The 55,939-nt window shown below is 68.3% G+C and carries 54 protein-coding genes (1 of these 54 cut by a window edge); 28 read left to right on the forward strand and 26 right to left on the reverse strand.

Annotation, left to right across the window (positions count from 1 at the left end; translation table 11 throughout):
- Positions 1-66: 66 nt before the first annotated feature.
- From hpf to kdsD, 7 genes are all read right to left on the reverse strand, one after another.
- Positions 67-426, reverse strand: a complete 360-nt coding sequence (gene hpf / locus BX604_RS09730; RefSeq protein WP_006477786.1) for a ribosome hibernation-promoting factor, HPF/YfiA family — start codon at positions 424-426, stop codon at positions 67-69.
- Positions 427-585: 159 nt separating this feature from the next.
- A complete protein-coding gene (locus BX604_RS09735) occupies positions 586-2,091 on the reverse strand; it encodes an RNA polymerase factor sigma-54 (protein ID WP_098550556.1) in 1,506 nt (501 codons plus the stop codon).
- Between the two features lie 167 nt (positions 2,092-2,258).
- Entirely contained in the window at positions 2,259-3,035 is a 777-nt protein-coding gene (lptB, locus tag BX604_RS09740) for an LPS export ABC transporter ATP-binding protein (RefSeq protein ID WP_098550557.1), read from the reverse strand.
- The gene (lptA, locus tag BX604_RS09745) at positions 3,032-3,697 is read right to left on the reverse strand and encodes a lipopolysaccharide transport periplasmic protein LptA (protein WP_098550558.1); all 666 of its coding nucleotides are present in this window, start codon (positions 3,695-3,697) and stop codon (positions 3,032-3,034) included. The genes lptB and lptA overlap by 4 nt, the downstream gene beginning before the upstream one ends.
- 20 nt (positions 3,698-3,717) lie before the next feature.
- Complete coding sequence (gene lptC, locus BX604_RS09750) at positions 3,718-4,332, reverse strand: LPS export ABC transporter periplasmic protein LptC (RefSeq protein WP_098550559.1); 615 nt, start codon at positions 4,330-4,332, stop codon at positions 3,718-3,720.
- 3 nt (positions 4,333-4,335) lie between these two features.
- The gene (locus tag BX604_RS09755; protein ID WP_098550560.1) at positions 4,336-4,872 is read right to left on the reverse strand and encodes a KdsC family phosphatase; all 537 of its coding nucleotides are present in this window, start codon (positions 4,870-4,872) and stop codon (positions 4,336-4,338) included.
- Positions 4,872-5,855 (reverse strand): arabinose 5-phosphate isomerase KdsD, encoded by a 984-nt coding sequence (kdsD, locus tag BX604_RS09760; protein ID WP_098550561.1) that lies wholly within the window; start codon positions 5,853-5,855, stop codon positions 4,872-4,874. The genes BX604_RS09755 and kdsD overlap by 1 nt, the downstream gene beginning before the upstream one ends.
- A 125-nt stretch (positions 5,856-5,980) precedes the next feature.
- Here kdsD and BX604_RS09765 point away from each other — a divergent pair, with 125 nt between their 5' ends.
- From BX604_RS09765 to purU, 5 genes are all read left to right on the forward strand, one after another.
- Positions 5,981-7,987, forward strand: coding sequence for a monovalent cation:proton antiporter family protein (locus BX604_RS09765; protein WP_098550562.1), 2,007 nt, complete (start codon positions 5,981-5,983; stop codon positions 7,985-7,987).
- Positions 7,988-8,074: 87 nt separating this feature from the next.
- On the forward strand, positions 8,075-8,641 hold the full coding sequence (locus BX604_RS09770; RefSeq protein WP_034179054.1) for an adenine phosphoribosyltransferase: 567 nt from the start codon (positions 8,075-8,077) through the stop codon (positions 8,639-8,641).
- Between the two features lie 34 nt (positions 8,642-8,675).
- Complete coding sequence (locus BX604_RS09775; RefSeq protein ID WP_098550563.1) at positions 8,676-9,290, forward strand: LysE family translocator; 615 nt, start codon at positions 8,676-8,678, stop codon at positions 9,288-9,290.
- A gap of 5 nt (positions 9,291-9,295) precedes the next feature.
- A complete protein-coding gene (locus BX604_RS09780; RefSeq protein WP_098550564.1) occupies positions 9,296-10,153 on the forward strand; it encodes an NUDIX hydrolase in 858 nt (285 codons plus the stop codon).
- Between the two features lie 73 nt (positions 10,154-10,226).
- Positions 10,227-11,111 carry a formyltetrahydrofolate deformylase gene (gene purU, locus BX604_RS09785; protein ID WP_098550565.1) on the forward strand — a complete coding sequence of 295 codons (885 nt, stop codon included), beginning with the start codon at positions 10,227-10,229 and terminating at the stop codon, positions 11,109-11,111.
- Positions 11,112-11,233: 122 nt separating this feature from the next.
- Here purU and BX604_RS09790 read toward each other — a convergent pair whose 3' ends face one another.
- The gene (locus BX604_RS09790) at positions 11,234-12,316 is read right to left on the reverse strand and encodes an AI-2E family transporter (protein ID WP_175801504.1); all 1,083 of its coding nucleotides are present in this window, start codon (positions 12,314-12,316) and stop codon (positions 11,234-11,236) included.
- Positions 12,317-12,563: 247 nt separating this feature from the next.
- Complete coding sequence (uvrA, locus tag BX604_RS09795; protein WP_098550566.1) at positions 12,564-15,449, reverse strand: excinuclease ABC subunit UvrA; 2,886 nt, start codon at positions 15,447-15,449, stop codon at positions 12,564-12,566.
- 264 nt (positions 15,450-15,713) lie between these two features.
- On the opposite strand from uvrA, the gene BX604_RS09805 reads away from it, so the two are divergent.
- From BX604_RS09805 to BX604_RS09845, 9 genes are all read left to right on the forward strand, one after another.
- On the forward strand, positions 15,714-16,901 hold the full coding sequence (locus BX604_RS09805; RefSeq protein ID WP_098550567.1) for an MFS transporter: 1,188 nt from the start codon (positions 15,714-15,716) through the stop codon (positions 16,899-16,901).
- Between the two features lie 111 nt (positions 16,902-17,012).
- Positions 17,013-17,570 (forward strand): single-stranded DNA-binding protein, encoded by a 558-nt coding sequence (locus BX604_RS09810; RefSeq protein ID WP_098550568.1) that lies wholly within the window; start codon positions 17,013-17,015, stop codon positions 17,568-17,570.
- A gap of 114 nt (positions 17,571-17,684) precedes the next feature.
- Positions 17,685-18,236: a G/U mismatch-specific DNA glycosylase gene (mug, locus tag BX604_RS09815; protein WP_098550569.1), complete on the forward strand. Its 552-nt coding sequence runs from the start codon at positions 17,685-17,687 to the stop codon at positions 18,234-18,236.
- Complete coding sequence (locus BX604_RS09820) at positions 18,223-18,846, forward strand: DNA-3-methyladenine glycosylase (RefSeq protein ID WP_098550570.1); 624 nt, start codon at positions 18,223-18,225, stop codon at positions 18,844-18,846. Before mug ends, BX604_RS09820 begins: the two co-directional genes overlap by 14 nt.
- 71 nt (positions 18,847-18,917) lie before the next feature.
- Positions 18,918-19,682 carry a ParA family protein gene (locus BX604_RS09825; protein WP_098550571.1) on the forward strand — a complete coding sequence of 255 codons (765 nt, stop codon included), beginning with the start codon at positions 18,918-18,920 and terminating at the stop codon, positions 19,680-19,682.
- A 456-nt stretch (positions 19,683-20,138) separates the two neighbouring features.
- Positions 20,139-20,720, forward strand: coding sequence for a TIGR01841 family phasin (phaP, locus tag BX604_RS09830; protein ID WP_098550572.1), 582 nt, complete (start codon positions 20,139-20,141; stop codon positions 20,718-20,720).
- A gap of 260 nt (positions 20,721-20,980) precedes the next feature.
- Positions 20,981-22,162, forward strand: a complete 1,182-nt coding sequence (locus BX604_RS09835; RefSeq protein ID WP_098552803.1) for an acetyl-CoA C-acetyltransferase — start codon at positions 20,981-20,983, stop codon at positions 22,160-22,162.
- A 228-nt stretch (positions 22,163-22,390) separates the two neighbouring features.
- Complete coding sequence (gene phbB / locus BX604_RS09840) at positions 22,391-23,134, forward strand: acetoacetyl-CoA reductase (protein WP_098550573.1); 744 nt, start codon at positions 22,391-22,393, stop codon at positions 23,132-23,134.
- 127 nt (positions 23,135-23,261) lie between these two features.
- Positions 23,262-23,462, forward strand: a complete 201-nt coding sequence (locus BX604_RS09845; protein WP_098550574.1) for a hypothetical protein — start codon at positions 23,262-23,264, stop codon at positions 23,460-23,462.
- A gap of 88 nt (positions 23,463-23,550) precedes the next feature.
- On the opposite strand, the gene BX604_RS09850 is transcribed toward BX604_RS09845, so the two are convergent.
- The 10 genes from BX604_RS09850 to BX604_RS09895 all read right to left on the reverse strand — a co-directional run bounded on the left by BX604_RS09850 (position 23,551) and on the right by BX604_RS09895 (position 33,873).
- Complete coding sequence (locus BX604_RS09850) at positions 23,551-23,844, reverse strand: hypothetical protein (RefSeq protein ID WP_098552804.1); 294 nt, start codon at positions 23,842-23,844, stop codon at positions 23,551-23,553.
- A 22-nt stretch (positions 23,845-23,866) separates the two neighbouring features.
- Positions 23,867-24,382, reverse strand: coding sequence for a hotdog family protein (locus tag BX604_RS09855; RefSeq protein WP_098550575.1), 516 nt, complete (start codon positions 24,380-24,382; stop codon positions 23,867-23,869).
- A complete protein-coding gene (locus tag BX604_RS09860; protein WP_098550576.1) occupies positions 24,379-25,197 on the reverse strand; it encodes a beta-ketoacyl synthase chain length factor in 819 nt (272 codons plus the stop codon). The genes BX604_RS09855 and BX604_RS09860 overlap by 4 nt, the downstream gene beginning before the upstream one ends.
- Positions 25,194-26,417, reverse strand: a complete 1,224-nt coding sequence (locus BX604_RS09865) for a beta-ketoacyl-[acyl-carrier-protein] synthase family protein (protein WP_098550577.1) — start codon at positions 26,415-26,417, stop codon at positions 25,194-25,196. The genes BX604_RS09860 and BX604_RS09865 overlap by 4 nt, the downstream gene beginning before the upstream one ends.
- A gap of 63 nt (positions 26,418-26,480) precedes the next feature.
- Entirely contained in the window at positions 26,481-27,359 is an 879-nt protein-coding gene (locus BX604_RS09870; protein ID WP_098550578.1) for a polysaccharide deacetylase family protein, read from the reverse strand.
- Positions 27,356-29,836: an MMPL family transporter gene (locus BX604_RS09875; RefSeq protein WP_098550579.1), complete on the reverse strand. Its 2,481-nt coding sequence runs from the start codon at positions 29,834-29,836 to the stop codon at positions 27,356-27,358. The genes BX604_RS09870 and BX604_RS09875 overlap by 4 nt, the downstream gene beginning before the upstream one ends.
- Positions 29,836-30,462, reverse strand: coding sequence for an outer membrane lipoprotein carrier protein LolA (locus tag BX604_RS09880; RefSeq protein WP_098550580.1), 627 nt, complete (start codon positions 30,460-30,462; stop codon positions 29,836-29,838). The genes BX604_RS09875 and BX604_RS09880 overlap by 1 nt, the downstream gene beginning before the upstream one ends.
- Positions 30,459-31,433 (reverse strand): LpxL/LpxP family acyltransferase, encoded by a 975-nt coding sequence (locus BX604_RS09885; RefSeq protein ID WP_098550581.1) that lies wholly within the window; start codon positions 31,431-31,433, stop codon positions 30,459-30,461. Before BX604_RS09885 ends, BX604_RS09880 begins: the two co-directional genes overlap by 4 nt.
- Positions 31,430-33,163, reverse strand: coding sequence for an AMP-binding protein (locus BX604_RS09890; protein WP_098550582.1), 1,734 nt, complete (start codon positions 33,161-33,163; stop codon positions 31,430-31,432). Before BX604_RS09890 ends, BX604_RS09885 begins: the two co-directional genes overlap by 4 nt.
- A gap of 65 nt (positions 33,164-33,228) precedes the next feature.
- Positions 33,229-33,873 carry a hypothetical protein gene (locus tag BX604_RS09895; RefSeq protein WP_098552806.1) on the reverse strand — a complete coding sequence of 215 codons (645 nt, stop codon included), beginning with the start codon at positions 33,871-33,873 and terminating at the stop codon, positions 33,229-33,231.
- 562 nt (positions 33,874-34,435) lie between these two features.
- Between BX604_RS09895 and BX604_RS09905 the strand changes: the two genes are divergently transcribed.
- The 5 genes from BX604_RS09905 to BX604_RS09925 all read left to right on the forward strand — a co-directional run bounded on the left by BX604_RS09905 (position 34,436) and on the right by BX604_RS09925 (position 38,762).
- Complete coding sequence (locus tag BX604_RS09905; protein ID WP_096508681.1) at positions 34,436-34,720, forward strand: phosphopantetheine-binding protein; 285 nt, start codon at positions 34,436-34,438, stop codon at positions 34,718-34,720.
- Between the two features lie 115 nt (positions 34,721-34,835).
- The gene (gene fabG / locus BX604_RS09910; protein ID WP_098552807.1) at positions 34,836-35,552 is read left to right on the forward strand and encodes a 3-oxoacyl-ACP reductase FabG; all 717 of its coding nucleotides are present in this window, start codon (positions 34,836-34,838) and stop codon (positions 35,550-35,552) included.
- 103 nt (positions 35,553-35,655) lie between these two features.
- On the forward strand, positions 35,656-36,918 hold the full coding sequence (locus BX604_RS09915) for a chorismate transformation enzyme, FkbO/Hyg5 family (protein WP_098550584.1): 1,263 nt from the start codon (positions 35,656-35,658) through the stop codon (positions 36,916-36,918).
- A 125-nt stretch (positions 36,919-37,043) separates the two neighbouring features.
- Entirely contained in the window at positions 37,044-37,850 is an 807-nt protein-coding gene (locus BX604_RS09920) for a glycosyltransferase family 2 protein (RefSeq protein ID WP_098550585.1), read from the forward strand.
- A gap of 150 nt (positions 37,851-38,000) precedes the next feature.
- Positions 38,001-38,762: a M48 family metalloprotease gene (locus BX604_RS09925; protein ID WP_098550586.1), complete on the forward strand. Its 762-nt coding sequence runs from the start codon at positions 38,001-38,003 to the stop codon at positions 38,760-38,762.
- A 126-nt stretch (positions 38,763-38,888) separates the two neighbouring features.
- Here the strand turns inward: BX604_RS09925 and BX604_RS09930 are convergent, their stop codons facing one another.
- The 4 genes from BX604_RS09930 to BX604_RS09945 are packed head-to-tail and all read right to left on the reverse strand — an operon-like array spanning position 38,889 to position 43,610.
- On the reverse strand, positions 38,889-40,595 hold the full coding sequence (locus BX604_RS09930) for a lactate permease LctP family transporter (RefSeq protein ID WP_098550587.1): 1,707 nt from the start codon (positions 40,593-40,595) through the stop codon (positions 38,889-38,891).
- A 50-nt stretch (positions 40,596-40,645) separates the two neighbouring features.
- The gene (locus BX604_RS09935; RefSeq protein WP_098550588.1) at positions 40,646-42,091 is read right to left on the reverse strand and encodes a LutB/LldF family L-lactate oxidation iron-sulfur protein; all 1,446 of its coding nucleotides are present in this window, start codon (positions 42,089-42,091) and stop codon (positions 40,646-40,648) included.
- Positions 42,088-42,813, reverse strand: a complete 726-nt coding sequence (locus BX604_RS09940; RefSeq protein ID WP_098550589.1) for a LutC/YkgG family protein — start codon at positions 42,811-42,813, stop codon at positions 42,088-42,090. Before BX604_RS09940 ends, BX604_RS09935 begins: the two co-directional genes overlap by 4 nt.
- Complete coding sequence (locus BX604_RS09945) at positions 42,810-43,610, reverse strand: (Fe-S)-binding protein (protein ID WP_098550590.1); 801 nt, start codon at positions 43,608-43,610, stop codon at positions 42,810-42,812. The genes BX604_RS09940 and BX604_RS09945 overlap by 4 nt, the downstream gene beginning before the upstream one ends.
- A 135-nt stretch (positions 43,611-43,745) precedes the next feature.
- Between BX604_RS09945 and BX604_RS09950 the strand changes: the two genes are divergently transcribed.
- The 5 genes from BX604_RS09950 (at position 43,746) to BX604_RS09970 (ending at position 49,089) form a co-directional block, all read left to right on the forward strand.
- On the forward strand, positions 43,746-44,462 hold the full coding sequence (locus BX604_RS09950) for a FadR/GntR family transcriptional regulator (RefSeq protein WP_098550591.1): 717 nt from the start codon (positions 43,746-43,748) through the stop codon (positions 44,460-44,462).
- Between the two features lie 231 nt (positions 44,463-44,693).
- Entirely contained in the window at positions 44,694-46,319 is a 1,626-nt protein-coding gene (locus BX604_RS09955; RefSeq protein ID WP_098550592.1) for a phospholipase D family protein, read from the forward strand.
- 238 nt (positions 46,320-46,557) lie between these two features.
- A complete protein-coding gene (locus tag BX604_RS09960) occupies positions 46,558-47,331 on the forward strand; it encodes a class II aldolase/adducin family protein (RefSeq protein WP_098550593.1) in 774 nt (257 codons plus the stop codon).
- Positions 47,332-47,577: 246 nt separating this feature from the next.
- Complete coding sequence (locus BX604_RS09965; protein ID WP_098552809.1) at positions 47,578-48,012, forward strand: CHRD domain-containing protein; 435 nt, start codon at positions 47,578-47,580, stop codon at positions 48,010-48,012.
- Positions 48,013-48,126: 114 nt separating this feature from the next.
- Positions 48,127-49,089 (forward strand): alpha/beta hydrolase, encoded by a 963-nt coding sequence (locus tag BX604_RS09970; RefSeq protein WP_098550594.1) that lies wholly within the window; start codon positions 48,127-48,129, stop codon positions 49,087-49,089.
- On the opposite strand, the gene BX604_RS09975 is transcribed toward BX604_RS09970, so the two are convergent.
- Positions 49,059-49,901, reverse strand: a complete 843-nt coding sequence (locus BX604_RS09975; protein WP_098550595.1) for an EcsC family protein — start codon at positions 49,899-49,901, stop codon at positions 49,059-49,061. The genes BX604_RS09970 and BX604_RS09975 overlap by 31 nt on opposite strands.
- A gap of 398 nt (positions 49,902-50,299) precedes the next feature.
- Between BX604_RS09975 and BX604_RS09980 the strand changes: the two genes are divergently transcribed.
- Together BX604_RS09980 and BX604_RS09985 are read left to right on the forward strand one after the other, a co-directional pair.
- Complete coding sequence (locus tag BX604_RS09980) at positions 50,300-51,895, forward strand: MDR family MFS transporter (RefSeq protein ID WP_098550596.1); 1,596 nt, start codon at positions 50,300-50,302, stop codon at positions 51,893-51,895.
- Positions 51,896-51,921: 26 nt separating this feature from the next.
- On the forward strand, positions 51,922-52,368 hold the full coding sequence (locus BX604_RS09985) for a MarR family winged helix-turn-helix transcriptional regulator (protein WP_098550597.1): 447 nt from the start codon (positions 51,922-51,924) through the stop codon (positions 52,366-52,368).
- A gap of 150 nt (positions 52,369-52,518) precedes the next feature.
- Here BX604_RS09985 and BX604_RS09990 read toward each other — a convergent pair whose 3' ends face one another.
- Together BX604_RS09990 and BX604_RS09995 are read right to left on the reverse strand one after the other, a co-directional pair.
- Positions 52,519-53,100, reverse strand: a complete 582-nt coding sequence (locus BX604_RS09990; protein ID WP_098550598.1) for a DJ-1/PfpI family protein — start codon at positions 53,098-53,100, stop codon at positions 52,519-52,521.
- A 172-nt stretch (positions 53,101-53,272) separates the two neighbouring features.
- Positions 53,273-54,553: an amino acid deaminase gene (locus BX604_RS09995; RefSeq protein ID WP_098550599.1), complete on the reverse strand. Its 1,281-nt coding sequence runs from the start codon at positions 54,551-54,553 to the stop codon at positions 53,273-53,275.
- Between the two features lie 119 nt (positions 54,554-54,672).
- Here BX604_RS09995 and BX604_RS10000 point away from each other — a divergent pair, with 119 nt between their 5' ends.
- Together BX604_RS10000 and BX604_RS10005 are read left to right on the forward strand one after the other, a co-directional pair.
- Positions 54,673-55,608, forward strand: a complete 936-nt coding sequence (locus BX604_RS10000; RefSeq protein ID WP_098550600.1) for a MurR/RpiR family transcriptional regulator — start codon at positions 54,673-54,675, stop codon at positions 55,606-55,608.
- 2 nt (positions 55,609-55,610) lie between these two features.
- Positions 55,611-55,939, forward strand: partial view of an N-acyl-D-amino-acid deacylase family protein gene (locus BX604_RS10005; RefSeq protein WP_098550601.1) — the beginning only. Its footprint extends 1,153 nt past the window's final position; 329 of the gene's 1,482 nt are visible here — the first part of the coding sequence; it begins with the start codon at positions 55,611-55,613; the stop codon falls past the right edge of the window.

The raw sequence follows: 55,939 nt of genomic DNA on the forward strand, positions 1-55,939 counted from the left end.
ACCACTGCGTCGAAGCCACAAAAAAAACGCCCGGCGAACCGGGCGGCGTAGGTGTTGCAGTGACCGTTATTGCGGCGGCAGTTCGATCTGGTCGATCGACGGCTGCAGCTTGATCGGGTCGTGTGCGTGCGTTTGCAGACGCTCCATGTGCTTGACGACCTGGCGGTCCAGCTTGTCGATCAGCAGATCGATCGCAGCGTACAGGTTACCGTTCGCGCTTTCGACGAAGATGTCCTTGCCCTTCAGGTGCAGATTGATTTCCGCGCGCTGCTGCTTGTCCTTTTCCTTGTGGTTGTCGACCGAGAGGATCACAGTGCCATCGATCACCTGATCGCTATGGCGTAGCACCCGGTCCAGCTTGGTGATCACGTATTCGCGAATTGCAGGCGTGACTTCGAGATGATGTCCACTGATCTTCAGGTTCATAGTGCTTCTCCAAGCGAGTGACCACCCGGCCGCATCGAGGCGGCGCTCCGGTCGACTTGCCCCTGCCGCACGTAGCGGCAAATTCGCGGACAGGTCGCCCGGCCTGTTCCCCGTGTGCGCGGTGGCCGGAACACGCCTGCCACCGGGCAGGCAGCAGGCTTAAAGAGACTTGCGCAGATTCACTGCCGGGATTTTAAGGGCTTCGCGATACTTGGCGACCGTGCGGCGCGCAACCACGAAACCCTGTTCTGCCAGCAGCTCGGCAATGCGGCTGTCCGAAAGTGGCGATTTTGGGTCTTCAGCTCCTATCAGTTGCTTGATCAGGGCTCGGATGGCGGTCGACGAAGCGGCGCCTCCGGTGTCGGTCGAAACGTGTGATCCGAAGAAGTACTTAAATTCAAGCGTCCCGAACGGGGTCAGCATGTACTTGCCTGTTGTCACACGGCTGACAGTCGACTCGTGTAGGCCCAGCGTATCAGCTATTTCCCGCAAAACCAAGGGGCGCATGGCAATTTCACCGTGCGCAAAGAAATTCTTCTGACGCTCGACAATAGCCTGCGCGACACGCAGGATCGTGTCGAAGCGCTGCTGGATGTTCTTGATCAGCCAGCGTGCTTCCTGGAGCTGTTGTTTCAACGATCCGGCCGACGGGTCGCCGCGGCTGTTGCGCAGAATGTTCGCGTACAGGTTGTTGATCCGCAGGCGCGGCATCACTTCCGGATTGAGTTCCGCGAGCCAGCCCTGGCCGGACTTCTTCACCATGATGTCGGGCACGACGTAGTCGGCTTCGGCCTTGCCGTAGGCAGCGCCCGGGAACGGCTCCAGCGAGCGGATCAGCGCGTGCGCGTCGCGCAGCGCGTCGTCGCTCGCTTTCAAGTGCTTGCGCAGCCGCGTGAAATCGCGCGCGGCGAGCAGTTCGAGATGCTGCGACACGATTTCGAGCGCGAGCGTGCGGGTGGGGGACGGATCGAGGCGCAGCAACTGCAGCTTCAGGCACTCGGATGCCGAGCGCGCACCGACCCCGGCGGGGTCGAAGCTGTGCAGCAGCGCGAGCGCCGCGTTCAGTTCGTCGCAGTCGATTTCGAGTTCGGCCGGCAGATCGGCGAGCACTTCGTCGAGCGACGCGGTCAGGTAGCCGTCGTCGTCGAGCGATTCGATCAGGAACATCACGAGCGCGCGATCGCGCGGGCCCGCCTGCGTGACGCGCAGTTGCGCGGAGAGATGGTCGCGCAGCGACGTCGCGGCTTCCTGCACCTGCAGCGGCGGCAGGTCGTCGTCGTCCGACGCGCCGCTCGAGCGGCCGAACTCGTCGAGATTCCACTGCGGGCCGTCGTTGTTGTCGCCGGACGCGTAGCCGTCGTATTCGTCGGCGCCGGCCGGTTCGTCGCGCTCGGTGCGCTCGCCCGACTGGCTGCTGCCGTTCGTGGCGCCCGGTTCGGTGTTCTGCGCGGGGGGCGTTTGCGCGATCAGCGATCCATCCGCCGCGACACGCAGCGGACTCGCGATCCATTCGTCGTCGTTTTCGAGCAGCGGATTCTGCGCGACGGCCATCGCGACTTCCTGCTGCAGTTCGAGCGTCGACAACTGCAGAAGCCGGATCGACTGCTGTAGCTGCGGCGTCAGCGCCAAATGTTGCGACAGGCGGAGTTGAAGGCTGGCTTTCATGGCAGAGAGGGAGTCATACCGGCAGTGTGCCACGACCCAGGCGCCTTGAGCCATCCGCGATTACGCGCGGCGCGCCGACCGGCCGCGGGTAGGGGCGACATGGCTGGAAAGCCGCGCGCGACCCCGCACGGCGGGGCCGGGCGGGGTGCAGCCAGCCACGAGGGGAGTTACATGCGGAAGTGTTCGCCGAGGTACACGCGGCGGACGCTCTCGTTCTCGATGATGTCGCTCGGCGCGCCGGCGGCGAGCACCGAGCCGTCGCTGATGATGTATGCGTGGTCGCAGATGCCGAGCGTTTCGCGGACGTTGTGATCGGTAATCAACACGCCGATGTTGCGCTGCTTGAGGAACTTGACGATCTTCTGGATCTCGAGCACCGCGATCGGGTCGACGCCGGCGAACGGTTCGTCGAGCAGGATGAAGTTCGGGTTGGTCGCGAGCGCACGCGCGATTTCGACGCGGCGGCGTTCGCCGCCCGACAGCGACAGCGCCGGATTCTCGCGCAGGTGACCGATCTGCAGCTCGTCGAGCAGCGCTTCGGTGCGCGACGCGATCGCGTCCTTCGACAGCCGCTTGCCGTCCTCGCCGTACTGCAGCTCGAGCACCGCACGGATGTTTTCCTCGACGGTCAGCTTGCGGAACACGGACGCTTCCTGCGGCAGGTACGACAAGCCGAGCGATGCGCGCTTGTGGATCGGCAGCAGGCTGATCGAGCTGCCGTTCAGCGAGATCTCGCCCGCGTCGAGCGGCACGAGGCCGACGATCATGTAGAACGACGTCGTCTTGCCGGCGCCGTTCGGGCCGAGCAGGCCGACGACTTCGCCGCTCTTCACGTCGAGCGACACGTCCTTGACGACGGTGCGCGAGCCGTAGCGTTTCTTCAGGTTGCGGACGACGAGCGAGCTCGTCGTGCCGGCCGGCTGGCGATTCGGTAGCGCGTTCATTGGCCCGGCGCTCCCTGGATCGTGGTCGACGGCGACAGCTTCGCCGGCGCGCCGGTCAGCGGACCTGCGCCGCCGTTCTTCGGCGACAGCATCGCGCGCACGCGGCCGGTCGGATTGCCCGGCGCCGCGACGTCCTTGCCGCCCTTCGCGGTGTAGAAGTCGTGCTGGCCGTCGTACGTGATCACGCTGCCGTGCACGGTGTCGGCGATGGTCGACGTGCCCTGCAGGCGGCGCACGGTGGCCGCGGTCGTCAGCGTCGTCAGGTCCTGCTTGCCGTCGTAGTCGATGCGCTCGGCGTCGCCGTCGATGTACTCGTCGAGACCTTCGCGCTTCTGGCGGAACGTCGCATGCTTCTTGCTGCTGCCGAACGACGTCGCGTACTGATAGCCTTCCGGATCCTGGCGCACTTCGACGCGATCGCCCTTGATGATGATCGTGCCCTTCGTGATCACGACGTTGCCGGTCGCGACCGTGACCTGCTTCAGATCGTCATAGGTCAGGTTGTCCGCCTCGACGTTGATCGGCTTGCTCTGGTCGGCCTTCTCGGCATGGGCGAGCGGCGCCAGCCCGACGAGCGGGAGCGCCACGAGCGTCGCGGCGAGCGCGGCGCGGACGGCGCGCGCAGCGCCGCCGGAATTCTGTCGAGGGAACGGTTCGTTCATGCAGTCACGTGAGGGATGCGTCACTTGGGTTGACCTTTCGAGCCGCCGGACGTGTCAGACGCGGCGATCGTGCCGCGCACGTTGCCGTAAAGCTCGATGACCCGGGTGACGTTGTTGTACTTCATGCCGTCGGTCGCGTTGACGAGCGACAGGCCGCGCTGAAGTTTAACCGGCTTTTCGGTCTGGATCACATCGTCATTGACGAAGATCCGGAAATGCTGGGAATCGGCCTGCATCTGCGGATCGCCGCCGCCGGCCACGCGCAGGATGCGCGCGTCGTCGTACAAATCGACGATCGACACGTCGCCGTTGACGGTGCCGCGCTTCGAGGTGGTCGTCACGACCGGCTTGCCGGGCTGGAACGCGCGCATGGCCGGATCGGTCAGGTCGCTGTTGTCGGTGTCTTCGTAATGGATCAGCTTCGCAGCCGTCAGCCGGTACTGGGTCGTGCCCGACTGGTCGAGCTCGGTAACCGAGAAGTTGTCCGCGAAATAGTCGGGCGTATGGCGCTTCGGCTGCACGGCGCCCTCGCCGGGCGGCGGCAGCGTCGCCTGCAGCAGCCACCACGTGATGCCCGCGAGCGCGGCGACCGCGACGAGCGGCAGCAACTGGGTCCAGCGGAAATGCGTGTTCATCCGTCAGGCTCCGCAGGCGGCCGCGAGCATGGCGTCGTAGCGGCGTTGCGCGCGCAGGATCGCGTCGCACACTTCGCGCACGGCACCCTGGCCGCCGCGGGCCTCGGCCACCCAGTGGGCGCGGGCGATCACCTCGGGATGCGCATTGGCCGGCGCGGTCGCGAAGCCGCAGCGCAGCATCACCGGCAGGTCGGGCCAGTCGTCGCCCATGTAGCCGCAGGCGTCGGCGGTGAGGCCGAGCGACGCGATCAGATCGGCGAACACGGTGAGCTTGTTCTCGACGCCCTGGAACAGGTGCGCGATCTTCATTTCCTTCGCGCGCGCCGCGACGATGTCCGAGCGGCGGCCGGTGATGATCGCGGTCGCGATGCCGGCCTCGCCGAGCAGCTTCACGCCGTGGCCGTCGAGCGAATTGAACGACTTCATCGCATCGCCGGCCGCGGTAAACAGCAGGCCGCCGTCGGTCAGCACGCCGTCGACGTCGAAAATCATCAGCTTTACGCGGCTCGCGCGTTCGGCCGCAGTCAGCGCTGCGCTCATCAGATTACCTTCTTCGAAAACAGGTCGTGCATGTTCAGGGCGCCGATCAGCACGCCGGCGGCATCGACCACCAGCATCTGGTTGATCCGGTGGCGCTCCATCAGTTCCACGGCTTCGACCGCGAGATGCTCGGGGCCGATCGTGCGCGGCTCGTGCGTCATCACGTCGACGATCGGCAGCGTGCGGAAATCGCCGTCGCGGGCGAGCACGCGGCGCAGGTCGCCGTCGGTGAAGATGCCGGCGACGCGGCCGTCGGCATCGACCACGGCCGTCATGCCCATCCGCTTCGCGGTGATCTGGAACAGCGCGTCCGACAGCGTCGCGTCGGCGCCGACCAGCGGCACGTCGTCGCCCGAGCGCATCACGTCGCGCACATGGGTGAGCAGGCGGCGGCCGAGCGCGCCGCCCGGATGCGAGCGCGCGAAATCCTCGGAACCGAAGCCGCGCGCGTCGAGCACCGCGACGGCGAGCGCATCGCCGAGCGCGAGCGCGGCGGTCGTGCTCGCGGTGGGCGCGAGGTTCAGCGGGCACGCTTCCTTCGAGACCGCGGCGTTCAGGTTCACGTCGGCAAGCGTGCCGAGGCTCGATTCCGCACGACCCGTGATCGCGATCAGCTTCGCGCCGATCCGCTTGACGAGCGGCAGGATCGCGACGAGTTCTTCCGACTCGCCCGAATACGAAATACCGATGAAGACGTCGTCCGACGTGACCATGCCGAGGTCGCCGTGGCTGGCTTCGGCCGGATGGACGAAAAAGGCCGGCGTGCCGGTGCTCGCGAGGGTCGCCGCGATCTTGCGGGCGATATGCCCCGATTTGCCGATGCCGGACACCACCACGCGGCCGCGGCAGCCGAGCAGCAGCGCAACGGCCTGGACGAAGTCGCCGTCGAGCTGGTCGCGCAGCGCGCGTACGGCGTCCGCCTCGATGTCGAGCACGTCGCGGGCGAGCGCGAGCGCCCGATCATCATTGATTTTCGCTATCATGCGCGGAGTATAGCAAAGGCGTTTGTTCGCCGCGCCGGGCTTTCGGACTCGTCCGAAGTCGCCTGACCATCGCCACCACCCGCGCCCGCATTGCCGTGGCCCCGACGAACGAGGACGCTTCGCCTGTGATTTCCCCGCTCGAAATGACCCTGCTGCTGTTGCTGGCCTCGGTGGTGGGTGTCGTCGTATTCCGCTCGTTGAACCTGCCGCCGATGCTCGGCTACCTGACCGTCGGCATCCTGGTCGGCCCGCACGCATTCGGCATTGCCGCGGACCTCGAACGGGCCGAACACCTCGCGGAATTCGGCGTGGTGTTCCTGATGTTCTCGATCGGCCTCGAATTCTCGCTCGCGAAGCTCAGGGCGATGCAGCGGCTCGTGTTCGGGCTCGGACTGCTGCAGGTCGTCGCCACCCTTGTGCTCGCGGTCGGGCTCGGCGCGCTGTTCGAGCGCTGGGTGCACATCACGTGGCAGGGCAGTGTCGCGCTCGGCGGCGCGCTCGCGATGTCGTCGACGGCGATCGTGTCGAAGATGCTCGCCGAGCGGCTCGAGATCGAGACCGCCCACGGCCGCAACATCTTCGGCGTGCTGCTGTTCCAGGATCTCGCGGTGGTGCCGCTGCTGATCGTGATCGCCGCGTTCGGCGCGGAATCGTCGAAGGATCTCGCGATCACGCTCGGCTTCGCGGCCGTCAAGATCGTGATCGCGCTCACGCTGCTGCTGGTCATCGGGCAGCGCTTCATGACGCGCTGGCTCAACGTCGTCGCGCGACGTCGCTCGCAGGAACTGTTCGTGCTGAACCTGCTGCTCGTCACGCTCGGCGCCGCGTTCATCACCGACAAGTTCGGCCTGTCGCTCGCGCTCGGCGCGTTCATCGCCGGGATGCTGATCTCCGAGACGCCGTTCCGCCATCAGGTGGAGGAGGACATCAAGCCGTTTCGCGATGTGCTGCTCGGCCTGTTCTTCGTGACGACCGGGATGCTGCTCGATCCGCGCGTGATCTGGGAGCACCCGCTCCTCGTGCTCGGCTTCTTCGTCGGCCAGATCCTGTTCAAGGGGACCATGATCGCGGGGCTCGCGCGGCTGTTCGGCGCGACGCCGGGCGTGGCGATGCGCACCGGCATCGGGCTCGCGCAGGCCGGCGAATTCGGCTTCGTGCTGCTGAACCTGATCCTCGACCGGCATCTGGTCGATTCGACGCTGTTGCAGGCGATCCTCGCGTCGATGCTGCTGTCGATGCTCGCCGCGCCGTTCCTGATCCAGAACGCCGACCGGATCGTGATGCGGCTGTCGTCGACGGAATGGATGCAGCAGTCGCTGCAGATGACGCGGATCGCGACGCAAAGCCTCAAGCAGCGCGGCCACGTGATCATCTGCGGCTACGGCCGCGCGGGCCAGAACCTGGCCCGCATGCTCGAGCAGGAAGGCATTTCGTACGTCGCGCTCGACCTCGATCCCGATCGCGTGAGCGCGGCCGCGACCGCCGGCGAATCCGTCGTGTTCGGCGATGCGGCGCGCCGCGAATCGCTGCTCGCGGCTGGTATTCACCGCGCGGCGGCCGTCGCGATCACCTATGCGAACACGCCGTCCGCGCTGCGCGTGCTGCACCACGTGCACGAGCTGGAGCCGACGCTGCCGGCGATCGTACGCACCGTCGACGACGCCGATCTCGAGAAGCTGCTCGCGGCCGGCGCGACCGAAGTGATCCCGGAGATCGTCGAGGGCAGCCTGATGCTCGCGTCGCACACGCTGGTGCTGGTGGGCGTGCCGATGCGCAAGGTCGTGCGGCGCGTCGAGGAGATGCGCGACGAGCGCTACAGCCTGCTGCGCGGCTATTTCCACGGCGCGGACGATGCGGACGACGACGATCACGAGCAGGTGCGGCTACAATCTGTGCCGGTCGACGCGCGCGCGGACGCGGTCGGGCGCTCGCTGGAGGAGCTCGGGCTGTATGCGCTCGGGCTGGAAGTCACGGCGATCCGCCGGCACGGCATTCGCGGCGTCGAACCCGACCCGCAGACCAAGCTGCGCGCGAGCGACATCGTCGTGCTGCGCGGGCTGCCCGAGGCGCTCGCGCTCGCGGAGGAACGGCTGTCGCGCCATCGGCGCGATCCGCCGGCCGCGGTCGTCTGAGTCGCCGGAGTCGCGATTCAATAACCTGACCCGTATTTATTCGAAACGGTGCCCGATCCTCGCGCACCGTTTTTTTCGGAGAGTTTCATGCCGCATTCGTCGTCGGGCGCACCGCTCGATCCGGTCGCCTTCATTCACAGCCAGATCCGCACGGTGCCCGACTGGCCGCAGCCGGGCGTGATGTTCCGCGACATTACGACGCTGCTGCAGAGCCCGAAGGCGCTGCGCATCCTCGTCGACCTGTTCGTCGAACGCTATGTCGATGCGAAGCTCGACTACGTCGCGGGGCTCGATGCGCGCGGCTTCATCATCGCGCCGATCGTCGCGTACGAGCTGAGCGTCGGTTTCGTGCCGATCCGCAAGGTCGGCAAGCTGCCGTACAAGACGCGTTCGGAATCGTACGACCTCGAATACGGCAGTGCGACGGTCGAGATTCACGAAGACGCGTGCCGCCCCGGCGACCGCGTGATCATCATGGACGACCTGATCGCGACCGGCGGCACGATGATGGCGGGGCGCAACCTGCTGCAGCGGCTCGGCGCGGTCGTCGTCGAGGGCGCGGCGATCATCGACCTGCCCGATCTCGGCGGCTCGACGCTGTTGCGCAACGCGGGGCTGCCCGTCTATACCGTCACCGAATTCGCCGGCCACTGAACCACCGAACGCCGGCCCACGCCGCGAGGTCACGATGCCCAACTTCATGCTGTTTCTCGCGACATCGGTCGCGATCACGTTCGCGCCGGGTCCCGACAACCTGCAGGTGCTCGCGCGCGGCATCTCGCAGGGGCGCGCCGCCGGCTTCGTCGCGGCACTCGGCTTCACGGCCGGGATCCTGTTCCACACGACGCTCGCGGCGCTCGGCGTCGCGGCCGTGCTGCGTTCGTCGCCGGTCGCGTTCCAGACGCTGAAGCTCGCGGGCGCCGCGTACCTCGTGTGGATCGGCATCAAGGCGCTGCGCAGCCAGGGCCTCGCGAACGCGCATGAGCGTCCGCCGCAGCCGCTCGGCGCGATCTTCCGACAGAGCGTGATCGGCAACCTGATGAACCCGAAGGTCACGCTGTTCTTCGTCGTGTTCCTGCCTCAGTTCGTCGATCCGCACGGCGTGCAGAGCGTGACGCTGCAGATGTTCGAGCTGGGTGCATTGTTCATGCTGCAGACGGCCGCGATCTTCACGCTGTTCGGCGTCGGCGCGGGCGCGATCGGCACGTGGCTGAAGCGCCGTCCGAAGGCCGGCGTGTGGCTCGACCGGATCGCCGGCGCGACCTTCATCGCGATCGGCATTCGCGTCGCGCTGAAGGACTGAACCCGATGACGTTTCCGTGCATTGCGGCCGCACGCCGCTTCGATCCGGCCGCGCACCTGCGTTTCGAGATCGCCGGCGAGCAGGTCGGCTGGGTGCGTCGCCAGGACGTCGCGAAGCTCGCCCGCTGGCCCGACGTGTTCGAGCTGACCGACGCGCGGGTCGCGCTGTCGGCACGCTACGACACCGTGGACGCGCGCAGCATGGCGCTCGCGAGCGCGATCGGCGCGCTGGCGGCCGAGGGCGCGATCCCGGGCTGGCGCGACGAGATCTATGCGATCCGCAACCGCTTCGACGATCCGCCGCTCGCGTACATCGAGCGCGCCGCGTCGCGCTTTTTCGGCACGCAGACCTATGCGGTGCACCTGAACGGCATCGTAGAATATGCGGCTGCGCCCGGTTCGCCGGCCGTGCCGCAGATGTGGCTCGGCCGCCGCAGCGCCACCAAGGCCACCGACCCCGGCATGCTCGATAACGTCGTGGCGGGCGGCATCGGCTGGGGCCTGGGCGTTCACGAGACGCTCGCGAAGGAATGCTGGGAAGAGGCCGGCATGCCGGCCGAACTGGCGGCGCGCGCGATCGCGGGTCGCGCGGTGCAGGTGCTGTGCTCGCTGCCCGAAGGCACGCAGTCCGAACTGATCTTCGTGTACGACCTGCCGCTGCCGCGCGACTTCGCGCCGCACAACCAGGACGGCGAAGTCGCCGAGCACCTGCTGGCCGGCGTGCCCGAGGTGATCGGCTGGTTGCGCGAAGGTCGCGCGACGATGGATGCGAGCCTCGCGATGCTCGACACGCTGCTGCGCCATCGCTGGCTCGCGGCGGCGGATGCCGCGGGCATCGACGCGCTGTTCGCGCCGCCTGCGTGACGCGCGCCCGGGCCGGGGCGCAGCCACACGCACGAGCTATTTGACGAATACCGAAACGAAGGGAGTAGCGGTCATGCCGACCGATCACAGCTTTATCTTGAAACTGTCGTGCCCCGACCGGCACGGCATCGTCCACGCGGTCTCGGGCTTCCTGTTCGAGCGCAGCAACAACATCCTCGATTCCGCGCAGTTCGGCGACAGTCGCACCAGCGAGTTCTTCATGCGCGTGCACTTCGAGCAGGACGGCCGCGGCGCGGATGTCGCGACGGCGCTCGACACGCTGCGCAGCGAATTCGCCCCGCTCGCCGAGCAGTTCGGGATGCGCTGGGAATTGCACGACGCGGCCGTGAAGCCGCGCGTCGTGATCATGGTGTCGAAGATCGGCCATTGCCTGAACGACCTGCTGTTCCGCTATCGCACCGGTCAGTTGCCGATCGAGATCCCGGCGATCGTGTCGAACCACAAGGAGTTCTACCAACTCGCCGCGAGCTACAACATCCCGTTCCATCATTTCCCGCTCGTCGGCGGTTCGTCCGACGCCGCGAAGGCCGCGCAGGAAGCGCGCGTGCTGGAAGTGATCGACGAGCACCAGGCCGATCTCGTCGTGCTCGCACGCTACATGCAGATCCTGTCGCCGGACATGTGCCGGCAGCTCGCCGGCCGCGCGATCAACATCCACCATTCGTTTCTGCCGAGCTTCAAGGGCGCGAAGCCGTACTACCAGGCGTTCGACCGCGGCGTGAAGCTGATCGGCGCGACCGCGCACTACGTGACGACCGATCTCGACGAAGGCCCGATCATCGAGCAGGAAGTCGAGCGCGTCGACCACAGCATGACGCCCGATCAGCTGACCGCGATCGGTCGCGACGTCGAGTGCGTGACGCTGGCGCGCGCGGTGAAGTGGCACGTCGAGCACCGGATCGTGCTGAACGGGACCAAGACGGTCGTGTTCCGCTGATCGGCTGCGGGCCGGATGGCCGTCCCCGGATGGCCGTCCCCCGGATGGCCGGCCCCCACAAACAAAAACGCCGCGCCCTTGACGGGGCGCGGCGTTTTTTATTGCGCGGCGGGGCAGGGGCGTCAGATCAGCCGCAGCATGTACAGCTCGCGCTTCAGGTACGCATAGAAGATCGGCGCGGCGATCACGCCGGGGAGCCCGAACGCGGCTTCCATGATCAGCATCGCGAGCAGCAGCTCCCACGCGCGCGACTCGATCTGGCCGCCGATGATCTTCGCGTTCAGGAAGTATTCGAACTTGTGGATGATCACGAGGAACGCGAGCGACGCGATCGCGGTGCCCATGCTGACCGACAGCGACACCGCGACGATCAGCGTGTTCGAGATCAGGTTGCCGATCACCGGCAGCAGGCCGACGATGAAGGTCACGAGCACCAGCGTTTTCGACAGCGGCAACTGCTGGTGGAAGATCGGCAGCGCGACGAGCAGGTAGATGGCCGTGAAGGCCGCGTTGATCGCCGAGATCTTGATCTGCGCGAAGACGATCCGGCGGAACGATTCGGCAAAGCGCGACACGCGCGTGACGAGGGCGGTCGACAGCGGCCGGCGCACCTTGCCGTGCTCGACACCGATCGCGATCATCGCGCCGATGATCATCCCGAACACCACGTGGCCGAAGCCGCGCGCGACGCTCTTGCCGCCTTGCTGGAGCTGATCCATGTGCGAGTGCATCAGCACTGCCGCCTTGGTCTTCATCTGTTCGACGTCGACGGGCAGCAGGTTCGCGATCCACGCCGGCGTGCGCGCGCGCGTTTGCTCGACGATCTGCATCAACTGGCCGAGCAGGGTCTGCAGGTTCGGCACCGTGTGCTCGAAGTGCTCGATGATGCCGATTGTCAGGCCGGTGAGCCCGCCGACGATCACGATCGACAGCAGCACGACGGCGACCCAGCGCGCCCGCATGCTGGTGGTGTGGCGTTCGATCACCGGGGCGATCGTGTGGATGAGCTGGTAGACCAGCATGCCGGCCAGCAGCCCGCCGAGGAGCCTCAGTTCGATGACGAGCACCATCGAGACGAGGGCGAACAGGTAGCTGCCGATCTCGATCGCCGACAACTTCGGCAGGCTGAAGTCGCTCGTCAACCGCACGCTGCGCAGGTGCGGCTCGCGGTTCTGCGCGTCGTGCGACTCTTGTTGCTTCTCCATCGTGGATTCCTGTCGTTCGTGTGTCATGCCGCGCGATGGGCGGCAGAGCGGCGTTCGCCGGGCATTGCACCGGATTGGTGCGGACGGCGAATCTTACGACCGTAAAGTATAGCTGCCATTATGGTCCGCCATGAGGCAGTTTGACTCATGGCGTAAACGCAGAAGGGAAAACCACGGGGGGGCGGGCGCCGCCGCAGGGCCCGAACCGTGCGCGGCCGGGCGGCTGCGCACGGTGGAGGCGAGGCTGTCAGCCGGCCGCCGCCTTGCGGGTCGGGCGCTTGAGCAGCGGCGCGAGGTACTTGCCGGTGAAGCTGGCCTTGGTCTTCGCGACCTGCTCGGGTGTGCCCTGCGCGATGATCTGGCCGCCGCCGGCGCCGCCCTCGGGGCCGAGGTCGATCACCCAGTCGGCCGTCTTGATCACGTCGAGGTTGTGCTCGATGATCACAACCGTGTTGCCCTGGTCGCGCAGCCGGTGGATCACCTCGAGCAGCAGCGCGATGTCGTGGAAGTGCAGGCCGGTGGTCGGCTCGTCGAGGATGTACAGCGTGCGGCCGGTGTCGCGCTTGGACAGCTCCAGCGACAGCTTCACGCGCTGCGCCTCGCCGCCCGACAGCGTCGTGGCCGACTGGCCGAGGCGGATGTAGCCGAGGCCGACGTCGAGCAGCGTCTTCAGCTTGCGGGCGATGACCGGCACCGCGCTGAAAAATTCATACGCCTGTTCGACCGTCATGTCGAGCACTTCGCTGATGTTCTTGCCCTTGTACTGCACCTCGAGCGTTTCGCGGTTGTAGCGCTTGCCGTGGCACACGTCGCACGGGACGTACACGTCCGGCAGGAAGTGCATCTCGACCTTCAGCACGCCGTCGCCCTGGCACGACTCGCAGCGGCCGCCCTTCACGTTGAACGAGAAGCGGCCCGGGTCGTAGCCGCGCTCCTTCGCGGTCGGCACGCCCGAGAACAGCTCGCGGATCGGCGTGAACAGGCCCGTGTAGGTGGCCGGGTTCGAGCGCGGCGTGCGGCCGATCGGCGACTGGTCGACGTTGATCACCTTGTCGAAGTGCTCGAGCCCCTCGATCGCCTCGTGCGGCGCCGGCTCGGCCGACGAGCCGTACAGGTGGCGCGCGACCGCGTGATACAGCGTGTCGTTGATCAGCGTCGACTTGCCGGAGCCCGACACGCCGGTGATGCAGGTCAACAGGCCGACCGGCAGTTCGAGATCGACGTGCTGCAGGTTGTTGCCGTGCGCGTCGAGGATGCGCAGCATCCGCTCGGGATCGGGCGCGAGGCGCTCGTCCGGATACTCGATCGTGCGCTTGCCGACGAGATACTGGCCCGTCAGCGACTGCGGGTTCGACTGCACCTGCTTCGGCGTGCCTTCGGCGACCACCACGCCGCCGTGTTCGCCGGCGCCCGGGCCCATGTCGACGACGTAGTCGGCCGTGCGGATCATGTCCTCGTCGTGCTCGACGACGATCACCGAGTTGCCGAGGTCGCGCAGGTGCTTGAGCGTGCCGATCAGGCGGTCGTTGTCGCGCTGGTGCAGGCCGATCGACGGCTCGTCGAGCACGTACATCACGCCGGTCAGGCCCGAGCCGATCTGCGACGCGAGCCGGATGCGCTGCGCCTCGCCGCCCGACAGGGTTTCCGCGCTGCGCTCGAGCGACAGGTAGTCGAGGCCGACGTTGTTCAGGAAGGTCAGGCGCGCGACGATTTCCTTGATCACCTTGTCGGCGATCTCGCGCTTCGCGCCGTCGAGCGACAGGCCGTCGAAATAGCCGAGCGCGTCGCGCAGCGGCCAGCCGCTGATTTCATAGATGCCGCGCGCGTAGTCGCCGGTGCCGACCCGCACGTGGCGTGCTTCGCGGCGCAGGCGCGTGCCTTCGCACGACGGGCACGGCTGGTTGTTCTGGTACTTCGACAGCTCTTCGCGCACCGCGACCGAATCGGTCTCGCGGTAGCGGCGCTCGAGGTTCGGGATGATCCCTTCGAACACGTGCTCGCGGATCGTCGTGCGGCCGCGCTCGTTGATGTACGAGAACGGGATCGTCTGCTTGCCCGAGCCGAACAGCAGCACCTTGCGGATCTTTTCCGGCAGATCCTCGAAGGCGGCGTCGATGTCGAATTCGTAGAACGCCGCGAGGCTCTGCAGCATCTGGAAGTAGAACTGGTTGCGGCGGTCCCAGCCTTTCACGGCGCCGGCGGCGAGCGACAGCGACGGGTGTGCGACGACCCGCTTCGGGTCGAAGAACGTGATCTGGCCGAGGCCGTCGCATTCCGGGCACGCGCCCATCGGGTTGTTGAACGAGAACAGCCGCGGCTCGAGCTCCTGCAGCGAGTACGAGCAGATCGGGCACGCGAACTTCGAGCTGAACAGGTGCTCGTGGTCGGACTCCATCTCGAGCGCGATCGCGCGGCCGTCGGCGAGGCGCAGCGCGGTCTCGAACGATTCCGCGAGGCGCTGCTTCATGTCCGGGCGCACCTTCAGGCGGTCGACGACGACGTCGATCGTGTGCTTGTCGTTCTTCTTCAGCTTCGGCAGCGACTCGACCTCGTAGATCTTCGCGACGCCTTCGTTCGCGGTGCCGCCGCCCGAGCGCACGCGAAAGCGCACGAAGCCCTGCGCCTGCATGTCCTCGAACAGCTCGGCGTGCTCGCCCTTGCGGTTCGCGACGACCGGCGCGAGGATCATCAGCTTGGTTTCCTCGGGCAGCGCGAGCGCGGCGTCGACCATCTGCGACACGCTCTGCGCCTCGAGCGGGATGTCGTGGTCGGGGCAGTAGGGCGTGCCGACACGTGCGAACAAAAGTCGCAGGTAGTCGTGGATCTCGGTGACCGTGCCGACGGTCGAACGCGGGTTGTGGGACGTCGCCTTCTGCTCGATCGAGATCGCCGGCGACAGGCCTTCGATCAGGTCGACGTCGGGTTTCTCCATCAACTGCAGGAACTGGCGGGCGTACGCGGACAGGCTTTCGACGTAGCGGCGCTGCCCTTCGGCATAAAGGGTGTCGAACGCGAGCGACGACTTGCCCGACCCGGACAACCCGGTAATCACGACGAGCTTGTGGCGCGGCAGGTCGAGATTGACGTTTTTCAGGTTGTGGGTACGTGCCCCACGGATACGGATCTGTTCCATGAACCTGGCGAAAATGGAGGGAACCAAACCTGCTACTATAACGGCTTTTCGAGGCCGTCGTTTGGGGCCCCCAGCCTCAGCAGCAGCTGGCAGCAAGGCAGTGCCCGCGCCGGGAAAACGGCCGCGCCGCGCGGCTTCGCACGGCCCGCAGGCTGCCTGCGTCATGCTCCGGCAAGCGACTTGCCCTGCCTGCCAGGCCGGTGGCCCTGATCTTCCGCCGCCCGCCGCCGGGCGGACAATCCGATCATTCGAAATTCATTCCCGATGTCCAATCCGTCCGCCACGTCTTCCCGCATGAGCGCGCCCGAACTGCGCGCGACCGCATCGCTCGCAGCGATCTTCGCGCTGCGCATGCTCGGCCTGTTCATGATCATGCCGGTGTTCTCGGTCTACGCGAAAACCATCCCGGGCGGCGACAACGTGCTGCTCGTCGGCCTCGCGCTCGGGGCCTACGGCGTCACGCAGTCGCTGCTGTACATCTTCTACGGGTGGGCGTCCGACAAGTTCGGCCGCAAGCCCGTGATCGCCACCGGCCTGCTGATCTTCGCGCTCGGCAGCTTCGTCGCCGCGTTCGCGCACGACATCACGTGGATCATCGTCGGCCGCGTGATCCAGGGGATGGGCGCCGTGTCGTCCGCGGTGCTGGCGTTCATCGCCGACCTGACCTCCGAGCAGAACCGCACCAAGGCGATGGCGATGGTCGGCGGCTCGATCGGCATGTCGTTCGCGATCGCGATCGTCGGCGCGCCGATCGTGTTCCACTGGGTCGGGATGAGCGGCCTGTTCGCGATCGTCGGCGTGCTGTCGATCCTCGCGATCGGCGTCGTGGTGTGGATCGTGCCCAACGCGGCGAAGCCGGTGCACGTGCCCGCGCCGTTCGCCGAGGTGCTGCACAACGTCGAGCTGCTGCGCCTGAACTTCGGCGTGCTCGTGCTGCATGCGACGCAGACGGCGCTGTTCCTCGTCGTGCCGCGCCTGCTGGTCGACGGCGGGCTGCCGGTCGCGTCGCACTGGAAGGTCTACCTGCCGGTGATGGGGCTCGCGTTCGTGATGATGGTCCCGGCGATCATCGTCGCGGAAAAGCGGGGCAAGATGAAGCCGGTGCTGCTCGGCGGCATTCTGGCTATCCTGATCGGCCAATTGCTGCTGGGCAGCGCGCCGCATACCATCCTGATGGTGGCGGCGATCCTGTTCGTGTACTTCCTGGGTTTCAACATCCTGGAGGCGTCGCAGCCGTCGCTCGTGTCGAAGCTCGCGCCCGGTTCGCGCAAGGGCGCGGCCACGGGCGTCTACAACACCACGCAGTCGATCGGGCTCGCGCTCGGCGGCATCGCGGGCGGCTGGCTGCTGAAGCACGGCGGCGCGGATACCGTCTTCTATGCGTGCTCAGGGCTCGTTGCCGCGTGGCTTATAATCGCGGCCAGCATGAAAGCGCCGCCGCGCAAGGCCTGAACCTTCTTTTCGGGCAGGCACCGGCGGCGCTCGCCGGCTTGCCCGGCGGGCCGCTCCGACGACTTTCGCGGGCGGCCCCGCATCGAATTTACTGGATTACTGGAGAAACACATGGCATCCGTCAACAAGGTCATCCTCGTCGGCAATCTCGGCGCCGATCCTGAAGTCCGTTACCTGCCGAGCGGCGACGCGGTTGCGAACATTCGTCTCGCAACGACCGATCGCTACAAGGACAAGGCGAGCGGCGATTTCAAGGAAATGACCGAGTGGCACCGCGTCGCGTTTTTCGGCCGCCTCGCCGAAATCGTCAGCGAGTACCTGAAGAAGGGCTCGTCGGTCTATATCGAAGGCCGCATCCGCACGCGTAAGTGGCAAGGCCAGGACGGCCAGGATCGCTATTCGACCGAAATCGTCGCGGATCAAATGCAGATGCTCGGCGGCCGCGGTGCGGGCGGCGGGGGCGGGGGCGGTGGCGGTGACGAAGGCGGTTACGGCGGCGGCTACGGTGGTGGTGGCGGCGGTCGCGGCGGCGAACAGATGGAACGCGGCGGTGGCGGCGGCGGTCGTGCCGGCGGCGCGCCGCGCGGCGGTGCGGGCGGCGGCCAGAGCCGTCCGAGCGCGCCGGCAGGCGGCGGCTTCGACGAGATGGACGACGATATCCCGTTCTGACCGTCACGGCGGTATCCCGCACAGGAAAGGGCCCGAATGTCCGAACCAGGCGAATTGCCTGGCGTGGACCTTCGGGTCTTTTTTCGTTTACGTCCCTCACGCGCGAGGCCGAACGTGGCTGACGCACTCCCCGACATCATCGCCCCGCATCTCGACGTGCTGTTCTGCGGGATCAACCCCGGCATGGCCGCGGCCGCGACCGGCCATCACTTCGCGGGAAGGAGCAACCGCTTCTGGCGCGTGCTGCATCTCGCGGGCTTCACGCCGGACGAAATCGCGCCGCAGGACGACCGGACGATACTCGGGTACGGCTGCGGGCTGACGGCGGTCGTACCGCGGCCGACCGCGCGTGCAGATCAGTTGTCGCACGACGAATTCGTCGCTGCCGCGGCCGTCTTCGAGCAGAAGCTCGAACGTTACGCGCCGCGCTTCGTCGCGTTCCTGGGCAAGGCCGCCTATGCGGCGCTGTCCGGGCAACGCGAGATCGCATGGGGGCTGCAACCGGCGCGCGTGCAGCGCGCGGCCGTCTGGATCCTGCCGAACCCGAGCGGCAGAAACCGCGCATTCAGTCTCGACGAACTGGTCGACGCGTATCGTCAGCTTCGCGTGGCGGCGCAAGCGGTTTCCGACAGCCTGCGGCCGGAGGTGCGGAATGACGCGAAATAAGCGCGCGCCGGACTGGCCGGGCACGGTGTTGCCGCGCGCGTTCTTCGATCGCTCGGCCCCCGACGTCGCGCCGCAATTGCTGAACAAGATCCTCGCGGCCGCCGACGGCCGCGCCGGCCGCATCGTCGAAGTGGAAGCCTATGCCGGCGCGATCGACCCGGCCGCGCACACCTATCGCGGCAAGACGCCGCGCAATGCGACGATGTTCGGGCCGCCCGGGCATATGTACGTCTATTTCACCTACGGGATGCACTGGTGCTGCAATTGCGTGTGCGGGCCGGACGGCGCCGGCACGGGCGTGCTGATCCGGGCGCTGGAACCGCTGCATGGGCTCGAACGGATGCGCGCGGCACGGCCGCCGCTGACACGCGATCGCGATCTGTGCCGCGGGCCGGCCCGGCTGACCCAGGCGCTCGGCATCGGCGGCGCGCAGGACGGCGTCGATCTGGTCGCTGCCCGCGACGGCTTCGCGATCGTGGACGACGGCATGGCGCCGCCCGCCAATCTGGCGGGCGGGCCGCGCATCGGCATTCGCGTCGGCATGGATCTGCCGTGGCGGTGGAGCGTGCCGGGCAACCGTTATGTATCGGGCACGTTGCCGCGCATCTGACGGATGTCACGCGGCCGCCATGATTGACCGGCTAAGCTGGATCTTTCGACGTTTCAATCGAAGGGGACACAATGCGGCGGGTCGTATTCAACCAGAAGGGCGGCGTGGGCAAATCGACGATCGTCTGCAACCTGGCGGCGATCAGTGCGAGTGAAGGGCTGCGCACGCTCGTCATCGACCTCGATGCGCAGGCGAATTCCACGCGTTACCTGCTCGGCGATGGCGCGGCCGACGCGCATCCCGGCGTCGCCGAATTCTTCGAGACCGCGCTGACCTTCAACTTCCGTCCGGTCGACGTCGCGTCGTTCATCCATCCGACCCCGTTCGAAGGTCTCGACGTGATGCCCGCGCATCCGGATCTCGACACGCTGCACGGCAAGCTGGAATCGCGCTACAAGATCTACAAGCTGCGCGACGCGCTGAACGAGCTCGACACCTACGATGCCGTCTACATCGATACGCCGCCCGCGCTGAACTTCTATACGCGCTCGGCGTTGATCGCGGTCGAGCGCTGCCTGATCCCGTTCGACTGCGACGACTTCTCGCGTCGCGCGCTGTACACGCTGCTCGAGAACGTGAAGGAAATCCAGCAGGACCACAACGCGGCGCTCGAGGTCGAAGGGATCGTCATCAATCAGTTCCAGCCACGCGCGAGCCTGCCGCAGCGGCTGGTCGACGAACTCGTCGACGAAGGGCTGCCGGTGCTGGCGTCGAGGCTGTCGGCGTCGGTGAAGATCCGCGAATCGCATCAGCAGTCGACCCCGGTGATCCACCTCGAACCGACGCACAAGCTCGCGCAGGAGTTTCGCGCGCTGCATCGCGAATTGGCCGGGTGAGGCGGGTGCCGCAGTTGCATGTCGTAATTCATCGGATCATTGAATGCGTCATTAATAATCCCGGAAACGGTTTCAAAATAAATCTGTAAAAACGATTACACGGGCGGCGTTATCCGTTTCAATGGCAACCTTTTTTCTAATAACGGGAATAATGACGGGGTAAATGTTGCGGATCACGGCGATACGTTATGCTGTAAAAATGAAAAAGCCATTTTGAAACAGCACCTTGTGAACCGGCCCCGTTGCCTGCCGGTGCCCGGACGCCAACGGCCATTCCGGATTTAAGGGTTTTCCCCTAGCATTAATGCCACTTAATTGACAATTAATGCCTCTAGAATGGCGATCCTCGACTTCCCGCATTCAATAGCGCGCGGGTCGTGAATTAGGGAGCAGGCGATCGACCTGACTTCCATTTTCTTTACGTCGTCTCTCGCATTGCTAACAGGAGCGTGCCCGATGTCCGTATTTGCCCCCGAAAAATTCGCCGCCGATTATCAGTCCGGAATCGCCGCGTGGTTCGCAATTGCCCGCCCGGCAATCCACGGTTTCGAGGCCGTCGTCGAACTCAACCTGCAAGCGGCCAAGACGGCGCTCGAAGAGTACGAGGACAAGCTGAAGAACGCATTCAACGCCAGCAACCCGGCTGCCGGCTTCGCGCAGCAAGTGGCCGCACCGCAGGAAGCCGCCGGCAAGGCCGTCGCGTACAGCCGCCATCTGTTCGACATCGCGGTGTCGACGCAGGCCGAATGGTCGAAGGTCGCGCAAGCGCAGTACGAGCAGACCGACAAGCGCGTGAAGGACGTGTTCGGCGAACTGACGAAGCATGCGCCGGCCGGCTCGGCTCCGGTGGTCGCCGCGCTGAACTCGGCACTGTCCGCGGCAACGGCCGCGGCCGACTCCGTACGCGCAGCGGCGGGCCAGGCGATCGAAGCCGCGCAAAGCGGCTTCGACGCGGTCAGCGAAACGGCGGCGCGCGGCGGCAAGCAGACGGCGGCCGCTGCACGCAAGGAAGCCGCTTCGCGCGAATCGGCAGCATGACCGCGTGTCGCGCATCGGCGCGACACGATTGACCGGCGCCGGATGGCGTCGGCCGCCGCGTGTGCCGCGTGGCGGTTGGCGTACCTCCGGTTCGCCACGGCGTGCCCGGGCACGGCAGGATCATGCGGAGCGTGCCGCGCGCATGAACGCGTGAGCATGCGGCCGCAGCCCGCGAGCGTGGCGCTTGCGCGCCACGCCCGCCGTGCCGGCGCCGGCACGCAATACGGATCGACCCACTGATTTCGATGCAGGAATTGAACATGACGGACGTAGTGATCGTATCGGCCGCGCGGACCGCGGTCGGCAAATTCGGCGGCTCGCTCGCGAAGGTTGCAGCACCGGAACTCGGCGCGACGGTGATTCGCGCGGTGCTGGAGCGCTCGGGCGTGAAGCCCGATCAGGTGAGCGAAGTGATCATGGGTCAGGTGCTGACGGCGGGCTCGGGGCAGAACCCGGCGCGCCAGTCGCTGATCAAGGCCGGCCTGCCGAGCGCAGTGCCGGGGATGACGATCAACAAGGTGTGCGGCTCGGGCCTGAAGGCCGTGATGCTGGCAGCGAACGCGATCATGGCAGGCGACGCGGAGATCGTGATCGCAGGCGGTCAGGAGAACATGAGCGCGTCGCCGCACGTGCTGCCGGGCTCGCGCGACGGCTTCCGGATGGGTGATGCGAAGCTGGTCGACACGATGATCGTCGACGGCCTGTGGGACGTGTACAACCAGTACCACATGGGCATCACGGCGGAGAACGTCGCGAAGGAATACGGGATCACGCGCGAAGAGCAGGACGCGTTCGCGGCGCTGTCGCAGAACAAGGCGGAAGCCGCGCAGAAGGCCGGCCGTTTCAACGACGAGATCGTGCCGGTGTCGATTCCGCAGCGCAAGGGCGAGCCGCTGCAGTTCGCGACCGACGAATTCGTGCGTCACGGCGTGACGGCGGAATCGCTGGCGGGCCTGAAGCCGGCGTTCTCGAAGGACGGTTCGGTGACGGCCGCGAACGCATCGGGCCTGAACGACGGCGCAGCCGCGGTGCTGGTGATGTCGGCGCAGAAGGCGGCGGCCCTCGGCCTGACGCCGCTTGCGCGGATCAAGGCGTACGCGAACGCGGGCGTGGATCCGAGCGTGATGGGGATGGGTCCGGTGCCGGCCTCGCGCCGCGCGCTGGAGCGAGCGGGCTGGACGCCGGGCGATCTGGACCTGATGGAAATCAACGAGGCATTCGCGGCGCAGGCGCTGGCGGTGCACAAGCAGATGGGCTGGGACACGTCGAAGGTGAACGTGAACGGCGGCGCGATCGCGATCGGCCACCCGATCGGCGCATCGGGCTGCCGGATCCTGGTGACGCTGCTGCACGAGATGGTCAAGCGCGACGCGAAGCGCGGGCTGGCGTCGCTGTGCATCGGCGGCGGGATGGGCGTCGCACTCGCGGTCGAACGCGGCTGAGCAGGGCCTCGCGCAGAGGTCTGACGACGATATGGCGCGTGTGCGGCGCCGGCCTGCGCCGCACGCGCGCGAAGCAGTTTTCGCGCGGAACACGTAACCAACAACAAGCGTGATGTTCCGGTGCGTGCCTGCCCGCAAAGGGGGGCACGCATCGCAGCGGTGGGGCGGCAGCATGTGCCATGCCGTCGCTCCGCATCATTGACTCCTTTTTTGTCGGTAACTTATAGGATGACTAAGCGAATTGCAGTTGTGACAGGTGGAATGGGCGGTCTTGGTGAAGCGGTCAGCATCCGGCTGCACGATGCGGGTCACCAGGTCGTCGTCACGTATTCGCCGAACAATGCCGGCGCCGATCGCTGGCTGACCGAGATGCACGCGGCCGGCCGGGAATTCCACGCGTATCCGGTCGACGTGGCCGATCATGACTCGTGCCAGCAGTGCATCGAGAAGATCGCCGAGGACGTCGGCGCGGTCGACATTCTGGTGAACAACGCGGGCATCACGCGCGACATGACGCTGCGCAAGCTCGACAAGGTGAACTGGGATGCGGTGATCCGCACCAACCTCGATTCCGTGTTCAACATGACCAAGCCGGTCTGCGACAGCATGGTCGAGCGCGGTTGGGGGCGCATCGTCAACATCTCGTCGGTCAACGGCTCGAAGGGCTCGGTCGGCCAGACCAACTATGCGGCCGCGAAGGCGGGCATGCACGGCTTCACCAAATCGCTCGCGCTCGAGATCGCGCGCAAGGGCGTGACGGTGAACACGGTGTCGCCGGGCTACCTCGCGACGAAGATGGTGACGGCGATCCCGCAGGACATCCTCGATACGAAGATCCTTCCGCAGATTCCGGCGGGACGGCTCGGTCAGCCGGAGGAAGTCGCCGCGCTGGTCGCGTATCTCTGCTCCGAGGAAGCCGGCTTCGTGACGGGCTCCAACATCGCGATCAACGGCGGCCAGCACATGCACTGACGCGCGGCGACCCGGCGGTCCGGCGCTCCGGCGGCGTTCGGGCGTGTGTCCGGGTCGCGCTCCCGCTGTATCCAGCGCCGGGGCGGCGCGCACGCGCGCGGCACCGGCCTCGCATTCCGGAGGACGCATGGGCGACACCTGGATGGGACTCGCGATCGGCGGCTCGGCACTGGCCGTCGCGCTGACGATGGCGATCGCGCTTCACTGGCTGGAGCGGCGCCGCGCGCGGCTGCTGCGCAACTTCGATCATCGCGATTGCTGGTTCGTCGCGTACGGCAAGCGCCTCGCGTGCGGGCCGGCGCGCCGCAACCGCAGTGGCGCGCGATGACGGCGGCGGTGCGGCGCGGTGCGATTCACGCACCGTGCCGCACCTCGCATCTCACGCATCCGGTCGACGATGCGCGTACCGCCCGCGTTCAATCGCTCTTCTTCTGAGCGTCTTCGCCCGAATCGCTCTTGTGGAAGATCCGCTTCGTCGTGCGCTTGGTGGCATCCCAGCCTTCGCGCGATGCATGCGCGATGCCGTGGCCGACCGTCTTCGCGGCGCTCGCGGTCGCATGGCCGAAGCCGCGCGCGGCCTCGCCGGTCTTGTGGGCGGCTTCCTTCGAATCCCGTTTGATGTCCTGCTTCACTTCGGACATGTCCGCGTGCGCGAGCGGGCTGATCAGCGCGAGAACGAGCGCGGTGCGAATGAACTGACGTGCTTTCACGACCTGATTTCCTTGGGCAAATTCATCGGGGATCGGCGTCGCCAACCGGCGACGGACGAAATGCGCCGGCCGCCGATGCATCGAGCATCACGGCGGCACGGCCGCTGAGCAGCAAGCGCTCGCCGCAGCGCAGCGCGAAGCCGTACAGCACGGAGCGGCCGTCGCCGCCGATGCGCTCGGCATCGACGGTCAGCGGCAGCTCGAACGTGTCGAGCCGGTCGACGAATGCGTCGACGTTGCGCACGCTGGCGAGATAGCCGACGCGCGCTCGCGCCTGCTCGGCCTGCTGCGTGCCGAGCAGCGCGCCGTGCACGGCCATCGCCTGCGCGGCATATTCGATTCCGCAGACCGATGCGAGCCGGCCTTGCGCGCGCAGCGGATTGTGCGGATCGCGATGGCTCGTGGCGCTGCAGCGGATGCGTGCGGCATCCCAGGCGTCGACGCGATCGAGCACGCACATCGCGCCGTCGTGCGGGATATGCGCGGCGATCCACGCGCGATCGAGCGTCGGTATGGGCGTCGATGCGGGCGTGGTCATTGCGCGTGCTCCGCGGCGGTATCCGGTATCGCGACATCGACCTGCACGCGCGTATCGGGCAGATAGTCGAGCACGACACGCGCCGCGCGCCGCGCAGCGAGCGCGTCGAGCAGCGGCAGCGCGCGCGCGGCCGGATTGCCGGTGCGCAACGCTTCGAACTCGGCATTCGCGAGCGTGGTCGCCGGTGCGTCGGTCAGCTGCACGTCGATGCGTGCGAGGGTGCGCGCCGTCGCGTCGGGCGCGAGCACGAGCGCGACGCCGAATGCGTCGACGATCGGCCGCACCGCGTGCAGCGGCTCCGGATAGTCGGTGTCGTACGCGATCAGCAGGCCCGGGACGCGGTCGACCACGACCTGGCACAGGCTCTCGAGCAGGCCCGCGCAAAAGCTGCCGTCGTGCGCGCACAGCACGTTCGACGTCGCCATCGCATGCGCCGCGATGCTCCAGTAGCCGGCCGGCGCGTTGTGCACCGAGTTGTGGAAACGCGTGGGCGACAGCTGGCGATCGTCGCCGGCGAGCGTTTCGCAGATCGTGTGGCAGTTCTGGCCGTCGCCGCCGGATGCGCTGAACACGGTCGCGAGCGTGGCTGCATCGCGCCCGCTCGCGGCGGCCGCTTCGTGACCGACCGCGAGCGCGACGCGCACGACGGGGCCGGTGCGGCGGCGTTCCGCCGGCGGCAGGCCGGCCGGCGGTGGCAGCACGGTGCGCCCGCTCGCATAGGTGGCGCGGCCCGCGAGCACGTCGGCCGCGTGCGGCCAGTCGTTCAGTCCCGGCCCGATCAGCCCGACGCTTTCGATGAAGGCGGTCAGCATCATGTCGGCTCCCGGCGGCTGGCAGGCTCGGCGCGGCCGAGAATCAGGCTGCAATTCGTGCCGCCGAAGCCGAACGAATTGGACAGGACGGTGCGCAGGCGCGCGTCGCGGCCGGCGAGCACGTAATCGGCGGCCAGCGTCGGGTCGGGTTGCGTCGTGTTGACGCCGGCCGGCACGAACTGCTCGCGCAACGCGAGCGCGGCGACGACGGCTTCGAGTGCCCCGGCGGCGCCGAGCGTGTGGCCGGTCGCGCCCTTGGTCGAGCTGCACGGCGTGCGCGCGAGCAGCGCGCCGACCGCGCGGCTTTCGGCGGCATCGTTGCTGGGCGTCGCGGTACCGTGCAGGTTCACGTAGTCGATCCCGCTCGCGTCGAGGCCCGCCGATGCGAGTGCCTGTTCGATCGCGATGCGCGCGCCGAGCCCTTCCGGATGGGGCGACGACATGTGATGCGCGTCGCTCGATTCGCCGATGCCGAGCAGCAGGATCGCATCGTCGTCGAGCGCGGCGGGCGCATCGGGCACGCGTTCGAGCAGCGCGAACGCGGCGGCCTCGCCGATCGAGATGCCGTCGCGCGCGACGTCGAACGGCCGGCACGGCCGGCGCGACAGCAGTTCGAGCGAATTGAAGCCGTACAGCGTCGTCAGGCACAACGAGTCGACGCCGCCGACGACGGCCGCGTCGATCAGCCCCGCGTCGATCATCCGGCGTGCGGAGCCGAACACCTTCGCGCCGGACGAGCACGCGGACGAGATCGCCGTTGCGGGCCCGCGCAGCGCGAAATACGCGCGCACGAACGCGGCGACCGAATACGGGTTGTGCGTGTGCGCATAGCGGAACCCGGCCGGCAGTGCGCCGCTGGCCGGATCGCGGTGCTCGTACGCGCGCTCGGTCTCGAGGATTCCGGACGTGCTCGTCCCGATGAACACGCCGATGCGCGCCGCGCCGTAACGCGACACGGCCGCCGCGACGTGCGTGTCGAAGCCGTCCTGGACGAGGCCGAGTTGCGCGAGGCGGTTGTTGCGGCAGTCGAAGTCGGCGAGATCCGCGCGCACGGGCTGCGCATCGAGGCCGTCCACGGCACCGATCCAGGTATCGAGATCGGCGCGTTCGAAGTTGCACGGCACGAGCCCGCCGCGCGCATTGCGCAGTGCGTCGAGCGTCGCGTCGAGGCCGCGGCCGATGCAGCTGGTGGCGGTGAAGTGCGAGAGCAGGAGAGGTTTCACGAAGGTCGCATCCGGTGGCCGGAACGGGCGCCGCAGCGAGGCTGGCGGGCGCGCCGGGCGTGGTCAGATTTTATCAAACGGGGGGGCCGCAATGCCCGTCTGGCCGGGCGGTTCGGGCTCGAGCGCGGCACGCAGCGTGATCCAGTGCAACTGCGCATCGGCGGCCGCGCGCAGCACCGCCGGCAGCACGTCGAGCACGACCGGCTCGCCGCGTGCATCGCGGGCCGCGTGGCCGTCGTGCACGAGCAGGATGTCGCGCGGCGCGAGGTCTTTCAGCAGGCGGCGCGCGACGGTGCTTGCGTCGTGCGCCCGCGTGTCGAAGCCGCGCCGTGTCCAGCTCGCGAGCTGCAGGCCGAGCTCGCACAGCACCGGTTCGAGAAACGGATTGCGCAGGCCGGCCGGCGCGCGGAAGAACCGCGGGCGCATGCCGGCGATGTCGGTCAGCGTCTGCTGCGCGGCCGCGATCTCGCGCCGCAGTGCGGCGGGCCCCGACAGCGAGAACGTATGCCGGTGCCGCTGGCTGTGATTCTCGATCGCATGGCCGCGCGCGACGATCGCTTCGATCCACTGCGGATGGCGGCGCGCGAGATCGCCGATGCAGAAGAAGGTTGCGCGCGCATCGTGGCGGTCGAGCAGGTCGAGCACGCGCGGCGTGACGTCCGGGTCCGGGCCGTCGTCGATCGTCAGCGCGATCCGGCGGCCGGCGCCGGCCGGCAGGCGCGTCCAGTTCGGGCCGAGCAACGTGCTGCGCGGCCACAGGCCGGCCGCGGTCAGCGCGAGATGCGATGCGACCACGCTGCCGGCGGCCCACGTCCACGTGGCCGGCTGCGCGACCACGGCCGCGAGCGCGCCGACGTGCAGCGCGGCCGTCCCGGCAATCAGCGGCGCCGGCTTCCAGCGGCGCGCGTCGTCAACGGATGCAACGGATGAGCGTGTGTTCATGCGCGACCTCCGGTCGGATGCGGTCGCGGGCTACCGGTGGGCGGCGTGTGCGGTGCGAGTATCGCCGCGAACGCGAGCGCCAGCATCGCGCCGGGGCCGACGGTCAGCCCGAAGGTTTCGAGCAGTGGCACGCGCGACAGCGCGAGCAGCCCGAAGCCGGCGACGGTTGCGAGGTTCGCGATCAGCAGCGACACGAGCGTGTACGGCGTGACCGGCTGCGCGTCGTCGCGCTTGCAGAAGAACAGCGCGTAGTTCGAGCCGACCGCGACGATCAGCAGCATCCCGACGAGATGCAGGATCGTCAGTTGCACGCCGGCGAGCGCGAAGCCCGCGGCCACCACCAGCACGGCCGCGACGAGCGGCGCGAGCGCGCGCACGACGCGGCGCGGCGAGCGCAGCGCGATCAGCAGCAGTACGGCGATCGCCGCGAAGCCGGCGAGCGACAGCCGGATGTCCTCGTGCACGTAGTTCACGTACAGGCGATCGGCCTCGGCCTTCATGTCGACAAACAGCGCATCGGGCACACCGGCGCGCGCGACGGCCGCGCGGACCGGCGCGGCATCCAGCCCGGGCGCCGGCTGCGCGGCGGGGCGCGCGAGATCCGGGGCGCGCAGCGGCAGCATCGCGCTCCAGCGGCCGGCGCGCTCGGTCAGCAGCGCGTCGACGGCGAGCGCCATCGACGTGCCGCGCAGATCCGCGCGCGTGAGCAGCGGCGCGTGACGCGCGGCGTCGACGTCGGCGATGAACGGCGCGAACAGCCCGGGTTTGACCGTGATCGGCTGGTTCTCGACCGCGTCACGCATCCTCGCGGCGAGCACGTCGGGCGCCGGCAGGCTCGCCTGGCGCGCGCGCTGCGCGGCGTCGCTCGGCAGGTAGCGCGCGGGACTTTCGAAGCCCGCGAGCGCACCGCGGTCGACGAGCGGCTGCAATTGCGCGGCGACTTTTTCCGCGCGTTCGAGCGCAGCCTGTTGGGTTGGCGCGGAAATCACGACGAGGTAGCGCACGTCGGGTGCGCCGACGTCGGCACGCAGGCGCGCATCGAGCGCCTGCGCGCGGGCGGGAACGGGGCTCAGCGCGGCGAGCTCGCGGCTCCACAGGCCGCCTCGATGCAGCACGAGCGTCGCGCACGCGGCGAGCACGAGCACGGCGAGCGGCCAGCGCAGCCGCGGCGCCGCAGCGGCCGCGCGCGCGAGCACGGCGCCCACGCGCGACACGTCGCGAATCGCGACGTGTTCGCCGCGCAGGTGCGGCAGCACGAAGCGCGTGACGAGCGCGGCGGACGTCAGCCCGGCGATCGAATACAGCCCGAGCTGCACGAGGCCGGGGAAGCCCGAGAACAGCATCGACGCGAAGCCGCACACGGATGTCAGCACACCGAGCCGGATCGTCGGCCAGTATGCGGCGATCCATGCGCGTGTCGCGTCGGCGGGGCGTTCAGTGCCGCGCGCCGCGCCCGGCGCCGATTGCACGAACAGGTAGATCGAATAGTCGACGGCTTCGCCGATCAGCGTCGTGCCGAAGCCGAGCGTCAGCCCGTGGACCGTGCCGAACGCGATGCTGACCGCGGCGATGCCGACCGCGACGCCCGTCAGCACCGGCAGCAGCCCGAGCGCGAGCGTGCGCGGCGAGCGATACAGCGTGAGCAGCAGCGCGACGATCAGCACGACGCTCGCCGTCGACAGCCGCTCGACGTCGTGCCGGATCGTGTCGCGCGTTTCGACCGAGAACACGCCGGGGCCCGTCATCGCGAGCGAGTACGCGGCCGGGTTCGGCAGTGCCTGCGTCGCGGCGGAGAATGCGCGGCGCACCGCGTCGATCGCGCGTGCCTGCGCGTCGGTGTCGGCGCCGGCGGCGGCCGTCTGCACGACGAGCACGGCGCGCGTGCCTTCGCGCGACGCCCACACGCCGTCACGCATGGCCGGCTGCGCGCCGCTGTCGAGCTGATCGACGAGCGCGCCGACTTCGCCGGTCGGGTCGCGCGGCAGCATCGCCTTCGCGACGAGGCCCGCCGACGAGCTCAGCAAATCGAGACTATTGCCGAGCGCCTGATGCAGCCCGTCGGCGCTGAAGCGCTGCGGCGTGACCGTCGGGCTCAGTAGGTAGCGATGGTCGAACACGAACTGCTGGTCGCGCGCGTCGTTCACGGCTTCGCCGTTGTTGACCGCCGAGAATTGCCGGTCCGCGCGCAGCGTGCCCGCCACGCGCCGCGACAGCGCGGCGCGCGTGGTCGCGTCGCCGCCGTCGATCGCGACGAGGATCAGCCGCGACACGATGCCGTCGCGCAACTGGTCGACGAGCACGCGCTGCCCGGCGCTCGGCGCGCGCGGCAGGAACGCGGACAGGTCGGCCGTGAAGTTCGCGCGAGCGATTGCAATCCCGCATGCGACGAGCACGACCAGCCACACGAGCACGGCGCGCCGCTGCCACGCAGGCACGCGGCGAGCGACGGGGGCGGGCGGCCGGGTGCGTTCGTCCATCAGTTCGCGGCGACGGGTTGCAGGCGCATCACCGAATGGTCGCCGTCGGCCTGCCGGATCGCGACGCTGCGCAACACGTCGCGCGTGCCTTCGAGCGTGATGGTGCTGACCACCTTCAGCATCCGCGAATCGAGCGGCGTGAGCGTCAGCGTCCAGTCGTCGCCGCGTCCGGTAAGCGCGACCTTGTAGACCTGCTCGAGCGCGAAGCGGTTGCCGGAGAGCGTCGCGCGAATGCTGTCGATGAACGCGCCGAGTTCCGGGTAGCGCGAAAGCGCGAGCGTGTAGGTGTGGTTGTTGCGCTCCACGGTGAGCATGTCGCCGTCGACGACGAGATGTTCGGGCTTCGGGCGCAGCGTGTGCTTCTCGAGATGGTCGGGCGCGACGAACACGAGTTCGCCCGACGATTCGATCGGTTGCGCGGCGATCGACAGGGTCTTCGTCTCGGTGAACGTCGCGCGGCCGGACTTGTGCTGCGCGAGCGTCGCCATCAGCCGGTCGAGCGTCCACGCCGAACCGGTGTCGGCGGCATGCGCGGGCATGGCCAGCGCGACTGTGGCCGTGACGGCGAACGTGCGCACCGCGCGGCGCAGCGCGAGCGGAAGCAAGGAGCGGTGAACGGCGGTCATGCGTCGGAGTCCCTCGTGGCGGTCGGGTCGGTGGGTGCGCGCGCATCGTCGCGGCGCGCGGCAGCGTCGTCGTTCCGCCAGAAATCGAAATAGTTGAACCAGTTGTACGGCGCCGCGCGGCAGTGCCGCTCGAGCAGCGCGACATAGCGCGAGAGCGCCGCGTCGACGGCCGCCGCGCGTGCATCGCGGCGCACGTCCGAGAAATCGGCGAGCGTCTCGAAGTGCACATCGTAGCGGTTGCCGTCGCGGTAGAGGCCCGTCATGAAGAGCACCGGACGCCGCAGCATCGCGGCCATGTACAGCGGCCCGAGCGGAAACGCGGCCGGCGCGCCGAGCAGCGGCAGCCGGCGCAGCGACGCGGCCGCATCGTCGAGCAGCGTGCGGTCGGCCAGCATGCCGACCATGCAGTTCGCGTCGAGCCGCTCGCGCACCTTCAGCATCGAATCGACCTGCCCGAGCGGAATCACTTCGGGCTTCGCGGCCGGGTTCACGGCGGCGAGCGTCGCGTTGATCTTGCGCGCGTTTTCTTCATACATCGTGACGACGACGCGCAGGTCAGGACGCGTGCGGCCGATCGCGCGCACGACTTCGAAGCTGCCGAGGTGGGCGCCCATCAGGAACGCGCCGCGGCCGCCGGCGAGCGCGTCGTCGACCAGCGTTGCACCGTGCAGCCGGATGTCGAACAGGTCGAAGCGGCCGTTCATCAGGTAGATGCGATCGTGGATCGTCGCCGCGAACGTGAACACGTGGCGGTATACGTCGCGCCAGCGCGCGGGACGGCCGAGCGCGCGACGCAGGTAGTTGCGCGACGCCGCGCAGGCGGCCGGCGAGAACAGCACGAAATACGCGGCGATGGCATGCAGCACGACGCGCGACGGCTGTCGACCGAAGTGCAGCGAGATCCATGTCATCGTGCGCAGCAACGCGGCATTGCTGCGCTCCTGGCGCTCGGCCCACGCGGTGCGTTTCATGGCTGCGCGCCGTCCTGCGGGGCCGGCGGTGCGGACAGCATGCCGGTCGCGACGTCGCGCGGGCCGACCCGCAGCGTGAAGCGGATCGCGCCGCCGGCCGTCGCATCGAACACGAGATCGACCGGTTCGCCGGGCGCGACCGGGCTCAGGAATTTCGCCGAAGCGAGCCGCCACGTGTGCAGTGGGCGGTTCAGCGAAGCGCCGAGTGCCGCGATCGCATGATCGAGCAGCACGACGCCCGGCACGATCGGATGACCGGGAAAATGACCGGGCAGCGCCGGATGATCGGCGGGAATCGTGAACGCGAGCGGTCGCGCGTCGGCCGCTGCGGTGCGCGCGTGGCGGGCGACGAGCGCGGCGAGCACGTCGCGTGGCAGCTTGCCGGTTTCGTTGCGCGGCAATGCATCGACGAATACGAGCGGGCGCGGCATGAACGCGGAATCGATCCGTTCGCGCAGCGCGCGCTGCAGTTCGGTGGCGGCAAGCGTCGGCGCGACCACGAGCGCGACGAGACGCGTGACGGATTCGCCGTCGGCCGGCGCGGTGTCGTCCGGCATGAAGAACACGCCGTCGACCACGCCGGCAATCGCGTTCAACTGATGATTCAGGTACGCGAGCGACGTGCGCTTGCCGGCGATGTTGACGAGGTCCGCCTTGCGGCCGTGCAGCAGGAACCGGCCGTCGCCGAGCAGTTCGAGCGCGTCGCCCATCGGCACGGGCGCCTCGACGTGCCCGCCCGACACCCACACGGTCGGCCCGCCGTCGTCGCTCGCGTGGCCGTGATCGGCTGCGTCATGCGTGTCGCGTGCGTCGAGCCGGATCTCCGGGAACAACGACCACGCCGCGCCCTGCGACGTGCGGCGCGTGGCGATCTGGCCGGTCTCGGTGCTGCCGTAGATTTCGATGAGTGGCGCGTCGAGCGCGGCTTCGGCTTCGCACGCGAGCTTTTCCGACAGCGGCGCGGTGGCCGACAGCACGAGCGCGGCCGGCGGCAGCGCATGGCCGGCCGACAGCAGCGCGCGCAGGTGGATCGGCGACGTGACGAGCACGCGCGGCTGCGGGATGGCTTCCAGTTCCTCGCGAATGTCGACCGGGTAGAACGGCTGGCGGTTGCTGAACGCGAGGCCGCCGATCAGCGCGAGCAGCACCGTCGATTCGAAGCCGTACATGTGCTGCGCGGGCACGGTGCCGATCAGCGTGGCGGCGTCGCCGTCAAGCAGGCCGAGGCGATCGGCCGCGGCGCGCACGCAGCCGACGAGGAAGCCCCAGGTCTTGCGGTGCGGCACCGGCGCGCCGGTCGAGCCGGACGTGAACACGTACGCCATGATCCGCGCCGCGTCGATCTGCGGCACCACGAAGCGAGCGTCGTCGTCGGCGGCGAGTGCGGCAGGGGCGGCGTCCGGATAGGCGAAGCGCGGCAGGTCGATCGTGCAGTCCGGCGCGTCGTGCAGGCAGAACGCATCCGGCGCGAACGACGCGAGCTGGCGAACCGTTTCGGGCGTGTGCGTCGACGGCAGCAGGCTGATCCTGCCGGCGACGAGCGCCGCGCACAGGCTGACGGCGAAGCGGTAGCGGTCGCGGCACACGTTGAACACGTGGCCGCCGGCGGGCAGCGCAGCGGCCACGCGCATGACGTCGGCGATGAACGCGCGCACGGTGACGGGCGTGCCGTCGCGCCAGGCGATCGTCTGGTCCGGCGAGGAATGGAATACCAGCGGGTGAGTCGGCATAAATCAACGGAAACGGAAAGCGGTGACCGGCGCGGCCGCGAGGCGGTGCCGCGCCGGTCGTGAATTCATCGCGACGGCTGCGTCGATGCGCGGTACGCACGCACCGCGTCGATCATCCGCGGCCGCGCATCGTCGGGCAGCGCGAAGCGCCGGCACGCATGCTCGGCGGCGAACATCACGGCGACGAGCGGCAGCGACAGGTAGTTCGCGAAGGTCGACCACGCGACGATCGGCGCGATCGCGAACATCAGCGTCGACACCGCGGCGATCGCGACGAAGAACAGCGTCCACGCGAGCGTGATGCGCCGCGTATAGCGTGCGACGGCCGGCGTGATCGTGCCGTGGATCATCGTCGCGAAGCGCGTGCAGAGCGGCACTTGGCCGGCCGCGAGCGTGCGGCCGAACAGCAGCGCCATCGCGAGGTTGAAGCTGGCGTGCTCCAGATACAAACCCCATTCGAAATGCTGCGCGAGCGGCGTGCGTGCGGCCCACAGCGCGACGGCGACCAGCAGCCACGCCGGCACCAGCCACGCGCGTCGCGGCGAGCGCAACGCGGCGCCGAGCGCGAGCAGCAGCGGCGGCACGAGCGCCATCGCGAGGCCGAAGCCGTGCGCGCCGGGCGTCGCGGCCGCATGGTGCGCGCCGATCTGCCAGGCCGCCACCGCGCCGACCGCGCCGATGCCGCGCGCGACGTTCAGCAGCGTGCTCATCGCCGTGCTCCAGGCGTGCCGGGCAGGCGCGTGCTGCCGGCGGCCGCGGCATGGCGGCAACGCGACGCGCAAAGCGGCGGGCAAGGCTGGGCAGAACGGTCGAGCGGGCGCGGCATGGCGGCTGGAAACATCGGACGGATCGAGGCCCGGACGCAGTCGTCGGGTCGTTAAACATCATATGAATGGCAGCCGGGACGGGTATCGCCCGGCTGTCGTGCACGCACATTTTAGGGCCCCGGCAGCGCGGTTCGGAACGGGCGCGGCCGGGTTTTGTAACCGAATGTATGGCAGTGCGTTGAACGCCGCCCGATGACGATGCGTTGACATCCGAAGCGGCTCAAGCGTCTCGTGCGATCCGGTCCCGGCAGGGGCTGCGGCGAGGCCCTTCAGTCTGTAACCATTCGCGGTATACGGGCCGATACCCATCGTCTAGAATCCGCGTAACTTTTACAAACGATCCCCAAAATACGCAGGCGGGGAAGCCGGCAGACGCCGGAGGGACGGAGATCTGCACGCGCCGGGCGTGCACGACGGTTGCCGTTTCCGGTCGCCTTCCGCTGCCATGGGCCGCCTGCCCGCAAGCATGATGAACGCACTGGAACAAGAGCTCGCCACGCTGATCATCGGCGAACTGAATCTCGAAGACGTCCCGCTTGATACGGTGACGGCCGGGACCCCGCTGTACGGCGAGGGCTTCGGGCTCGACTCCATCGACATCCTGGAAATCGCGCTGCTGATCTCGAAGAAATACGGCTTCGAGCTGCGCTCGGACAATCCGGACAACAAGCAGATCTTCGCGACGCTCGGCGCGCTTGCCGGGTACGTCGCCGCCCATCGCACGAAGTGACGGCGGCACGCGCGGTCGCGACGCGGCACGCAGAGGATGACGGCATGCGGCGGCGCTCGCCGGGCGACACGCAGCCGCGTCGATCGAGGTGGAACGCGATGAACGGAGCAATTCGATGCGGGCGCTCGTAACGGGCGGCAGCGGCGCACTCGGGCAGGCGATCTGCACGGCGCTCGCGCAGGCCGGCCATGAAGTGTGGGTGCATGCGAACCGCAATCTCGCGCAGGCGGAGGCGGTCGCGCAGCAGATCGTCGCGGCGGGCGGCACCGCGCACGCCATCGCGTTCGACGTGACCGACGCCGATGCGACGCTCACCGCGCTCGCGCCGTTCATCGACGCTGCGCCGGTGCAGATCCTCGTCAACAACGCGGGCGTTCACGACGACGCGCCGATGGCCGGCATGTCGCGCGAGCAGTGGCGCAGCGTGATCGACGTGACGCTCAACGGTTTTTTCAACGTCACGCAGCCGCTGTTGCTGCCGATGATTCGCACGCGGCGCGGACGGATTGTCAATATCGCGTCGGTCGCCGGCCTGACCGGCAACCGCGGACAGGCGAATTACGCGGCCGCGAAGGCGGGGCTGATCGGGGCGACGAAGTCGCTGTCGCTCGAGCTGGCGTCGCGCGGCATCACCGTGAACGCGGTCGCACCCGGCATCATCGAATCGCCGATGGCCGAGCACGCGTTTCCGGCCGAGCGGATCAAGCAGCTCGTGCCGGCGCAACGCGCGGGCCGGCCCGACGAAGTCGCGGCGATGGTCGCGTATCTGGTATCCGATGCGGCCGCCTATGTGACCGGGCAGGTGTTGTCCGTCAACGGCGGGCTCGCATGACGACGACGCGCGCCGCGCCGGATTGACGCGACGCAACGGCGCGCAACGCGGCGCGTAGTAACCGCGGTGCCGCAAGCCTGCGCCGCATAGTGAGGAAATCGAAGTGTCAGTGCATCCAGTCGACGCCGAACGGCGAGCGTGTTCCCTGTCGTCCGCCACGACCGCGGTCGCGCACGGACACATGGCCGCCGGGCTCGCCGCGGACCGCGGCAACCGTGCGCTGCGGCTCGTCCAGGTCGATCACGCACGGCTGGCGGCGCGCCTGCACGATGCGCAACGGCGCGGCGACGCATTCGATCAGCTGTTTCCCGGCGCGCTGGGCGCGGTGTGTATCGGCGCGGCCGGCGCGTCGACCGACGCGATGGCGCGCCTGCTGGCCGATGCCGCGCCCGACCTGCCGCTCGCGCCGGTGCGGATGGCGCTGCTCGATGCCGGCGGCTACGCAGGCAGCGATGCCGTCTGCGAAATCTGGCAGTGCGATGCACACGACCTGCGCAGCGAACGGCGCGGCGCGCTGCAATACCGCTACAGCGAAACGGCGGGGCTCGTGTTCGGCAGCATCGTCGTGCAGGAAGCGACCGGTGTGACGGGTGCGGATCGCGACGGCGGCATGCCGCTCGAACAGGCGACCCATGATGCGTACCGCGCGCTGTTCGACGTGCTCGATACGCTCGGCATCGTGCATCCGCTGCGGATCTGGAACACTGTGCCGGCGATCAATGCGCAGCAGTTCGGCATTGAGCGCTATCGTCAGTTCAATATCGGCCGGCAGCGCGCATTCGACGCGTGTCGCCGTGCGCTGACGGGCGGCGTGCCGGCCGCCTGCGCGCTCGGCTCGGTCGTGCCGGTTGCTGGCGACATGCCGCCGGCCGCGCCGCTCGCGATCCATTTCATCGCGAGCCGCACGCCGGCTGATCCGGTCGAGAACCCGCGCCAGATCAGCGCGTATCACTACCCGGTGGAGTACGGCCCGCGTGCGCCGACGTTCGCGCGCGCGGCTGCCTGGACCGACGGCGACGCGCCGCCGCTGCTGTTCGTGTCGGGCACCGCCAGCATCGTCGGGCATCGCACCGTGCATCGCGGCGACGTCGTCGCGCAAACGCGCGAGACGATCGCGAACCTGGCCGCCGTGCTCGAGCAGGCCGCGCGGCAGGGGCACGGCCCGTTCACGCTCGCCGACCTGAGCTATCGCGTGTACGTGCGCGACGCCGCCGATGCCGCGGCGCTTGCCGCGATCGACCGCGCGTTGCGCGAGGCGGCCGGCTTCGACGTACGGCCGCTGTTCGTCCACGCGGACGTGTGCCGCGACGATCTGCTGGTCGAGATCGAGGCGAGCGCCGGGCATCCGCTGGAGCGGCTGTCGTGAAGCGCGCGGGCCTGTCGCTGCGCGAACCGTCGACGCGTGCGGGCGGCGTCGACGAAGCCTGTCCGCGGTCGCCCGCAGGTCATAAACTTTTGTCAGGATCATCGTCTTCGCAATCGGCCGTTCCCATGTCCAAGCAGCACGCCTCGTCCACCCATCTCGTTCTGATTCCGAGCTACAACCCGGGCGCCAAGGTCGACACGACCGTGCGCAACGCCCGCGCGCAGTGGAGTCCGGTGTGGGTCGTCGTCGACGGCAGCACCGACGGCAGCGCCGAGCGGCTGCAGGCGATGGCCGAGCGCGATCCGGGGCTGCGCGTGATCGTGCTGCCGGAGAACCGCGGCAAGGGCGCCGCGGTGCTTGCCGGGCTCGATGCGGCCGCCGCGAGCGGCTTCACGCACGTGCTGACGATGGATTCCGACGGCCAGCATCCGGCCCAGCTGATTCCCGATTTCATGGCCGCGTCGCAGGCGGCGCCCGACGCGATGGTGCTCGGTCTGCCGAAGTTCGATGCGAGCGCGCCGCAACTGCGCGTGCAGGGCCGCAGGCTGTCGAACGCGTGGGCCGATCTCGAGACGCTGTGGGCCGGGATCGGCGATTCGCTGTACGGCTTTCGCGTGTACCCGGTCGCGCCGCTCGCCGCGATCATGCACCGGCAGCCGTGGATGCGCGGCTTCGACTTCGATCCCGAAGCGGCGGTGCGTTTGTGCTGGGCCGGTGTGCCCCCGATCCGCATCGAAGCGCCGGTGCGCTACTTCGGCGAGCACGAGGGCGGCGTGTCGCATTTCCACTATGGCCGCGACAACGCGCTGCTCGCATGGATGCATCTGCGGCTCTTCGCCGGTTTCGTCGCGCGGCTGCCGATGCTCGTCGCGCGACGGCTGACGCGCCGGTCGCGCTCCCCGCTCAGCCGGTCGCCGGGCCGCGGCGATTGACCGCATTTTCGGCATCAATCTGCCCGATGAGCGGTCATTGCGTGTCGAACAGGCCGGTAATGAAGTTGTCATGTGATGTAAACAACTGGTAATTTTCTGCCGGATTATGCAAAATCGCCGCTCCCAAATACAACTACCGAGGGATCCGGGATGCATATCAAGAAAGCGGCGGCAGCATGTAGCGTGGCGTTCCTGTTGAGCGCGTGCGGCGGGGTACAGAGCCTCGACGCGAACAGCCTGGCGTCGGCGGGGACCAACCTGTTCAAGGCAGCGACGCTGTCGGACACGGACATCGCGGCCCTGTCGAACGACTCGTGCAAGGCGAGCGACGCGGAATCGAAGATCGCGGCGCCGAACAGCGCGTACTCGAAGCGTCTGACGAAGGTGATGAAGGGCTTCGGCGACATGACGCTGAACGGCCAGAAGATCAACTACAAGGTCTACATGACCAAGGACGTCAACGCGTGGGCGATGGGCAACGGCTGCGTGCGCGTGTACAGCGGCCTGATGGACATGATGAACGACGACGAACTGCGCGGCGTGATCGGTCATGAAATGGGCCACGTCGCACTGGGTCACTCGAAGAAGGCGATGCAGACGGCCTACGCGGTCAGCGCGGCGCGCACCGCGGCCGGCGCGGCATCGCCGGGCGTGGCGGCACTGACGAGCTCGCAGCTCGGCGACATCACCGAGAAGTTCATCAACGCGCAGTTCTCGCAGACGCAGGAAAGCGCGGCCGACGATTACTCGTTCGACCTGATGAAGCAGAAGAAGATGAACCAGAAGGGCCTCGTCACCGCGTTCCAGAAGCTCGCGCAGCTCGACGGCGGCCAGAGCTCGATGATGAGCTCGCACCCGTCGTCGGCGAGCCGTGCGCAGCACATCGAGGATCGCATCGCAAAAGGCAGCTGATGGTAGCTGACGGCAACTGATCGCCGGCGCGGTCCGCCCCGGCATCCTGCACGATGAAGAAAAACCCCACGCTCGTCCGGGCGTGGGGTTTTTGCTTTTTGGGGATGCGCGGAACGACGGCGTGGCTTACGGCACCATCCCCGGCAGCACGTAGGCCTGCACGAGCGTGATCAGGCCGACGACCACCACGAACAGCAGGCTGTGGCGCACCGTGAAGCGGAACAGCTCGGATTCCTTGCCGACCAGGCCGGTCGCCGCGCAGGCCACCGCGATCGACTGCGGCGAGATCATCTTCGCCGTGACGCCGCCCGTCGTGTTCGCGGCGACCGCAAGCGTTTCCGGCACGCCGAGCTGGTGCGCGGTCGTTTGCTGCAGCGAGCAGAACAGCGCATTCGACGACGTGTCCGAGCCCGTCAGGAACACGCCGAGCCAGCCGAGGAACGGCGAGAAGAACGGGAACGCGGCGCCGGTCGCGGCCAGCATCAGCGCGAGCGTCGACGACATCCCCGAGTAGTTCGCGACGAACGCGAACGCGAGCACCAAGCCGATCGACAGGATCGGGCGCGTGAGTTCCGACAGCGTTTCGCCGAACGTGACGAGCGCATCGCGCGGCTTCATCCGCAACAGCACCATCGAGATCAGCGCGGTCACGAGGATCGCGCTGCCGACCGCCGACACGAGGTCGATCTTCAGCACGGCTTCGAGCGCCTTCGGCGTCGCGGCGATCGGTGCGGTTTTCACGACCAGCTGGTCGAGCCCCGCCACATGGAACTTCAGCACGGTCGATGCCAGCGCGCCGTGCGCGGCGAACAGCGCCTTGAACGGCGCGATGCTCCACACGGTGACGACCGCGGTCAGGATCAGGAACGGCGACCACGCGCGCACGGTCTGCGCGAGCGTGTACGGCGACGCCTGGCGGCTCGTGCGTGCCCCCGCGCCGTTGCCGCCCGCGCCGAACCCGCCCAGCGCCGCGCCGCCGCCCGACGCGACGAGGCCGCCGGCCGTCTGCTTCGCGCTGCTCGGCTGCCACACCTTCAGGAACGCGGCGAGCGCGACGAGGCTGACGAGCGACGACGTGATGTCCGGCAGCTCGGGCCCGATGTGGTTCGACGTGAAGTACTGCGTGATCGCGAAGCTGCCGCCTGCGACGAGCGCGGCCGGCCACGTCTGCCGCACGCCGCGCAGCCCGTCCATCATGAACACGAGCCAGAACGGCACCGCGAGCGACAGCAGCGGCAACTGGCGGCCGGCCATCGCGCCGATGTGCATCGGGTCGATGCCCGTCACCTGTCCGGCGACGATGATCGGAATACCCATCGCGCCGAACGCGACCGGCGCGGTGTTTGCAATCAGACACAGTCCTGCCGCGTGCAGCGGCTTGAAGCCGAGGCCGACCAGCAGCGCGGCTGTGATCGCGACGGGCGCGCCGAAGCCGGCGGCCCCTTCGAGGAATGCGCCGAACGAGAAGCCGATCAGCAGCATCTGCAGCCGCTGGTCGTCGGTGATCGACAGCACCGACGCGCGGATGACGTCGAATTGACCGGTCTTCACGACGATCTTGTACAGGAACACGGCCGCGACGATGATCCACGCGATCGGCCACAGGCCGTACGCGAAGCCGAAGCCGGCCGCCGCGAGCGCCTGCGGCACGGGCATTCCGTACGCGAGGATCGCGACGCCGAGCGACAGCAGCAGCGTGATCGCGGCGGCGACATGCCCCTTCATCCGCAGCGCGGCGAGCGCGACGAAAAAGAAGATGATCGGAATTGCGGCGACGAATGCCGACAGCCCGAGGCTGCCGAGCGGGGTGTAGATCTGATGCCAAACCTGCATGGGTGTCTCCTCCATGGATTTCTATTGGTACGGGTTTGAAAACGGACGGGTTATTCGGGCTGGCCGCGTGCGCGCAGCAGGTCGGACAGGCTGCGCGGCGCGGGCTCGAGCGGCGTGCGGTGCTGGGTCCAGCCCATCTGCTTCGCGGGCGTCAGCGCGCGCAGCCGCGTCGCGGTCCAGCGGAATGTGCGATACGCGCGCGGATGCGCGAACGCGCCCGACCAGAAGCGCCACACGAGGTCTTCCGCGCGGGTGTAGTTCGCGCCCTGGCCGCGCAGCGGATGCGCGACGGGTTCGTCGGGCTTGCGGTTCGCCTCGGTGCGCAGCCGCACGAGCAATTGCGGGATCGGAATCCGGACCGGGCATACCTCGCCGCACGCGCCGCACAGCGTCGACGCGGTCGGCAGGTCGGCCGTCGCGTCGAGGCCGAGCAGGTGCGGCGAGATGATCTTGCCGATCGGGCCCGGGTAGGTGGTGCCGTATGCGTGGCCGCCGATGCGCGTGTACACGGGGCAGTGGTTCATGCACGCGCCGCAGCGGATGCACTGCAGCGTCGCGCGCAGTTGTTCGTCGGCGTAGGCCTGCGTGCGGCCGTTGTCGAGCAGCACCAGATGCAGCTCGCGCGGGCCGTCGCGTTCGCCGTCGCGGCGCGGGCCGGAAATCAGGTTGAAGTAGGTCGTGATCGCCTGGCCGGTTGCCGAACGCGTGAGCAGGCTCGACAGCGGCACGATGTGCTCGAGTTTCTCGACGACCTTCTCGATCCCCATGATCGCGACGTGCGTGTCGGGCACGGTGGTCGACAGCCGGCCGTTGCCCTCGTTCTCGACGAGCCACAGCGTGCCCGTGTCGGCCGCCGCGAAGTTCACGCCGGACAGGCCGATGTCGGCATCCGCGAACGCGCGGCGCAGCGCGCGCCGGCCGGTCTGGATCAGCTCGTCGACGTCCTCCGTGTAGCGCGTGCCGGGGATGTGCTGCTCGAACAGCCCGGCGATGTCGCCGCGCGTCTTGTGGATTGCCGGCATCACGATATGCGACGGCTTCTCGCCCGCGAGCTGCACGATGAACTCGCCCATGTCGGACTCGATGCAATCGACGCCGTGATCCGCGAGGTAATGGTTCAGCTCGATTTCCTCGCTCGCCATCGACTTGCCCTTGATCACGCGGCGCGCCTTCTTGGCCTGTGCGATGCCGAGCACGATCGCGTTCGCGTCGGCGGCCGTCTCGGCCCAGTGCACGTGGACGCCAGCCTCGGTCAGCTTCGCCTCCAGCCGCTCGAGCAGCGTCGGCAGTTGCGCGAGCGCATGCTGCCGTACGGCTTCGCCGAGATCGCGCAGTTGCTGCAACTCGGTGTCGTCGGGGAACTGGGTCGCGCGCTTGCCTTGCAGAAAGTCCATCGCGCCGCGGAAGCTGCTGCGCAGCGCGGGATCGTCGAGCGCGGCGCGCGCGCGGGCCTTGAAGTCGCCGGGGGCGACGAATTGCAGCGGTTGGTCGCTCATCGCGGCAGGTCCTGGCAGGCGGTTGCGGTCGGTTCGGTGGCTGCTTCGGTGACGATCACGACCCAGAGGTTGCGCGGGCCGTGCGCACCGTACGCAAGGGTCTGCTGGATATCGGAGGTTTTCGACGGCCCCGACACCAGCACGACGTTGGTCGGCATGCCGGCGTGCCAGCGTTCCGCGTGCACGGCCGCATGAAGGTCCGCGTGCAGCGTGTTCGCATGCACGAGCGCGATGTGCAGCGGCGGCACCAGCGACACCGTGCGCGGCGTGCCGGGATCGGGCGCGAGCACGACGGTGCCGGTTGCCGCGATGCCCGAGCGCGCGACGGTGAAGCCCGCGTCGATCGTGTCGAACAGCTCGGCCTTCCACGCGTCGATCGGACGGTCGAACGACACCGGCGCCACCGCGTCGGGCAGCGCACGCGCGAGCGCGTCGGATTCGGCGCGGGCCGGATCGAGCAGCAAGCGGCGCACGCCGGCTTCGGCCAGACGCGCGGCAAGCTGCGCGGGCCACGCATCGGCGCTGGCGCACCAGACCTCCGCGTGCGACGCGGCGAGCGCGGCCTGCATCGTCTGCGCGAGCGCGTGAGGATCGAGGGCAACCGACGCACGGCGTGCCGCGTAATGCGTGTCGATGCGCGCATCGAGCGCGGGCGCGGCGTTCGCGGCGACGCCGGGCGCCGTGTTGCGCAGGCGCGCGAGGATGGCGTCGCGTGCGCTCATTGCTGATCTCCGCGCAGCGATGCGGCGCCGGCCGTGCGGCGCCACAGGAAGCTCGCGAGATGCTCGACGGGCAGCGCCGCGCCGGCCTTGGTCGCCGCGTGGCCGATGTTCAGCAGGCAGCCGCAGTCCGCCGACACGAGCCGGTCGCAGCCCGTCGCGCAGGCCGACGCGACCTTGTCGTGCACCATCGCGCCGGAGATGTCGGGATGCTTCAGCGAGAACGTGCCGCCGAAGCCGCAGCATTCGGATTCGCGTTCATGTTCGATGCGCGTGACGCCGGGTAGCGCGTCGACGAGCGCGACGCCATGCACGCGCGTACCCATCTCGCGGCGGGCCGCGCACGACGTGTGCAGCACCACGCGTTCTGCCGGGCCGGTGTTCGCGGGGAGGGCGTCCAGCCGCACATCGAGCACATGGACGAGGAATTCCGCGAGTTCGTAGGTGCGTTCCGCGATCGCGCGGGCCTTCGGGCCGTGCACGGGGTCGTCGGCGAAGAGGGCCGGCCAATGGTGCCGGATCATGCCCGCGCAGGAGCCGGACGGCACGATCACGGGCCACGGCTCGCCGAACAGGTCGAGCTGCGCGGCCGCGACGCGGCGTGCTTCGTCGGGATTGCCGCTGCTGTAGGCCGGCTGCCCGCAGCAGCTCTGGCCGCGCGGATAGTGGACGGTCAGGCCTTCGCGTTCCAGCAGGCGGACCGCGTCGAGCCCGGCTTCGGGGACGAACAGGTCGACCAGGCAGGTCGCGAACAGATAGACGTGCGCGGGGGCGGTGGCGGGGTAGTGCCTTTCGTTCATGTCTCGCTCCAGGGGGCGACCGCCCGGCATCCGAATGCGGGGCGACGATTTCGCTGCATAATTCCCGCGACGGCGCCGCAGCTCAAATTGGTTGGGCCAATCGGCGCGACGGACATTCCGGATGGAGAGGCAGCGATGGCGGCGATGACGGCACGGGGCCGGACCGAAGTGGTGATGCGCAAGATCGAGACGGCGCTGCTCGACGGCACGTGGCCGGCCGGCGCGCGGCTGCCGGCCGAGCGCGTGCTCGCGCAGCAGTACGGCGTGGCGCGCAATACGGTGCGCGAGGCGACCCAGCGGCTCGTCGCGCGCGGGCTGTTGCAGAGCCGGCGCGGCGCGGGCGTCTACGTGACGGATCAGTTGCGCGCGGGCATCGCGTCGCCGTGGGGCCAGCTGGTTGCCGACCATCCGGCGCTGCGCGACGACATTCTCGAATTCCGCCGTGTGCTCGAAGGCGCGACCGCGTATTTCGCCGCACTCCGCGCCGACGCGAACGACCGGCGCCGGATCCGCACGCTGCTGCGCGAGCTCGAAACCGCGCATGCGAACGACGATGCGGTGGTCGAGGCGTCGACCGACGCGAAGCTGCACGAGGCGATCGCGCTCGCGTCGCACAACACGATGTTCCTGCACCTGCACACGAGCGTGATCGGGATGCTGCGCGAGCATATCTCGATCAACGTCGCGGGGATGACGACGCACGACGAGCAGGCATCCGAGTTGCTGTTGCTGCAGCATCGCGTGGTGTGCGACGCGATCTGCGCGCACCGGCCCGAGGAGGCGCGCACCGCGATGCAGACCCATATCGACTACGTGCGCAGCCACTTCGAGCGAAGCGGCGATACGCCGTGAGATTGGTTGGACCGCGGCTGCGGCAGGCCCGCCCGACGGGCGCTTGCGCGCCGCTGCTCCCGGCCCGGCGGGTTGTCGTGCGTGGCGCGGGCAGCGGCGTGGCGGCGCCGCGCGCGCCGGCTGCGCGATTGACCGGTTCGTCGGGCGCCCACTAGAATCGGCCGGAACCGCCCGTCAGCCGCGCGTCGCGGCGATTGCGGACCCATTGATCCGCCTGTCGAGGAAGCTCTCGTGCTCACGTCTTTGATCCGGCGCGCGCCGGCCACGCTCACGTGGCGCGCCGCGTGCCGCCCGGCCCGTGCGCTCGCCGTCTGCATGCTGCTGTCGCTGGTCGCCGCCTGCGCGATCCATCCGCCCGTCACGTCCCTCGATCGTTCCGTCTCCCACGCGTTGCCGCCCGATGCCGCGACGCCGCTGCGCGACGCGCTGGTCGCGCCGGAAGCCGCGCACCCGGGCCAGTCGGGTTTCCGGCTGCTGCCCGATGGCGCCACCGCGCTGCAGATGCGCATCGCGCTCGCGCGCGCGGCGACCAGGACGCTCGACATGCAGTACTACATCGCGACCGAGGACACGACCGGCAAGCTGCTGCTCGGCGCCGCGCTGTACGCGGCCGATCGCGGCGTGCGCGTGCGGATGCTGGTCGACGACCTGAATTTCCGCGACATCGACCGCATCATGGCCGCGCTCAATACGCATCCGAACATCGAGATCCGCGTGTTCAATCCGTTCGGCGCATCGCAGCACGGGATGGTCGAGCGCACGGCCAACTTCTTCACGCGCATCGACAATTTCACGCGCCGGATGCACAACAAGGCGATGATCGCGGACAACCAGATCGCGATCGTCGGCGGGCGCAACCTGGGCGACGAATACTTCAGCGCGAGCCCGACGCTGCAGTTCCGCGACCTCGACGTGCTGGCGGCCGGGCCGGTGACGAACGACATCTCGACGAGTTTCGACGACTACTGGGCGAGCGCGAGCAGCTATCCGCTGCGCGTGCTGAATCATCAGTCGTTCGACCCGAAGGATCTCGACGCGATGCGCGACGAGCTGCGCGACCACTGGCGCAAGTACGCGGACCCGTACAACGCGAAGCCGCTGAACGCGACGCCGCTCGCGCAGCAGATCGCGCGCGACGAGCTCGAGCTCGTGTGGGCGCCGGCCGAGTTCAAGGTCGACGCGCCGTCCAAGGTCGCGCGGCCGACCGACACCTACGTGAGCCCGCCGATGCGGCGCCTGGTCGACCTGACGCACACCGCGCAAAAGGAGTTCCTCGCGTTTTCGCCGTACTTCGTGCCGCACGACGCGGGCGTGAAGATTCTCGGCGACATGACCGCGCGCGGCGTGCGCGTCGCGATCCTCACCAACTCGCTCGCCGCGACCGACGCGGTCGCCGTGCAGGCCGGCTACGCGCCGTATCGCGTGCCGCTGCTGCAGCACGGCGTCGAGCTGTACGAATTCAAGGCGCAGCCGGGCTCGCCGCGCGCGCGCCTGTTCGGCTCGCGTTCGCGGGCGAGCCTGCATGCGAAGGCGTACGTGATCGACCGGCAGATCCTCGTGATCGGCTCGATGAACCTCGACCCGCGTTCCGCGCACCTGAATACGGAACTGGCGCTCGTGATCCACAGCCCGACGATCGCGCAGCAGGCCGCGACGATCTTCGCGCGGGTGACGCAGCCCGACGAAAGCTATCGCCTGAGCCTCGTGGCGCCGACGGGGTGGGGCACGCCCGAACTCGAGTGGACCGGGATGGACAACGGCACGTTGACCACCTATCACGTCGATCCGCATGCGGGACTGATGCGCAACCTGATGACCGGCCTCTTCATGCTGCTGCCGGTCGACGACCAGTTGTAAGGGCCGGAACGGCTCGGGCCAAACCCGCGATACCGGTGCGCGGGGAAAGATGATATGGTTGTGTGCGCAACCATATGCGTATCGTGAAGGCGCCGTCGGACGGTTCGTGCAACGCGGGCCGGCGCGGTGCGGAACGACACGCCGCATGCGCCGCACGACCCGCGTGCGACGCCAGGAGACGAGGGACGATGTGTGCCGCCGCCCGCGCGGCCGCGCCCGCCCGCAACCGGAGTGCCCCATGCAACGTGTACCGAACCAGCCGTTCACGCGTCCCGCCCGTTTCTCCGAAGCCGAATGGCAGGCGCGCGTGCAGCTCGCCGCCGCCTACCGGATCTTCGACCATCTCGGCTGGACCGAACTCATCTACAACCATATCTCGCTGCGCGTGCCGGGCGAGGACGGCCATTTCCTGATCAACCCGTTCGGGCTCCATTACCGCGAGGTGTGCGCGTCGAACCTCGTGAAGATCGACATCGACGGCAACGTGATCGGTCATTCCGACTGGCCGATCAACCCGGCCGGCTTCACGTTCCACAGCGCGATTCATGCGGCGCTGCCGGACGCGCACTGCGTGATGCACGTGCATACGACGCCGACGATGGCCGTGTGCTGCTCGCGCGACGGGCTGTCGTTCACGAATTTCTATTCGGCGCAGCTGTACGGGAAGATCGCGTATCACGATTTCGAGGGCATCACCGTGCATCTCGAGGAAGGGCAGCGCATCGTCGGGAGCGCGGGCGGGCGGCCGGTGCTGCTGCTGCGCAATCACGGGCCGGTGACGATCGGCGCGACGCTCGCGCAGACGTTCTCGCTGATGTGGCTGCTCAATCGCGCGTGCGAGGTGCAGGTCGCGACCCGTGCGATCGGCGACGCGTTGCCGATCGCGCCGGCAGTGCTCGACGCATGCGTGCGCGATTCGCTGAATTTCGATCCGAAGCATGGCGCGGGGCAGGACGCGTTCGACGCGCTGCAGCGCATCGTCGACCGCATCGATCCCGGCTATCGCGCGTAAGGACGCGGTGCCGGCACAGCGAAAAAAAAACGCGGCCGGATGGCCGCGTAAATACTCGCAGACTCCTTCGGACGAAGGAAACAAGCAACTGTGAGACGAAGTGTAGCGAAAGGCCGCGAGCGGATTCAGGGCCCGGGCTGCAAAGGTCTCTTCCAGGTTGCGGCAGGCTGCCGGATCCGCGGCGATCGACTACCATCATGGAGCGTCACCGGCCGGGTGGCGTACTACGTCGTACAAGGAGGATTCATGCCGAAGCTGCGTTTGCTCCAGGTGGCGTTACTCGCGGGCGTGCTGGCCGCCGGCAGCGCCGCGGCCGAAACGGTGCGCCTGTCCGCCAACCTGCAGCCGTCGAGCGAAGTGCCGCCGACCGCGACGAAAGGCTCCGGCGCGCTCGATGCGACCTACGATACGGCCAGCCACATGCTGCAGTGGACCGTGACTTACGAACACCTCACGGGGCCGGCGACCGCCGCGCACTTCCACGGGCCCGCGCCAGTCGGCCAGAACGCCGGCGTGCAGGTGCCGATTCCGAAGGACGAGCTCGCGAGCCCGATCAAGGGCTCGAAGGCGCTCACCGACGCGCAGGTCACCGACCTGATGAGCGGCAAGTGGTACTTCAACATCCACACGAAGGAGCATCCGTCCGGCGAGATCCGCGGCCAGGTGATGCCGGCGAGCTGACGCCGGCGAACCGGCGCGCGAACCGGGCGCCGCGTTTGATATAGAGCCTCCCGTCGAGCGGCGCCGGAGCGATCGCACGTACCATCGTCACACTGTGATGACGGAGTGCGTCCGATGAGTTGGCAAAGCAGGTTCGCATGCTGGCTGCTGCGCTGGCAGTTTCGTCCCGAGACCACGCGTCCGGTGCTCGATCCTGCCCGCGCGCGGCGCTTCACGGAACGCAGGATGATCGTGCCGCGCCGCGCACCGTCGGGCTACCGGCTGCGCGAATGCTACGGTCCCGGCGACGCACCGCTGCGCGGCGAATGGCTCGAACGCACCGACGCGGCGCCCGCGCGCGGGCCGGGCCGCACGCTGCTGTACTTCCACGGCGGCGGCTACTACTTCTGTTCGACGAAAACCCATCGGCCGCTGGTGTTCGGCCTGACGAAGCGCGCGGGCGTGCGTTCGTTTTCGCTCGATTACCGGCTTGCCCCCGAGAACCGCTTCCCCGCCGCGCTCGACGACGCGCTCGCCGCGTACCGGCAATTGCTCGCGCTCGGAACGCCGCCCGAGTCGATCGTGTTCGGCGGCGACTCGGCGGGCGGCGGCCTCGCGCTTGCGACGCTCGTCGCGCTGCGCGATCGCGGCGAACCGCTGCCGGCCGGCGCGATCCTGTTCTCGCCGTGGACGGACCTGGCCGGCACGGGCGGCACGATGCGCACCAATGACGGCCCCGACCCGATGTTCGCGGGCGCGGCGCTGCCGAAGGCGGCGAAGCTGTACCTGGGGGACGAGGCGGCGACGCATCCCTATGCGTCGCCGTTCTATGCGGATTTCACCGGGCTGCCGCCGCTGTATATCCAGGTCGGCAGCACCGAGGTGCTGCTCGACGATTCGCGCCGCGTTGCCGACAAGGCGAAGGCGGCCGGCGTGCCGGTGGACATCGAGATCTGGCCGGACATGCCGCATGTGTGGCAGCTCTATACGCCGATGGTGCCGGAGTCGCGCGATGCGCTCGACCGCGCGGCCGCGTTCCTGCGCCGGGTCGCGGTCGAACGGGCGGTTCAGCGCGTCGGCGAGGCGTCGATCGCCTGATACGCGGCCTTCACGGCCACCGTGCCGTACTTGCGCTCGAGCCGGCGCACGGTGAAGTGGCCGTGCGCCATCTGCTGGAAGTGGTCGATGAACAGCGTGTTGACGGTCGCGCCGAGCACCGCGCCGATCGCCGGGATCGACTTCGCGGCCATCTGCTCGGTCACCTGCACCGAAAAGCGTGACGCCACCGTCTGCACGAGCTTGAACACCGCCGCCGAACTGTGCGCGGCGATCCCTTTCGTCGTGATGTCCGACGATGCCTTCGAAATCGCCTGCGCGAGCGCGCCGCGCAGCACGAAGTAGCCGAGATCGGCTTCGTCGTCGTGCCTGTCCGGGTTGCCGCCCATGCCGAGCACGGCCAGGCACTGCAGTTGCGTATCCACCGAGCCGAGGTCCTCGCCCTCGCTGCGCGCGATGTCGCAGACCGAGCGGAAGATCAGCGTAGTCGTCACCGGCAGTTCGACCGGCAGCGCGAGGAAGCCGAACGCGCCGCCTGCCGCGCCGGTCGTCGCGACCGCCAGCTTGTGCAGCAGGTTGCTCGGCTTGTCCGGTTCGGCATCGGGCGTCTGAGGCTTGCCGAGCGTGCGCAGCGCGATGTTCAGGCACTTGCGCAGCGCGAGCTGCGTCGCGTCGTTGATCTTGCCGGTCGCGAAGTCGGGCAGCCGCGCGATCATCTTCTCGACCGGCGCACCCAGCACGCCCGTCAGCTTCATCGTCAGCGACGGGCTTTCCAGCACCTGTTTCGCGCGCCGCAGCGCGTCCCGGTCGTCGGGCGACAGCGTCGTCGCGGGCGTGATTGAAATCGGTTCCATCTTTCTCCTTCGGGGCAGGGGGCCGGTTAGGGCCTGTTCACGCTAATAACGGGCTTGCGCTGGCCACCAGAAGGGCCGAGCGCAAGGAATGCGACGAAGCGAATACTCAACGTATTCGCGAGGAGCATGACGCCGCGATCGGCCCTTCTGGTGGCCAGCCCCACGAATGAATTTTCCCAAACAGGGGAACGTGCCTTTCCGCCCGCATGGCGGCGTCGTTCCTCGTTGCAATCGCTACGGCTATTGCGCCTCCTCTCTCCTTGCCCTGCGGGCGGAAAGGCACGTTCGCAAGCCCGTTATTAGCGTGAACAGGCCCTAAGCCATCGCCAACCTAGATTACTCCGCCATGCTAGAATTTTGAGATTATTTGACTCGTCAAAAGTTGCATCAGCAAAAAAATGGCCGTCCATACTGCCGCCCACCATTCAAGCGGGCAAGTCCTGCCGTTCCGCGAATCGCTGCTGGCGATGATCGGGATCTCGTTCGTCACCATGCTCGTTGCGCTCGACCAGACGGTCGTCGGCACCGCGCTGCCGACCATCGTCGCCGAGTTGAGGGGTTTCGACCTGTACGCGTGGGTCGCGACCTCGTACCTGCTCAGTTCCGTGATTACCGTGCCGATCTTCGGCCGGCTCGGCGATTACTACGGCAGAAAGCCGTTCGTGATCGCGTCGATCGTCGTATTTACCGCCGCGTCGGTGCTCTGCGGGATGGCCAACGACATGCTGTACCTGGTGCTCGCGCGCGGCCTGCAGGGCATCGGCGGCGGGATGCTGGTCGGCACCGCGTTCGCGTGCATTCCCGACCTGTTCCCCGATTCCGTCGTGCGGTTGCGCTGGCAGGTGCTGATGAGCTCCGCGTTCGGCATCGCGAACGCGGTCGGGCCGTCGCTCGGCGGGATCCTGACCCAGTCGTTCGGCTGGCGCTCGGTGTTCTACGTGAACCTGCCGGTCGGCCTGCTGTCGCTGTTCTTCGTATGGCGCTACCTGCCGCACCTGCGGCACGTCGAGCACGACCGCAAGATGCGGCTCGACTGGCCCGGCGCGCTGCTGATCGCGCTGTCGCTCGGCGCGTTGCAGCTGTTCGTCGAATGGCTGCCGAAGTACGGCGTGCTGAGCTGGGCGTCGCTGCTGCTGGTCGTCGCGGTCGGCGCCGGCGTCGGTTTGTGGCATTGGGAAAAGCGCTGCGAGCAGCCGATCCTGCCGTTTGACATGTTCGGCAACCGCGCGCTGTCCGCGCTGTTCGTGCTCGCGATCCTTGCCGGCTTCTCGATGTTCTCGCTGCTGTTCTATGCGCCGCTGCTGTTCCAGGGCGGCTTCGGGATGTCGCCGAAGGAGGCGGGGCTCGTGATCACGCCGCTCGTCGTGTTCATCACGATCGGCAGCATCATGAACGGCCGGGTCGTCACGCGCATCCGCAATCCGAACGCGATGCTGCACGTCGGTTTCGTGCTGTTCGCGATCGCGTGCGCGGGCATCGTCGTGGCGACCCACAACACGCCGACCTGGGTGCTGATGGCGTTGATGGTGTCGGGCGGCATCGGCCTGGGCTTCGTGCTGCCGAACCTCACGGTGTTCGCGCAGCAGACGGCCGGCCGCGAGCACCTCGGCATCGCGACCGCGCTGTTGCAGTCGCTGCGGATGGTCGGCGGGATGATCGGCACCGCGTTGACGGGCACGCTCGTCAACCAGATGTATTCGAGCGGCGTGCGCGAAGCGCTGTCGAGCGACCATGCGCTGCAGTGGCATGCGCAGCTCGCCGATCCGCAGATCCTGATCGATCGCGCGGCGCAGGGCGGTCTCGTCGCGGCGCTCACGCGCGCCGGGCATAATGGCGCGCTGCTGCTGGAAGCGGCCCGCGAATCGCTGGTCGGCGCGATTCACCTGGGCGTCGCGATGGCGGCCGTCGTTGCCGTCGTGTCGGTGTGGCAGTGCCGCCGCGTGCCGCCGATCGCGCTGCGGCACAAGATCGAGCCGCATGTCGCGGCCGATTGATCGATTGAATGAATAGAACTCAGCGCATGGAAGAACAGGACCGCGTCGCGATCTTGCAGCAATTCGGACGCACGTATCGCGCGTTCATGACCGCGTTCGAAACACACGTCGGGCAGCCGATGCCGCGCTGGCGGATCATGGTCGCGCTGCACACGCTGGGCGGGCATTCGTCGCAGAAGAAGCTCGTCGAGGTGCTGCGCATCGATCCGGGCGCGCTCACGCGCCAGCTGAAGTCGCTCGACGCGCTCGGCTGGATCGAGCGCGCGTCCGACGCACGCGACAACCGCGTGACCAACGTGACGCTCACCGCCGCCGGCCGCGCCGCGTTCGACGCGTGTCTGCCGCGCCGCAAGGCATTCCTCGACCAGACGATGGCGCAGTTGCCGGACGACGTGCTCGGCGCGCTGTCGGGCGCGCTGGCGATGCTGGAGTCGCGGATCGCGGACGTCGCGTCGACGCCGGCGGCGCACTGAACGGCGCGGCGGGGGCGGGCAGGCAGCAGGGGCGGGCTGGAGAAAACGCGGCACGGAGCAGCACACCCCGGCCGTGAGCGACCGGAGCACGGGTCGCACGAACCCGCCGCCGGCCGGCCTTTCATCTCATCTCATTTCATTTCACTGCGTTCACAGCTCGATGCGCGTGCCCAGCAGCGCGAGGAACTGCGCGATCCATGCCGGATGCGCGGGCCACGCGGGCGCGGTGACGAACGGCGCATCGGTCACGGCTGCATCGATCGGGATGTCCGCGTATTCGCCGCCCGCGAGCTTCACTTCGGGCGCGCAGGCCGGGTAGGCCGAGATGCGCTTGCCGCGGATCACGTCGGCGGCCGCGAGCAGTTGCGCCGCATGGCAGACCGCCGCGATCGGCTTGCCGGTCTCCGCGAACGCGCGCACCAGCGCGATCACTCTCGCATCGAGACGCAGGTATTCGGGTGCACGGCCGCCGGCGATCGCGAGCGCGTCGTAGCCCGACGCATCGACATCGTCGAACGTCGCGTTCAGCGTGAAGTTGTGGCCGGGCTTTTCGGTATAGGTCTGGTCGCCTTCGAAATCGTGGATCGCGGTCTTGACCTTGTCGCCCGCGCGCTTGCCCGGGCAGACTGCATCGACGTGATGGCCGACGGCCTGCAGCGCCTGGAACGGCACCATCGTTTCGTAGTCTTCGGCGAAATCACCGGTCAGGAACAGGATCTTCTTCGCGGCCATGGCTTTCTCCATTGAACAGCGTTGAGGGTCCGTTCGCGTCGTGTGCGGCAGACGGTGCAACGGCGGCGAAGCGGCCCCGAGGACGAAAGCGCAGTGTACTCCGGCAGATTGAAGCGCGCGTGACGGCCGCCCCGCGCGGCGGCGGGGCGGTGGGGGGCGCGCGAGTGGTGCGTCAGAAGAAGGTTTCGACGACTTCCGTCACGCGGAACTGCGGATCGAGGACGAGCACCTGGCGCCACTTGTCGAACGTCAGGCACGGGTGCGAGATGTCGAACGCGACCATGTCGCCGACCTTCACGTCCGCGCCCGGCGGGATCTGCAGGTACGCGTGCTGGTCCATCATTCCGGTGACCGCCCAGCCTTCGCTCGCGGCGACGTCACGCGGCGCGCTGTCGCGGCCCGGGCGGAAATGCCGCGCCGGCTCGGGCAGGCCCGCGTCGAACGCGGCGTCGCGCTTGCCGAGCGCGATGATCGCGCGATCCTGCTCCGGCACCGACTGCACGTACGCCCACAGTTGCAGCGCCGGCAGCAGCCCTTCGCCCATCTTGCGGGCGGTCGGGTTGCGCGCGAACACGTCGGTCTGCGCCTTCTTGTAGATACCGACGTCGTGCGTCAGGTAGCAGCCCGGACGCAGCACGACTTCCGCGAAACCCGCGTCGGATGCCTTTGCGAATTCCTCCGCGACCACGTCGTACCAGGCCGAGCCCGCGCCCGACAGGATCGCCGGCGTGCGCGCGAAGCGGCCGGCTTCGGCCAGCTCGCGCGTGAGCGCGACCGCGCCCTGCAGGAACGCGCGGATCTCGCCTTCCTCCTTCAGCACGCCTTCGTAGAGTTCGATGCCGGCCAGCTTCAGCGTGTCCGGATAGCGCGCGATCGCGTCGAGCACCGCCTGGCGCTGCGCGGCATCGCGCACGCCCGCGCGGCCGCCCGGCACGCCGAGTTCGATCAGCACGTTCAGCGATTTCTTCGCGTCGCCGAAGAAGCGGCCGAGCTGGTCGACGCTGTCGGCCGAATCGACGAGACAGAAGAATTCGAAATCGGGATCGGACAGGAGCCCCGCGATGATCGTCATGTTCTGGCGGCCGACCAGCTGGTTGGCGAGCAGCACGCGCCGCACGCCGCCGTGATACGCGGCCTGCGTCTGATGCGCGGTCGCGAGCGTGATGCCCCATGCGCCGGCGTCGAGCTGGCGGCGGAACAGTTGCGGCGCCATCGTCGTCTTGCCGTGGGGCGCGAACCGGACACCGTACTGCTGGACAAACGCCTGCATCCAGTTCAGGTTGTGTTCGATGCGATCCGCGTACAGCACCGCGGCCGGCAGGCTGACGTCTTCCGCGAGCAGGTTCCACTCGAGGCGGCCCGCGTCGTCGAGCGGCACGCTCGCGCTCGGGACGTTGCCGAGACCCTTGCTCAACGGATCAATCGTCGGTTCCTGATAGTTTGTAACTTTCATGTCATCCCGCTCCATCATCACTATGCATTGCGTTGAAGTTGACATGTAGATGGTACAGAAAGTAGCATCGGCGCGGTGATGTTATTTAGTAACATCGAGCTCCGCATCCTTTTCAGCAGATGAATACGCCCGCTACCCCGTCCGCTTCGTCCGGCGCCGAGCAACTGGCTCCGGTCGCCCCGCCGGTCCTCGACATCGTCGCGCGGATCGCCGAATGCGCGCCCGAGTTGCGCGAAGCCGAGCGCAAGGTTGCCGCGTTCATCCTCGCCGATCTCGCGCGCGCCGCGCATGCGAGCATCGGCGCGCTGGCACGCGACGCCGAAGTCAGCGTCGCGACGGTCACGCGGTTCGCGAAGGCCGTCGGCTGCCGCGACGTGCGCGAACTGAAGGTGCTCGTCGCGCAGGCGGCGGCCGTCGGTCAGCGCTTTCTGGTGCCGTCCGACGACGGTCCCGCGGAAGACACGAGCCCCGCGTCGGTCGTCTACGACGAAATCCGCGTGGCGCTCGCGCACAACCATCAATTGCTGCGCAACACGTCGTTCGACGCGGCCGCCGATCTGCTCGCCGGCGCGAAGATGATCTATGTGTACGGGCAGGGCGGCGGCTCGACCGCGCTCGCCGACGAGCTGCGTTTCAGGCTCGTGCGTTTCGGCCGGCCGGTCGCGAGTTACCAGGACAGCCTGCTGCAGCGGATGGTGTCCGCGACGCTGTCGCGCGACGCGGTGGTGGTCGCGCTGTCGGTCAGCGGCCGCGTACCCGAGCTGCTCGAGAGCTGCCGGCTTGCGAAGCGCTACGGCGCGAAGCTGATCGCGATCACCGCGCCGGCGTCGCCGCTCGCGAAGCTCGCCGACCACCTGATTCCGGTCGTCGCATTCGAAACCGATTTCATTTACAAGCCTTCGACATCGCGCTACGCGATGATGATGGCGATCGACGTGCTCGTCACCGGAGTCGCGCTGCGGCTCGGCGATGCGGGCCGAGAATCGCTGCGCCGCATCAAGCATGCGCTCGATGCGCATCGCGGCGGCGGAGACCGTCAACCGGTAGGAGACTGACCATGCATTCGCATCCCGAAGCCGCCGATACGCTGATCGTCGGCGCGCAGCTGTACGATGGCACCGGCGCACCGCCCGTCACGCGCGACGTCGCGATCCGCAACGGCGTGATCGCGGCGATCGGCAACCTGTCGAACTGGCTCGCCGAGACCGTCGTCGATGCGAACGGCCGCGCGCTCGCGCCGGGCTTCGTCGACGTGCACACGCACGACGACACGCACGTGATCCGCGCGCCCGAGATGCTGCCGAAGATCTCGCAGGGCGTGACGACCGTGATCGTCGGCAACTGCGGGATCAGCGCATCGCCTGTGACGCTCGCCGGCGATCCGCC

The sequence above is a fragment of the Burkholderia sp. JKS000303 genome, assembly GCF_002563755.1.
Classification (GTDB): domain Bacteria; phylum Pseudomonadota; class Gammaproteobacteria; order Burkholderiales; family Burkholderiaceae; genus Burkholderia; species Burkholderia anthina_B.

Excerpts from the sequence above, each read along its gene's own strand:
- hpf (WP_006477786.1), bottom strand. The coding sequence starts at position 426 with ATGAACCTGAAGATCAGTGGACATCATCTCGAAGTCACGCCTGCAATT.
- BX604_RS09735 (WP_098550556.1), bottom strand. The coding sequence starts at position 2,091 with ATGAAAGCCAGCCTTCAACTCCGCCTGTCGCAACATTTGGCGCTGACG.
- lptB (WP_098550557.1), bottom strand. The coding sequence starts at position 3,035 with ATGAACGCGCTACCGAATCGCCAGCCGGCCGGCACGACGAGCTCGCTC.
- lptA (WP_098550558.1), bottom strand. The coding sequence starts at position 3,697 with ATGAACGAACCGTTCCCTCGACAGAATTCCGGCGGCGCTGCGCGCGCC.
- lptC (WP_098550559.1), bottom strand. The coding sequence starts at position 4,332 with ATGAACACGCATTTCCGCTGGACCCAGTTGCTGCCGCTCGTCGCGGTC.
- BX604_RS09755 (WP_098550560.1), bottom strand. The coding sequence starts at position 4,872 with ATGAGCGCAGCGCTGACTGCGGCCGAACGCGCGAGCCGCGTAAAGCTG.
- kdsD (WP_098550561.1), bottom strand. The coding sequence starts at position 5,855 with ATGATAGCGAAAATCAATGATGATCGGGCGCTCGCGCTCGCCCGCGAC.
- BX604_RS09770 (WP_034179054.1), top strand. The coding sequence starts at position 8,075 with ATGCCGCATTCGTCGTCGGGCGCACCGCTCGATCCGGTCGCCTTCATT.
- BX604_RS09775 (WP_098550563.1), top strand. The coding sequence starts at position 8,676 with ATGCCCAACTTCATGCTGTTTCTCGCGACATCGGTCGCGATCACGTTC.
- BX604_RS09780 (WP_098550564.1), top strand. The coding sequence starts at position 9,296 with ATGACGTTTCCGTGCATTGCGGCCGCACGCCGCTTCGATCCGGCCGCG.
- purU (WP_098550565.1), top strand. The coding sequence starts at position 10,227 with ATGCCGACCGATCACAGCTTTATCTTGAAACTGTCGTGCCCCGACCGG.
- BX604_RS09790 (WP_175801504.1), bottom strand. The coding sequence starts at position 12,316 with ATGGAGAAGCAACAAGAGTCGCACGACGCGCAGAACCGCGAGCCGCAC.
- uvrA (WP_098550566.1), bottom strand. The coding sequence starts at position 15,449 with ATGGAACAGATCCGTATCCGTGGGGCACGTACCCACAACCTGAAAAAC.
- BX604_RS09805 (WP_098550567.1), top strand. The coding sequence starts at position 15,714 with ATGTCCAATCCGTCCGCCACGTCTTCCCGCATGAGCGCGCCCGAACTG.
- BX604_RS09810 (WP_098550568.1), top strand. The coding sequence starts at position 17,013 with ATGGCATCCGTCAACAAGGTCATCCTCGTCGGCAATCTCGGCGCCGAT.
- BX604_RS09820 (WP_098550570.1), top strand. The coding sequence starts at position 18,223 with ATGACGCGAAATAAGCGCGCGCCGGACTGGCCGGGCACGGTGTTGCCG.
- BX604_RS09825 (WP_098550571.1), top strand. The coding sequence starts at position 18,918 with ATGCGGCGGGTCGTATTCAACCAGAAGGGCGGCGTGGGCAAATCGACG.
- phaP (WP_098550572.1), top strand. The coding sequence starts at position 20,139 with ATGTCCGTATTTGCCCCCGAAAAATTCGCCGCCGATTATCAGTCCGGA.
- BX604_RS09835 (WP_098552803.1), top strand. The coding sequence starts at position 20,981 with ATGACGGACGTAGTGATCGTATCGGCCGCGCGGACCGCGGTCGGCAAA.
- phbB (WP_098550573.1), top strand. The coding sequence starts at position 22,391 with ATGACTAAGCGAATTGCAGTTGTGACAGGTGGAATGGGCGGTCTTGGT.
- BX604_RS09845 (WP_098550574.1), top strand. The coding sequence starts at position 23,262 with ATGGGCGACACCTGGATGGGACTCGCGATCGGCGGCTCGGCACTGGCC.
- BX604_RS09855 (WP_098550575.1), bottom strand. The coding sequence starts at position 24,382 with ATGACCACGCCCGCATCGACGCCCATACCGACGCTCGATCGCGCGTGG.
- BX604_RS09860 (WP_098550576.1), bottom strand. The coding sequence starts at position 25,197 with ATGATGCTGACCGCCTTCATCGAAAGCGTCGGGCTGATCGGGCCGGGA.
- BX604_RS09870 (WP_098550578.1), bottom strand. The coding sequence starts at position 27,359 with ATGAACACACGCTCATCCGTTGCATCCGTTGACGACGCGCGCCGCTGG.
- BX604_RS09875 (WP_098550579.1), bottom strand. The coding sequence starts at position 29,836 with ATGGACGAACGCACCCGGCCGCCCGCCCCCGTCGCTCGCCGCGTGCCT.
- BX604_RS09880 (WP_098550580.1), bottom strand. The coding sequence starts at position 30,462 with ATGACCGCCGTTCACCGCTCCTTGCTTCCGCTCGCGCTGCGCCGCGCG.
- BX604_RS09885 (WP_098550581.1), bottom strand. The coding sequence starts at position 31,433 with ATGAAACGCACCGCGTGGGCCGAGCGCCAGGAGCGCAGCAATGCCGCG.
- BX604_RS09890 (WP_098550582.1), bottom strand. The coding sequence starts at position 33,163 with ATGCCGACTCACCCGCTGGTATTCCATTCCTCGCCGGACCAGACGATC.
- BX604_RS09895 (WP_098552806.1), bottom strand. The coding sequence starts at position 33,873 with ATGAGCACGCTGCTGAACGTCGCGCGCGGCATCGGCGCGGTCGGCGCG.
- BX604_RS09905 (WP_096508681.1), top strand. The coding sequence starts at position 34,436 with ATGGGCCGCCTGCCCGCAAGCATGATGAACGCACTGGAACAAGAGCTC.
- fabG (WP_098552807.1), top strand. The coding sequence starts at position 34,836 with ATGCGGGCGCTCGTAACGGGCGGCAGCGGCGCACTCGGGCAGGCGATC.
- BX604_RS09920 (WP_098550585.1), top strand. The coding sequence starts at position 37,044 with ATGTCCAAGCAGCACGCCTCGTCCACCCATCTCGTTCTGATTCCGAGC.
- BX604_RS09925 (WP_098550586.1), top strand. The coding sequence starts at position 38,001 with ATGCATATCAAGAAAGCGGCGGCAGCATGTAGCGTGGCGTTCCTGTTG.
- BX604_RS09930 (WP_098550587.1), bottom strand. The coding sequence starts at position 40,595 with ATGCAGGTTTGGCATCAGATCTACACCCCGCTCGGCAGCCTCGGGCTG.
- BX604_RS09935 (WP_098550588.1), bottom strand. The coding sequence starts at position 42,091 with ATGAGCGACCAACCGCTGCAATTCGTCGCCCCCGGCGACTTCAAGGCC.
- BX604_RS09940 (WP_098550589.1), bottom strand. The coding sequence starts at position 42,813 with ATGAGCGCACGCGACGCCATCCTCGCGCGCCTGCGCAACACGGCGCCC.
- BX604_RS09945 (WP_098550590.1), bottom strand. The coding sequence starts at position 43,610 with ATGAACGAAAGGCACTACCCCGCCACCGCCCCCGCGCACGTCTATCTG.
- BX604_RS09950 (WP_098550591.1), top strand. The coding sequence starts at position 43,746 with ATGGCGGCGATGACGGCACGGGGCCGGACCGAAGTGGTGATGCGCAAG.
- BX604_RS09960 (WP_098550593.1), top strand. The coding sequence starts at position 46,558 with ATGCAACGTGTACCGAACCAGCCGTTCACGCGTCCCGCCCGTTTCTCC.
- BX604_RS09965 (WP_098552809.1), top strand. The coding sequence starts at position 47,578 with ATGCCGAAGCTGCGTTTGCTCCAGGTGGCGTTACTCGCGGGCGTGCTG.
- BX604_RS09970 (WP_098550594.1), top strand. The coding sequence starts at position 48,127 with ATGAGTTGGCAAAGCAGGTTCGCATGCTGGCTGCTGCGCTGGCAGTTT.
- BX604_RS09975 (WP_098550595.1), bottom strand. The coding sequence starts at position 49,901 with ATGGAACCGATTTCAATCACGCCCGCGACGACGCTGTCGCCCGACGAC.
- BX604_RS09980 (WP_098550596.1), top strand. The coding sequence starts at position 50,300 with ATGGCCGTCCATACTGCCGCCCACCATTCAAGCGGGCAAGTCCTGCCG.
- BX604_RS09985 (WP_098550597.1), top strand. The coding sequence starts at position 51,922 with ATGGAAGAACAGGACCGCGTCGCGATCTTGCAGCAATTCGGACGCACG.
- BX604_RS09990 (WP_098550598.1), bottom strand. The coding sequence starts at position 53,100 with ATGGCCGCGAAGAAGATCCTGTTCCTGACCGGTGATTTCGCCGAAGAC.
- BX604_RS09995 (WP_098550599.1), bottom strand. The coding sequence starts at position 54,553 with ATGAAAGTTACAAACTATCAGGAACCGACGATTGATCCGTTGAGCAAG.
- BX604_RS10000 (WP_098550600.1), top strand. The coding sequence starts at position 54,673 with ATGAATACGCCCGCTACCCCGTCCGCTTCGTCCGGCGCCGAGCAACTG.